The following is a 57,671-nucleotide window of genomic DNA, read 5'->3' as shown; positions in this document are numbered from 1 at the left end:
GCTGTAAATGATTTTCTCGTTCGGATCCGTTAAGACATGATACACCGGCGCATTCGGATTCTCTGCAACGGAACCGCCGCTTGGCGCGAACATGTCTTCTAGTCCCGTGATATTCGTCTCGATGTAGGCATACAGATATTGGCCTTGACCGTACTGCAGCTTGCGCAGCAAGGAGAATACCGGATATTTGCGTTCCCCGGAATCAAGCGACGGATAGGGCCCGAAGAAGGTAAAGAGCTTTTGTTTGTAGAAGACCGGCAAGGCTTGCGGGCGAAACGTTAATTTCGCGTTTGTATTGGGGAACAGCAGCGGCTCTTCGAGATCCGGCGCATAGAAAAACATCACGCCGACATTCGGATTCGAAAAGTTGACGTTCGCCATCGACTGGGAGATGTTCCGGTACAGCACGGACCGCTCGAAGGAATCTTTGCTCGATATGAATTGCACGACCTCCCGGCCAATGCCGCCTTCGACATCAAGCAGCTGGGACACCCTTCCGAGCTCCTCCAGCTTTCGATCCAATTCGTCCCGATCCCGCGACACTTTAGCCACCCAATCACGTTCGATCTTCTGCGTCTGCACGACATAGATCCAGCGATAGGAAATATACCCCGTAAGCAGACTCGGAATGACCGCAGCGATAATCAGAATCACGATCAGCCGTCCTTTCAAGGAAGGAAGAAACACGTAGCGTTGAATGAAATTCATAAGCAGCCTCCGCTGAGCAGCCAGCTCGACAGATTTGTTGCCGCTATTATACCAGTATTGCTTCTAGTTGTGGCATTATTTTCTAGCATCCTGTGCTTGTCACAATATGAGCTGCAATCTCGTTTTATTTCTGGGTCATAGTATCGTAAATCCTACAATAAAGAGAGGCATCGCGATGACACAACGTGTAAATTTCGCTCAGCAATCCCCCCAGCTCTTCAAGAAGTTTTTGGCGTTCACCAACGAATTGATTGGAAGCACAATTGAAGCTAGCCTAATCGATCTCGTTTCCATTCGGATTTCGCAATTAAATGGGTGCGATTTTTGCCTGGACATGCACGTCAAGCAGGCCGCTATCCATGGCGAGAGCGAGCTTCGCCTTAATGAGATCTCGGCTTGGCAGGATTCAAATCTGTTTACAACGCGGGAACGAGCCGCACTGACATGGAGCGAAATCTTAACCAAGCTTCCCGATCAAGGCGTGTCCGACGACGTCTACGACCGCGTTCGCGAGCAATTATCGGAAAAGGAGCTGTCGGACCTGAGCTTCCTAATCGCTTCTGTCAATGGGTGGGACCGTATTAACGTCGGCTTCAAGACGGCGAGTGGGCGTCTGACGCGGCAATCGACTTAGCGCTTATTGCATATCCCACTCTACCGAACGACAAATAAACCGATCACCGTCATGCCGGTAATCGGTTTATTTGATTGAAGCTCGTGCCAAGGAGAATGTCACAGCGTTGTTACCCCTAGGAGCAACCACGTTGTCTCAGTCATTCATATTCAATAATAGGAAGTGCATCATCCAGGAACACGCCGCGCGCCATAGCCGTCAAACCTGTACGGGTAAGTTCCAAGATGCCGTAAGGTCTCAGCAGCTCAATCATGGAATGAATTTTATCTGAATCTCCAACAATTTGAACGATCAGACTATCCACTGCAATATCGACGATCGAAGCACGAAAGGGTTCAACCATACTTAAGATTACCGGCTTTACATTGGACACCGCACTTACTTTGATAAGTGCAAGCTCGCGGTCAACCAACGGATAAGCGCTTAATTCAACAATTTGAATTACATCGATGAGTTTATTCAGCTGCTTTTGCACTTGTTCGAGCATCTTATCATCCCCGGTTGTCACAATGACCATACGAGACAATCCAGGTTCTTCTGACTGGCCTACCGTTATACTATCGATATTGAAGCCGCGGCGTCCGAACAAGCCAGCAACGCGCTGTAATACACCCGCATGGTTGTTTACAAGAACAGAGATCGTGTGACGTTTCATCTTTCATCCCCCATAATCATATCATCGATCGTGGAACCCGGAGTAACCATTGGATAAACATTCTCTTCCTGACTGATAACAAAATCAATCAGCACGGGTCCAGGTGTTTCCATCGCTTCTTTCCACACCTCACGAGCTTCTTCTTTATTTGTTGCGCGGAGTCCTTTAACGCCATAGGCTTCTGCCAGCTTTACGAAATCCGGACTGCCGGAGAGGTCCATATGACTAAAACGATTATCGTAAATAAGCTCCTGCCATTGCCGTATCATGCCGAGGACCTGATTATTCATAATGACGATTTTCACGGGAATGTTAAGAATGGAACAAATCGCAAGCTCTTGTGCATTCATTTGAACCCCGCCGTCGCCATTAAAGGACACCACAAGCCGGTCTGGGTTACCTACCTGTGCCCCGATCGCCGAAGGTAAACCAAAGCCCATTGTTCCAAGTCCACCTGAGGTAATTAGTGAACGGGGATGCTTGAATTGATAAAATTGTGCAGCCCACATTTGATGCTGGCCAACGTCCGTCGTGACGATCGCTTCGCCGCCCGTCGTTTCGCTGATCATTTCAACGACGAATTGCGGTTTTAACGTGACTTCCGAATCCGTATACCGAAGCGGATACATTTTTTTGTTTTCTTGAATCTCTGTCAGCCATGCTTCCGCATGTACCGGCTGCGCATGAAGGTTAGCCTGTTGAAGCACGGATTTCACATCGCCGAGACAAGGGATGGCCGTTTCAACGATTTTCCCAATTTCGGCTGGATCGATATCAATATGCGCGATGGTCTTCACTTTAGGAGCAAATCCGCTTGTTTTCATCGTTACTCTGTCGTCAAAGCGCGCTCCAATACTGATGAGAAGATCGCAATTTTGCAAGGCTTTATTGGCTGTGTAGGTTCCATGCATGCCCGGAAAGCCCATCCATAATTCATGCGCACTTGGGAATCCACCTAAACCAAGCAATGTCGTCGTAACAGGTATCCCGGTTTTCTCTACAAATTCGAGTAATTCCTTGGAAGCGTCCGAATAGATAACGCCTCCGCCAGCCAGAATGACAGGACGTTCGGCTTTCGCGATAGCCGCGTGTAATTTTTCGATTTGGGTTACATTCGGGTCGATATCCGGGCGATATCCCCGAATCTCAGGCTTGTTCACGGGATATTGGAAGATCATCTTCTGGCTCGTTACGTCCTTTGGAATATCGATCAGCACCGGGCCCTTGCGTCCAGTAGAAGCAATATGAAAGGCTTCATGGATAATCTTCGGCAGCTCGTTGACGTCGCGAACTAAATAATTGTGCTTCGAGATCGGCATGGTGATGCCGGTAATATCCGCTTCCTGAAATGCATCTGTGCCGATTAGAGCCGTCGAGACATTACCTGTAATGACAACTAAAGGGACAGAATCCATATTAGCCGTCGCGATCCCCGTAACGAGATTCGTTGCCCCAGGTCCCGAAGTTGCAAAGCAAACCCCCACTCTTCCCGTAGCGCGCGCATAGCCGTCTGCAGCATGAATGGCTCCCTGTTCATGACGAGCTAAAATATGTTGGAACCCTGGAAAATCATGAATCGCATCGTAAATGTTTAAGGTGCTTCCTCCAGGAATCCCAAAAACCGTTTCGACACCCTCAATGAGCAGGCTTCTGACGAGTGCCTCCGATCCTGTTACCGTATCGTTCTTCATTACCCGACTAAGCCATTCATGCTTCGAACGTTGTTCCTCCATCTTTTCCATCGTTTTTCCTCCCATTTTGCATATCATAAAAACTCCTTTCATCCCAACTGCGATGTTAATCAGCAATTAGGGACGAAAGGAGCTTTCGTGGTACCACCCAGATTCACCGGAAATCTCATGATTTCCAGCCTCATGAAGTCAAACTATGACCTCTAGCATGATAACGTATGCCAAACGTTTGAGCTTATGACCGAGTTAAGGCGCCTCAACCCAGGCTTTCACTCAAATGCTCGGAGATGACCGTACAAGGGTTTAAGGCAAAGCTTTCACCAAATCCTTTGCTCGCTGAACGTAAGAGCCCTTGTACTCTATTCTCTTCATCACATGGGAATATTTAGAGAGCTTCTATCTCTAATGAAAGTTTATTGACTGCTTATACGTTATGTTATCATGGAGTAAGCTATTTGGGTTATGAAGAGATTCAATACCCGTTATTCCGAAACTCGATACCTAGTGGAGGTCAGAATGATGATTGATTTGTTAGAGGGGAGATTTTTCAAAACGTTCCTTGCGGTGATGGAGGAAAAAAGCTTTAATCGTGCATCAGAGAAATTAGGCTATGTTCAATCTACGGTTACAAACCATATTCAGCAGCTGGAACGAGCATGTGGACAAAAGCTGTTCCATCGTTTATCAAGAGGCGTAAAACCGACAGAAGCTGGTTTAAAGCTCGCTAAATTCGCCCATCAATTTGTACATTTAGGGCTGACATTAGAAGAAGCTATGCATGAATCGGAGCAGCCAGTAGGAACGATTGGCCTAAGTATGCATGAATCTTTTTTTGTGACGAGAATGTCTCCGCTTATCCAACAGTTTAAGCTTGAATATCCGAAGGTTAATTTCAAAGTGAAAACAGGATATCATCAGGATGTTATTGACGATGTTTCGCAGCATGCTGTTGATTTTGGCATTGTTCCTCGAAATCCCCAGAGGGATGACCTTCATTTTTACCCTATGCTGCAGGAAGAATTGATTTTTATTGCCTCAGATGAAATGACGAGAAAAGTGGAGACGGACGGCTTGAAGGTGCTAAACAGTGAAACTGTGATCAGCTTCGGAAACAGTTGTTTAATTCATACGCATGCCATCAAGGTTCTAGATGAGGCTGGCGTAGAAGCAAGCAGTGCTATTCAATATCCAAGTATTGAAATGATTAAACAAGCCGTAGAGTGCGGTATAGGCTTTGCGCTCATTCCAAGAGTAGCAGCGGAAAAAGAAATCGCTGAAGGTAACTTTCAATTGCTGCCTATAAACCCGGGGATTTTCTCCACCCATGGCATTATTGTAAATAAAGATCGGGATTTAAACTTACCCGCCGAAATGTTTAAATCATTCGTATTGGATCATTACGCTTACGAGACCGATCCTGAATAACTAATCGTCTCTTTGGGCAAATCGCTGCCATAGACACATCATTTAAAGTTTTGACAAGTCAAACAAAAAAATGCTAGTATGTGAAAGTCCTAATTATAGAATAAATAATTTTAGGTAAAAAGGAGAGTGAACGATGACAACGCCTCAAGATACGAAACGCCATGGCATTCATCATAGCCATGAAGAAATGGAATGGTTCGATGTACTCCCGGGAGAACAAGTTGCTTATCGTGTTCACGGTAAAGACGTGAATAACGAATACTCTGTGTTCGATCTTCGCATGGCCCCCAAGCAAGGGAACGGACCGGTCGCCATTCACCATAAGGCAGACGAAATCTTCCGGATACTAGAGGGCGAAGCTCGTTTCCATGTCGACGGGAAAGAATTTAATGCAGCAGCAGGTGATGTCCTTGTCGTTCCAAGAGGTACGCCCCATGCATTCTTAAATATAGGCGACACGCATCTGCACATGTCGATTATGTTTACGCCTCCGGGCGATGAACTTATCTTTAAGGAAGTTCAAGGAAAGTCAATGGAGGAAATTATTGAGCTAGCGAAAAAATATGAAGTAAGCGTCGTGGGACCCCCTATTGTCTATAGCAAATAAATCTCTACAGATCGCCAAGAAACCCAACGTCTTTGTCAAGACGTTGGGTTTCCCTATTAAGAACTGGAGCTCAAGCCGCTGGACGTTACGAGCTCCGAAATCCAGCCCGTTTCCTCTGCGATCTCCAGTTCGCCCGAGCATGCGGGCGGTGAGCAACTTAGCCGGGTCCCCGGCATGATTACGTGTCCATTCTTGTGCGTATCATGCCTTTAATTGCGCGAATGGCGCCTATGGCGCCGGCTTCGTTGCCCAGTTCGGCTCGCACGATGCGGATCGGATTCGGAGTCAGCTTTGCCGCTCTTTCGCGTACCTGATGGATATAATAATCGCCAGAATCAACCACGCCTCCTCCCAGTACGACCACCTCGGGATTAAGAAGGGATACCATGTTGGCGATGACCACTGCCATGCAGCTTAACGGCCGCTCCATGATGCTGAGTGCCGATTCGTCCCCTTCGGCTGCCGCCTGGAGTACGTGCCTGGCGTCGATTCCATCCGCTTGTCCGCCCGCCAGATCCAGTACCTTCGAGCTTCTATCGGTTACACGAAAATACTTGCGGGCGGCTTCCCCGATGCCGGTGCCCGACGCCGCCTTCTCGAAGGGACCGAAAGCTTCCCCGTCGTTCTCCATGCCATCAGTCTCGGCGTCCGCATCCACGATCCAATTGCCGATTTCACCGGACGCCCCATCAGCTCCGGCGTACAGCTCCCCGTTCAGAATCAACGCGCTTCCAATTCCGGTCCCCACCGTCACAAGCGCCACATGTTTCATGCCGCGGGCCGAGCCTTGCCAAAGCTCGCCCAGCGCAGCTAAATTGACGTCGTTATCCAGATACACGGGACCCTTGTAGTAATGCGCGATGACCGGCCGGATATCCACGGCGGGCCAACCAAAGGCCGGCGCGCCGCTCAGGACTCCCGCATCCTTGCTTATGACGCCCGGAAATCCGATTCCGATTCCCGTCAATCGTTCGATATCACTTCCATCTTCCGACAACAAATCGTTCAATTCATCAAACAACCAGTTGAAGAAACGATCGGGGTCCGCTTCCCTTTGCGTCGCCACTTTTTTCTTCAATCGGATTTGACCGCTTGCGCCGGCGATGCAAATCAACGTTTTCGTCCCTCCGACGTCTATTCCAGCGGTCAAGCCTGCCTCTTCTCCCTTATGCACGTTGGCCACCCCTTTACATGATGATCGATTAGACGTTTTGTAAATGCTTCTCCAGCAGGTCCATTTCGACACCTGCGAGCATCATAATGCCGATTCCGTGATTATCGTTGACAACCGTCAACAGATCGTATTTGTAGTAGTCCGCCGTAAAAGCGTACCTCGACCCGCTGCATACGCCGTGCACATTCCCCTGGCGGTCGATCGCTTCTTGGGTCAGCCCCTGCCAAGCGCGCTGCGCCGCCAAGGTGAACTTGCCGCTATCCTCCAGCCAGCCAAAACGGACCCCTCTTGCAAAGGCATACGCAAACATGGCTGTACAGGACGCTTCCTCATAAGCGTCCGGGTGCGTCAGCACCTGGTGCCACAGCCCCGATTCGCTTTGCAGACCGGCAACGCCGGTGCACATTTCACGGAAAAATGCCAGCAGCGCGGGCCGGTCGGCATGATCCTCCGGCAGCGATTCCAACAGCTCAGAGAGCGAGAACAGACACCATCCGTTGCCGCGCCCCCAAGGAATGCGTGTCGCTTCCCCGTATTTGAAGTCGAACACATGCGACATCACGCTGTGCTCCGGTATGAATAGATAGTCTTTGAACAGCAGAAACTGCTTCGCCGCATCGTCTGCATAACGGCGGTCGCCTGTCAGTTTAAAGTACCGCATCAGGAAAGGCGTGCTCATGTACAGATCGTCAGCCCAAAGCGTATCCGCCGAATATTCACCCTCACACAAGCGGTAATATGCGCCGTCTTCCCTGCGTTCAAGGCGGTTCAAGATAAAATCCGCTATCATCTCGGCGATTCGGGCACTGTTCGCATCCGCATTGCCCCCGGTTAAGTACCCTTCCAGCATCGCGGAGCCGAACGAGCCGCAGTTGTCGAGCATCTTCATCAGCACAAGCTGATGATTAACGGACGGAAAGCCGTATTGTTTCCGATCCCAAAGCGAATAGGCGTACATATCGGTACAGGCTGAAATATGCCTGTTCGCGTATTGCTCGATATCGAGGCGTCCGAGCGCCTTGGCGGTACGCAGCAATCCGTACATGGTAACGCCCAGCGGATAATCCCATCTGCCGTAGTTCGTTGCCGAGCCGGTCGTCCATTTATTGCTAAGCATGGCATTCTCGTAATAAGGACGTACGCGCTGCCTTGGGCCGTCGAGATACCAATAGGTCTGACCGATTGGCCGGCCATCCTCGTCTACTCGGTCGAACAACCGCTTCATGGACTGCACTTCGGAAGGCTCCAATTCGACGTCTTGCGAGAGCGGTCCTGCATACAGCCATGGGCCGGAGGCGCCATGAACGATTACCGGCAGTTGAAATGCCACTTTACCGGACGATAATGTCACATCAAGCTCGAAGCCCCAGCCGCCTGAACGACTAACCGTCCGCACCAGAACGCTGCCCTCTCCCGCCGTTATGGACTTCTCCACGCGGAATGCTCCGCCCTCGTCGGTCTCTATGATCGGTACTCCGTCCAACCAGACCGTCGTCGGGCCGAACGCCTTGACTTCCCATACGGCCCGCTCGACCGGTGAGGTCGTTTCGAGCTTAGACCAGGCATATGCCGCCGCAGGCTGACGGGGCAGGCCAAATAGGCGTTCGCAATTCGGCTTTACCAGGTCCTCTTGGCTATGCTTCGAAGCGGGAAGCCAGCCTAGACCGCTTTCTTCTTCAAGGCTGTCGAAATCCGGGAAGAGACCATTCTCTCCAAATCGTCTTTCCTTGGTCGGCTCCGAATAAATCCATCCCGCGGCTCCAGAACGCCCCTCGAAAGGCGACAGTACATGTAGAATGCGCACTTTTGCTTCTTCCGCTCCGAAACGGCAGCCGAAGCCCGATCTTGTTTTGCGTGCCTCAATGACGATCGTATTCCAGCCTTTGCGAAGCAGCAGCGGAATGACGACTCTTGCGTCCGGCTTCATCTCGTCAACCACGACGGACCGGTATAGCAGCGTTTCGTTCACATACAGGCGGATCGGTCCAAGAGGCATCATAGCGGAATCGATCGACCTTTCGTCATCGCTCCAAACGCGTCCTAACGCATAGACGTAATCGTCCTGCTTCGCATCCGTCAGCCGCCATGACAGGTCAAGATCGAACAGCCCATCCTCCATCTGCAGAATGCCTGATTCCGAGAACGCCCGGTACGCGAAGGGCACCTCCGGGTTCGCGCCGACGTAGCGGTTCGCGAGCGTTGTCAGCATGCCGCGGTCATCGTCACCCATCCAGTAGCGAATGCTTTCGCGCCGTTCCAAATATGCCGCCATCTCTATTGTTCCCCCTATTGTAAAATTCCACCGGCCTCATTCGTGCCCGTGGAACTTTGACTGGTTTATGATTCATCCAAATCAAGAAAGTCGTATCGTTATCGTATGGTCGTACGGAGTCATCACGTTAATAAGCAATGTCTTGCAGCCGGTTGGATACGCCGCATTCCGGATCGATTGCGACCAGTGCTCATGAGCCGCTCCCGTCACTTCGATCCAGTCGTCCCCATTTTCATAACGGACAGTGCCGTCAAGCCAGAAGCTCGCATGCGCATCGACGGCTTTAAGCGTCCCGGAAGCGAATCGCCCTTCATCGCCGAAGACGAGTGCGATTTGTGTCACCACATCGGCCGGTTCTTCCGCGATGATCCGCAGCTTCCAGCCGTCTGCCAATTCAGTCGCTTCGACGCGGACAGGCATCGCCTTCGTATGCGTTGCTGGGCGGTGCTGGTGCGGAAGCAGATACCATGGGCTGACCGTTTCGCTTGCTGAAACGGGCAGCAGCGGCTTCGGCACCGGTCCGTTATACCCTTTCTCCTGAACGGCCGACAGCTCCCAGCCATCCGGGGCGGCAGTCAGCTCGCTCATTGGTATCACGCCCGGCTCGAAGCTCGATCCGATCTGAACGCCAAGCAAACGGGCTTTGCCGTGACGGAGCGCGAAGAATGACGGCGTCTCTGTCATGATGGTCGCACTGGTCGCGCCGCTTCGAATTCTAGCGACCGGTGCGCCGAAATCTGGATGCAGCCGGCTGTGCTTAATCTGGCCGCCATGTCCGGCCGCATCCATTGCCGCCAAATACGTCTTGCGCGGAAATTCATTTCCCAGCACTTTCCTGTAGTGGGTTGGCAGCTCGGCAGGCTTCACCGATGCTTCCCGGAATGCCGGTTCAAGCAAAAGAGTAAGCAAAGCATTGTTCGGCAGCTCGTTGTGATGCACAAGCGATTCACCGGCCAGCTCAGCCATTGCCTCGAATACCGGATCCTTGTCGAGAACGGCCATCATCCGATAAGCGATGAAATAACCCGCCAGTGTGTGCATATGGCCGAAATCCTGGCGTCCGGAGTAGTCGGTGACGACCTCGCCGGTCGGATGAACCAGATACACCATCATCCGAAGGTTGCGGCGTACCTGATCAAGCAGCTCTGGCTTGCCAAGCAGTCTAGCGGCATGAATGAGCATAATGTCACTGACGGCATTGTAAATGCCGTTGCTGCGTTCGGTCCATTCGCCGTCCGGCGTGCAGTCGAGACCTTCCGCAAGCCATTCCTCCGCCCGCTGCCCGGCCTCCTGCAGACCGAAAATTTCTTTCAGGAATCCAAGGGACGCACATAATACCCATCGATGATTCGGGGTATGGATACCGCCGGTGAGCATGGCGGGAATCGTACGTTCCAGGAAGAGCCGCATCGCGGCGATAACGTCTTCAAGCGGCTGCCAATTGCTGTCTTCCAGCAGCAGGAGGGCTTGGGCATAGCAAACGATGACGAAACCCGTATCCGGCGGCGAATGATAATTCGTCCACCCCGGCGAGATCGTCCCGTCCTCATGCTGCATCCGCAGCATATAATCGGCAGCAATTGCCAAGCTATGCAGCACGTCCGCATCGCGATAATAGCGCGATGCGGGGTTAACGATCGCGGCCGCCCAATAGCCCATGACTGCCGGAGTTCCGTTCGTGTGGTTCGGCCATGCGATGCCGCTTCCGGGATCAACGACGCCCCCGAAATAACGGCTGTTCGCGTCTCGCACCTGATTGTCGATGCCGAGCGCAGCCAATGAATCGTTCAACCCAATTAACGTATTAAATACGGACATCATTTCTCTCCTCCAATCAGCCCTTTGCGCGCTTCAATTTTGCCGACAATCTGCTCATGGCATTGTTCGATTTCTTCCGGCCTGCACGCTGCCTTCAGCTCATAAACCTTGATTGGCGCCTGGTCGATAATAGCGAGAAACCGGTCAAAATAGGAATCGTCCTTGCTGTGAACGTAAGGGCAGTAATGGTCGGATAGACCGATCGTCTCATGAATATGAACGCCGATGATATCATCCTTCATTGCGTTTGCCTCGTTTGCGTTGTCATACAGCCCCATCCGCTCCATCATCATGCCGTGGCCGATGTCGTACCACAAATATAACGGCGCGCCCTTCATGCTGTCGATAATGGTCTTCGCTTCTGCGAGCGTCGGCATCTGATAACAACGCGAACGGGTTTCGATGCCAAGCGCAACATCCCATCCTTTGGCGGCAATCCGTTCGCATGCCTCCTCGAGACTATGCTGAATACGGCGCAAATAATGACCGCTGAGCGACTCCCGCCGGTCCAGCATTTGATCCCACAGTTTCCGGTAAGCTTGCGAATCGGGCCCCTGCTCCTTGTAAATGCCCTTCAACGTTTCGTCAATGTTATAATCAAAGGGAACTTCTCCTGGATGGACGACGACGGCTTTGGCCCCGTAACGGTTCGCATACTCCGCCGATTGAACCAGCAGATCCACTGCCCGCCTCCGCTTCTCCTCGTCATCGAAGCCCAGCAAGACCGAGTCGGTTCCGTAGTCGGGATCTTCGATATGCGGGAACGTGTTGTGTACGCTCGAAACGCCGATCTCTCCACGCTCGATCATCGGTTCGATCGTCCGCAAGTGTTCCCTCGTCACGTTATAGTTCAGCTCCACTCGGTGGAACCCGAGCGCCCGTATTTCATCCGCCATTTCCCTTCCGACGGCATGCCTTTTAATGTTCCAGCAGGTCGAAAAGGAATACGCTCCTTTTGATGCGCCCATGTGTTCCCCCTATTGCCTTATCATTCGAAGCAAAGCTTAACCTTTCACAGCTCCCAGCATAACGCCGCTTACAAAATAGCGCTGCAGCCAAGGATATACGATCAGGATCGGAACTGTCGCGAAGATAACGCTGGCCGATTTCAAGCTCTCCGGCTGTGTCATCACCCGCTGTGTTCCTTCCATCTGCATCAGATCGCTGATCATGTTATTTTGGATAAGCTGATACAGCTTCAGCTGAAGCGGATACATGTTCGGGCTCGTGATATACATGAGCGTATCCGTGAAGCCGTTCCAGCGCCCTACCGCATAGAACAGGCTCAGCGTAGCGATAACCGGAAGTGACAAGGGCAAAATGATCTTGAACAGCGTGTTAAAGTGACTGCTGCCGTCAATCTCAGCCGATTCCTCCAAGCTTGTCGGAATGCCGTTCAGAAACGAAATCAAGATGATTAAGTAGAACGGATTAATCATGCCAGGCAGTACCAGCGCCCAAATCGTATCGAGCAGATGCAGGTTACGCACCAGGATATACTCAGGAATGACGCCGCCGCTGAAGAACATCGTAATCATGATGATCACCATAATCGATTTACGGCCCTTCAGATTCGTCTTGGACAACGGATAACCCGCCGCAATCGTCATCGACATACAGAGCACCGTAAACAAAGCGGTCAGCAGAACGGTAAAACCGAGCGAGCGAATCATCGACGTATCGGAAAACACGCGGGCATACGCTTCGAAATTGATTTCAATCGGAAATAAGCTGACTTCACCCGATACAATCGACCGGCTGGAGCTTAGCGAGATCGCAATAATATGAACAAACGGAGCCAGACAAACAAGTACGCATACCGTTAAAAAGATGAAGTTGAATGTATCGAAAAGCCGATTGGCGGCTCTTTCTCCCATGTCATTCGTTCCTTTCCGCAAAAAAATCGAAGTTATAGAATGCTTTCATCGGTAAGCTTCTTGGATGCATAATTCGCCCCAAGCACGAAAACCAGTCCGACGATCGCTTGGAAGAAACCAACGACCGTTGCCAGCGTGTACTGTCCGGATTCAAGGCCTATCCGGTACACGAACGTGCTGAGCACTTCGGAAAAATCGCGTACTGCCGCATTGCCGATAACATAAGGCCGGTCGAAGCCAATGGAAATCATATTACCGAGATTGATGATGAGCAGCGTGACGATCGTTGGTTTGATTCCAGGAATCGTAATATGCCAAATCCGTTTCATTCTACCCGCGCCGTCAACTTCCGCCGCCTCGAAGAGTTCTTTGTTAATGCCGGTCAAAGCCGCCAGATAGATAATTGTGCCCCACCCTGCGCTCTGCCACACGCCGACGAGCAAATAGGTGACCAGCCAATCGTATTTATCGGTCAAAAAGGGAATTGCATCGAAGCCAAGCGATGTGATGATGTTATTGATCATGCCGGATTGCGTTCCGAATACTTGATAGACAATGCCGCCGATAATGATCCAGGAAATAAAGTGCGGAATATACAGAATCGTTTGCGAAAACTTCTTGAACCAAACCGTTCTTAATTCGAAAAGCATAATTGCAAGGATGAGCGGGGCCGGAAACGAGACGACAAGATCGAGCAAGTTCAGCATAAGCGTATTTCGCAGCGTTTTGAAGAAATCATGCATATGGAACACTTCTTTGAAAGCGTCGAACCCGATCCACTTGCTGCCGCCAATGCCCTGAAAGAAGTTGAAATCTTTAAAAGCGATCTGAATGCCGTACATCGGTCCATATTTGAAAACGATAATGTACGCGAGCGGTAACAAAAGGAGCGCGTAAAGCTGCCAGTATCTGCGTAAATATGCTGTCGCGATCATCATGGTGACCTCCTCTGCAGCGGGACGCACGGGCGGAGCTTCCGCCATAAGGCATCGCTCCGCCGCTTGCTCCCGTCAAATTGACGATTTTTCTATTTCTGTGCTTTATAAGCAGCCGTACGTTCGTCCAGTATCGCTTGACCGCCGCTCGACATGTAATCCTTCATGATCGAATCGAAGGTGCTGTCGAATTTGTCCGGCTTCACAACCGCCGTCTTCACGATAAATTCTTTATATTTATCCTCCAAGGCTGTTCCGTACTTCGATTCGGATTGAATCGGCTTGTTGAAATGAATCGGCATGATCATGTCTGTTTCCGCCTGTTTTATCATCGTACGGGCATCATTCTGATACGCCGGTGCAAGACCTAGTACAGTCGCTTCATGATTTTTCACGGGGTCGCCGAGCTGTTTGCCGTTAGAAATGATCGCCATGTCGCCAGAGTTATAGACTTTAGCTTTTGCCGTTTCTGATTGGTTTTCGATGGCCATCGGAACGCCGTCTTTAAGCGTGTAGTGCTCTCCCTCGAAACCATTTTGCATGGTGAAGAGGTTTTTGTCCGAAGCCATCCAGTCCAGATATTTGAGCGCTTCCACTGCGTGCTCGCTCGATTTCGGAATCATCAGGTAGAGGCCGATTGGAGCATAGCCCGGTTTTGGATGATGTCCTGTCTCGTCCGAGTAAACGTCTACCGGAGTTATAACGGAGCCCTTCACGTTTTTCTGCAGCGTCGCGTAGATTGAGTCCGCAGCGTACACGCCCGGAATGTCTTCACTGAAGAAGCCGACTTTGCCGGTAGTAATATCTTGGTTAAGCTGTTTCTTGTCTTGGTCAAGGCTGAAGTCTTTGCTGATCAGCCCTTCGTTGTACAGCTTGTTCATGAATTTCAGCGCGTCCTTGAAGCCCGGAAGCAGCGTCGGGAAATCATTGGAGCCAAGCTTCTGGGTGAGCGTATAGCGCTGCTCTTCCGTCAACGGCTTGATAAACGACCAGATCAGCGGATCGATTTGGGCCGGCGCAATCGTCATGCCGAGCGGAATCGTTTTGCCGCCGGTTTGTCCTGGATCCTTCGTTTTGAATGCTTGAAGCGTTTGGTACAGTTCATCTGTCGTCTTCGGTACAGGCAGGCCTAGCTTATCCAGCCAGTCCTGACGGATGTACGAAGCATATTTGCCAAGATCCACCCGTTTCGCCGAAACTGCGAACTGTTTGCCTTCGATCTGTCCAAAGCTCAGCGTGTCGTCACCCAGAAACTTCTTCAGGTTCGGGGCGTACTGGTCGAGCAGAGGTGCCAGGTCGGTTAAGCCGCCTTGCAGCGCATAGCGGTTGAATGTTGCTTCATCGTACGTAAACACGATATCCGGAACGTCGCCGCCGCTTGCCATCAGTACGTTCAGTTTTTGTATTTCTTCCGAACGCGGCACCGGAACGTATTGTACGTCAATATTGTTCGGCTTACCGAAATTGTCTTGTACCCAATTGGTCATGAAGTTGTTGGTTACACTGCTGCCTGAAGGAGAATTACCACGGTCGAATACTTCAACCTTGAGTATTGCCGGATCGCCTTTGGCCGTATTGTCGCCTTTGGCCGTATTTTCGGTGCCTGCCTTGGTATCCCCTGCCGAATTCGACTTGTCTGAATTCGAGGAACATGCGGACAACATACCTGAACAGATTACCGTGAGCGAAAGCATGAGCACCGCAAATCTTCTTCTTTTGTTTTGGTTTGCCATTGTTACAACCCCTCTTCGCTTTAATGAATTCCGAATTACGGATCGCGTCGCTGCAGGTTTGCTGCCCCTGCCGCCCTTGTCTGGTTCGGATGTTCGTAGTATCGCATGCTGTTTAAATCTACGGCAATAAACCAGTTTCCAAACAGCAAACTGTTTATCTGAATGACCACTCAGGTCCTGCATGCAACCGTTTTCCCGATATAAACTATTTGTCGTTTTCCAAAGCACAGCCTTGCTTAGTCAGTAAAAAAAGCCCGGAATACCGGGCTTTTGGGCTTTTATTCAACGGATAAGGAATGGGCTGCGGAAGGGCGCATTTTCAGCTTGCGGAAATCACCTGGGGTGACACCCGTTACCCGTTTGAACACTCTTCCGAATGTAATGGAGTTCGCGTAACCGACTTGAAGCGCAATGTACTGAACGGATTCCTCCGTCTCGAAGAGCAGTTCCTCGGCGCGCTGCATACGGAGCTGAACAAGAAAATCAACGAATTTCATATCGAATTCGATCTTAAATAAATGGCTGGCGTATTTGCCCGAAATTTGAAAACGGTCGCTTAAATGTTTCAATGATAAATCCGGGTTTGCAAAATGCTCGACGATATAGCTTCTCATTTCTCCAATCATCGCTCGGTGGCTTTTCGTTTCGCATACGGCGACATAGGTGCGGTAGATATCGGTCAAATAATCAAGCAGCACGGACTGCATCTCGCCAAGCGTTGACGCATTTCTAAGCAGATGCTGCCATTTGACGGCATTGTCTCCGGTAAAATGCTCGCGAAGGCCTTCCGACAAATCCTTAAGCTCGCGTCCGAGCATCTGCAACAGCGCTTGAAGCAAGGTTCGGATGTCTTCGTCCCGCAGCCCATCGGCAATGAGCATGGCGAACATTTGCTCAAGGCGCTGACGCCAGCCGTCACTCGTCATCCTGAAGTCCTGAACGCAATCGGCAATCAACTGCAAATACTTAAACATTTCCGGCGCGGTGTTACTCGGCAATTCGTCGCTCATAATAACGGCGTCTTTCCCTAGCGACAGCTTATGCTCAAGCGCGGAAAGCGCACGTTTGTACGATTGGTTCATGACGCCCGGCTCCGTGACGGTTGAGCCTACTCCAAAGGATAACCAAATTCGAAGATGTTCAGCCACCCATTTGCGGCTGTTGTCCACCGCAGCAAGGATCCTTTCCTTCACTACATGCTCTTCTTCCGAAGCTTTCAAAATGATGCCGGAGCGGTTACCGTTGATCCATTCCACCCAGCCGTGCAAATTTTCGTTTCGTGCCAACTCCTGAAGTACGTTCATCAGCGCGAACTTCAACACGTTCTGATCGCCGGAAGAATAGAAGCTTTGAAATTCGTCATACCGGTTTATTTCCGCAACGACGACGATGTACTGCGCTTCCTCTTGCATGCCGGCCAGCGGTGAGAGCTTCTGCAGCCGTTGATGCATGCTTTCGGACCATTCGCCTCCAATCAGATCGAGAAAAAGCTGACGTCGCTTCACAAGCAAATTTTCGCGGTGTTCCTTTTCGAATGCCGTCGTTTGATCGATCAGGCTGGACAGTGCATGATCAATCAGGGACAGCTCGTCCCGTTTGTTCGAGCTGCCTTCCCCGCGAATTTGCACCGCCTGTATTCTCCTCATCATGAGCTGGATCGGCTTGTAATTCTTCCGGGTCACGTAAATAAAGTAAAATATGGCAAAAGCCACAGTCAAAAGAGCGATCAGCACCCAAACATAGGAAATAACCGATACCCATGCGAATAGCTGCCCTGCTTTGATACCGCTTTCAAATTCCCAATTCAGCGTAGCTGAATGCATCGCCGTCAGCACCTTGCCGCTTGCTCCGTCATCCCCTCTGACATCGCTAGGATAAATCTCATTTCCCCTGTTATCAGCTACCCGTAGGAACGACACCTGATGATTAACCGTTTGATCGATGAATTTGCCGATTTCGTGCTCGCTTACATTAATGACAAGCAGTCCTTCGGTGCCGAAGGGCAACGGCGTCTGCTTGTACATGGAGATTACCTTTACCCGCTTGTCTTCACTATTTCCCGGAAGTTCCCGAACGGCAGACCATCCTCTGTACTTCGCGTTCCCTAACGCTTGCCTAACAAAGCTCCGGTCTCTAAACGAATCGAGATCCTTGATCCCGCTGGATGTCAATACAGTACGATCTGAAATACGAAATAGATAAATCGAGTCGATGAATGCATTGTTCTTCTCGATCGTCCGCACGCTGTTCACAACGTTGTAGGCGACAAAAGAATCACTGTTTAACGCATTCATATCCAAAAACTGCACGTAGTTTCTGTTCGTTGCCGCTTCGTTCAATACAGTCATTTCCGCTTCTTGAAAGATGCGATTCACGCTGTCCACTGTATAGCCGGTAGATATCTTATCCGCCTTCTCCGTTTCCGAACGGGAAATATCGTTGACCACGATGAATGAAACAAAGATCAGAATCGAGATCGTGAACAAAAAAACCGGGAAATACGAAATCAACAAACGAAAATACCAATTTTGCGGCACTTGCAACCCCTCCTATATCGAACAGCGTTTTGCATGCCGGTAAGGAACCTTGCCCCAATTGTTCATTGAACTCATTAAGCACTTCCTTTTTCCGCTTTACGCTTCAGGCCGCATCTCTCATATTAGCATTGTTTGTTGGCAAAGCGCACCTTTCAAATTTTAGATTTCGACTACGAAGGTCGCGGAATGCATAAATTGCGAATCATTTGATTTTTGCTTACAATTATGGCTGTTAAGGCAGATCGACAACGAGAATCGGGGGGGAGTGGGGATTAACATGGGTCGTATTATCGGGTATCAGGCCGTTAACTAGCCTCTGACGGTCGACCCGGCGATCTAGCGCATTCTCGACCTACTCGCTGAACAGCAAATAGAGCCGCAGCATCGGCAGCCTTAAGGTCGTCGTCATCACCGCGCCCATTACGCCCCAATCGGTCGTGAACTGGCCTTGGCAGAACAGCAGGCCGAGCGGGGGCGTCTTGAGCATTTCTTGGAAATGAGCATCTTGGCGATCGGAACTCGTCCCACGCCGCCTGGAAGATGAAGATGGACATCCTGCTCCTACTTCATCTCTTTATCGTTCGATAGACCCTGAACCGGCCAAAAGTTGATCCACTTCTTTCCAGAAGGGCAAGGCCTCCCAGTCTCCTTCTTGCTGAACGGTAAGCGCGCCGGCAAGTCCGCCAAGACGTACGGCATCCTCGAGCGACAATCCTTTCGTGATTCCTGCTAGGAAACCGCCGGTAAACGCATCGCCCGCGCCCACGGTATCCACGACCCGTTCAACGGATTCGAAGGGAATGCGGATTTCTTCATCCCGCGACAGCAGCAGATTATGATTCGCGATGCTCTTAATCACGGTTGTTCCCGGAAGCGCTCTGACATGCTCCAATAATTCATCCTCTTGATCGCTGCCGTACATCAGCTTCAGTTCATCGTAACCAGGCAAGAAATAATCGGCCTGCTCGGCCAACGCGAGAAAAACCGGCCTCGCTTGCTCGGATGTCCACAGCTTGAACCTCATATTGGGATCAAAGCTTACTTTCACGCCCGCCGCCTTCGCAATTCTTACGGCTTCGAACACCGCCTCTGCGCAGGTTGGACTTAGAGCTGGCGTGATGCCTGTAATATGAAGGATATTTCCGCTTGCGATATAAGCAGGGTCCAAATCGGCGGCCGTCAGCAGGCTTGCCGCCGAACCCCGGCGATAATAATAAACGGATAATTGGCCTCGCGTCTGTTCGCGCAGCATCAGTCCCGTCGGAGCTTCCTCGACGAAACGCACTTGACTGACATCTACGCCTTCGCCCCGAATCGTACGATGGATCGCGTGTCCGAGAGGATCCTCGCCCAGCAGCCCGAACCAGCCCGGCTTGCAGCCAAGCCGGGCAAGGGCGATCGCAACGTTGCTTTCAGCCCCGCCGAACGATTGCATTATGGTTCTCCCTTGATTCAGTCCTCCCCCGCCTTCAGGAAAGAAAAGTCCCATGCTTTCCCCGAACGTTACCACATCCAAATGTCGCGTTGGCGTCATCGAGCCATCCATCCGCCGTCCACGCACATGACGTGGCCATTCACATAATCGGAAGCCGATGAAGCGAGAAAGACCGCCGGCCCTTTCAAATCCTCCGGACTGCCCCAACGGGCTGCAGGGATGCGCTCGAGAATGGCTTGGCTTCTCTTCTCGTCCGCTAGAAGCGGCGCCGTATTGCGAGTATCGATATAACCTGGTGCGATGGCGTTGACTTGAATACCCTTGCTCGCCCATTCATTCGACAGCGCTTTTGTGATACCGGTGACCGCATGTTTGCTGGCCGTATAACCGGGAACGTTAATCCCGCCTTGAAAGCTGAGCAGCGAAGCGATATTAATGATTTTGCCGCTGCCTCTTTCGATCATGTGATTGCCTGCAAGCTGGCAAAAGAAGAACACCGAATGCAGATTGATATCGATGACATCGTACCAATCTTCACGCGCGTGCTGAGCGGCCGGCGCCCGGCGAATGGTTCCCGCATTATTTACGAGAATATCGATACTGCCGAAGAACGCCAACGCCTCTTGGAACACAGCCTCCAGGCCGTCCGCATGGCTTAAATCGGCCGAGATTTGCTCGATCTTGCCTCCGAATTCACGCACGATGCCGACCGTTTCATTACTGTTCGATGCGGAAACTGCCACTATGGATGCGCCCGCTTCGGCTAGTCCTACAGCGATCGCTTGGCCGATCCCGCCGGACGTGCCGGTAACCAGCGCCGTTTTACCCGTTAAATCAAAGCTCATGATTTCCACTCCCTTGTATAAGGACCCGCGTTCCCTCTTGCCGAAACAACTCTGCCGTCTCGGATGAGATGCCCGAATCCGTAATGATCGCTTTCACTTCACCGAGTTTGGCGAAGGTGAACAATGCCGCCTGCCCAAACTTATGATGATCAGCCACCGCATATGAGGCTTTTGCCGTTTCCAGCAAGGCGCGTTTGAGCGAGACGGACTCGCCGGCGTAGATCGTGAAGCCGTATTCCAGGTGAACGCCAGTCGCGGATAGGAACGCCTTGGAAATATTCAGCCTGCGAATGTAAGCTTCCGCTTCGGTGTCGATCAGCATGTTCCGGTACTGATAGCCGCCAGGCACAACAAGGCGAATCTGCTCTTTGCGGGCAAGCTCCGCGATGATGAGCAAATCGTTCGTCACCACCGTCAGCGGCCGATCGGGCAGTCTTCTCGCGATTTCCAGTGTCGTCCGGCCGCCGTCCAAGGCGATCACGTCTTGCGGCTCGATCAGTGCGACGGCCGCAGCGGCCGTTTCCAGACGCTCCGCTTCATTCGGCACGACCGTCTGCTTCGGCGATAGAATGCCGAGCTGATTCTCCTGCGCAAGGACCGCGCCGCCGTGGATGCGCGTCAGCAGTCCCTTCTCCTCCAGCTTCGCGAGGTCTTCCCGGATCGTCTTCCCCGTCACCTGCAACAGCTCGGTGAGCCGCGCGACCGTCACTTCCCGTTCGGCCAGCAGCAGCTCCATGATTTTCTCGTATCTTCGTATGACGTTCATTCGGATTCATTACTTTCGCGTGTCATTTGGCTTTATTTCAAATCCTTCATGTTGACGGCATCCATGTCCTCAAAAATTTGGTTCTCGCCGGCCATGCCCCAAATAAACGTATAGCTGCTCGTGCCGACGCCGCTGTGAATGGACCAGCTTGGCGAGATAACCGCCTGTTCGTTGCGGACGACCATGTGGCGCGTCTCGTCCGGCTCGCCCATCAGGTGGAAGACGACGCCGTCTTCGGGCATGTCGAAGTAGAGGTATACTTCGGAACGGCGATTGTGCGTATGGCACGGCATCGTATTCCACATGTTGCCGGGCTTGAGCAAGGTCATGCCCATAACAAGCTGGCAGCTCTGAATGCCTCCGGTATGAATGTAGCGGTAAATCGTACGTTCATTGGAGTTGGTTTGGCTGCCCAAGTGGTTCGGGGACGCTTCGCTGATCGCGGCCTTCACCGTCGGGTACGTCTGGTGAGCAGGAGCGGAGTTGAAATAATATCGGGCCGGCTTGCTTGCATCTTCGCTGGCAAAGATCACTTCTTTCGCGCCGCGGCCGACATACAGGCAGTCCTTGCTTTCCATAACGTACGTTTCGCCGTCCACCGTAATCGTGCCCGTGTTTCCGATGTTGATAATACCGATCTCGCGGCGCTCCAAGAATGTTGCCGCACCGATCGCAGCCGGATCCGCTTCCAGTTTAATAGGTTCGTTAACCGGAACGACGCCCCCGATAATGAAACGATCGACGTGGGAGTAACGAAGTATAAGTTGATTAGGGGCGAACAGCTGCTCGATTAGAAACTCGTCACGCAGACGGGTGGTATCGAACATTTTTACTTCATTGGGATGGGAGGCATAACGCATATCCATGATTGAATTCTCCTTTTAGGTTCATTTATGTTCTTTTGGTATTCAATATGTTTATATTAATTCGAATAGGTTCATTTGGCAAGGCTTCTTAATATCCATTGACATGAATTAATGAATTAGTGTACCATTACATTAGTACAATATGTGATGTAAGGGGAGATTGCATTGGCTTCGTGGACAGCTTTTTTCAAAAAGGATTTTCGATTAACAAGAACCTTTTTTTTCGTCGGGCTTGTCATTAACCTCTTGATTTTATTAGTAGCGTTGTTAGTAGCGGGTGGTGAAACCTTATATCCATTTATACCCTTGTTGGCTGCAATTGTGCTCCATGTTCTTTATCTTCCCATCCTATTATTGATCAGTTTAAAGACCGAGGCAGGTCAGCTGCACCTCTGGCTGCATAATCCTCGATCGGCCGTCTCCTTACTCATAAGTAAGATTTTGAATGGGATTGTCATGACTGTTGGTTCCTTAGTGGTTCTGTATGCAATGGCAGGAATGTTGATTATCTCAAGGTTTCGTTTAATTGAGGCGCATTGGACGGATACTTGGAGGGCGGGATTGTTGATTTTCATACATGTTATTATGCTCTCCGTCATGATTGGTGTCTGGGTGATCTTTTTATGGTCGCTTTACCACGCGCTTAAATATCGAATTGGGCGTTTGACTTGGTTAGCACTTATTGGAGCTGTTATCCTGCCGGCGTGGATCGGTGCCCTTTTCGATTCCACTAACGTTTATAAGCATTTGATGCAATGGGGAAGTTTAGAGATGAATTTTCCGACATTCGCGATAGATCCTATTCCTGCCTATGCGGGCGAATATCTGTATCACTTTATTATTATCATCGGACTCTTTTATTTGAGTGCATGGATCATCGATAAAAAAGTTGAGGTGTAACGATGGATGGACGAATTTAATACTTCAAAACCAATCTATCTGCAATTGGCAGATCGGATCAATCGACAGATTGTAAGCAGAGAGTTAAAGGCAGGCCAAAAGCTTCAATCTGTCCGTGATATGGCGATATCCTACAACGTCAACGCGAATACGGTTCAGCGCACTTACAGCGAATTGGAGCGTGAAGGAATTTTGGAAACGAGAAGAGGTCAAGGTACCTTCGTCACCGAACAAGAGGATCGCCTCATTCAACTACGAGGGAATTTGAAAATGGAGCAGATCCAATCATTTGTCCAGGTTATGCAGGAAATGGGATACAGCTCCTATGAAATCATTTCGGGACTACAAGACTTCTTAAACAAAATAGATAAAGGAGATGCGTAACATGATAGAACTGTCTCATGTTTCAAAGATGTATAAGAATCGCGCTGTCATTAAGGACATTTCTTTATCATTGCCTTTGGGCAAAATTATTGGCATTGTTGGCGAAAACGGCAGCGGAAAGTCCACGCTATTAAAGCTTATGGCGGGACTATCGCATCCGACGAGTGGATCGGTAACTATTTATGGAGAGATTGCGAGCAGAAGAATGAGTAAGCTCGTTGCTTACTTATCGGACCATGATTCTTTCTACACCCTATTCACGGTCAAAGAAGCGTTGACTTTCCAGGCTTCGCAATTTCCTGACTTTAATAGAGCTAAGGCTGAAGAAATCATGAAGGAATTGCACCTAGAATCGGATAAGAAAATCAGGGATCTCTCCTTAGGACATCGCGGCCGGTTAAAAATCGCGCTCACGCTAGCCAGGGAAGTGCCTTTTATACTAATGGATGAACCGTTATCTGGACTTGATCCGATGGTGCGGCAATCTATCGTTAAGGGAATGCTCTCCTATGTCAACTTGGAATCTCAGACGCTAGTTATGACGAGCCATGAGATAACTGAAATCGAATCGATATTAGATAGCTTTATCGCCATTAAAGACGGGTCATTGATTAGGATGGAAGAGGTCGAGGAGTTACACGAATCAGAGGGACTTGGGATTACAGAGTGGATGAAGAAGACGTATGTCTAATTACGATTAAATAATAATCATTGATTAAAGGAGTGATCTGAATGATAGAGGTCTCGTTGTTTCGTCTTTATTCACTGAGGGCGCTGTACCTTCTTGTCGTCGTAGGGCTGGGTATCACGGTATGGCCTGGAGTCATCCACCACGAACAGCCATGGGAACTGAAGGAAGGCGTGGTCCAATGCATGCTGGCAGCTTTTTCGGCTTTGTCCGTTCTAGGGTTGCGGTATCCGCTGCAGATGCTGCCTTTGCTTCTCTGGGAAATGTTGTGGAAGTCGATCTGGCTGATCGTCATTGCGCTCCCACTGTGGTCCACCGGTCAAATGGACGAATCAACCTGGGCGACGGCATCAGCCTGCTTGATCGTATTGATTTTTCCATTTGGCATTCCTTGGCGCTTTGTGTTCGCACACTATATTAAGAAGCACGGAGATCGGTTTCACTGAGGGAAGCCGGACAGCGCATCCCGTGGCTGCCTCGGATCAGACGAAAGAACGATTTGATTTTGCTGCCGTTTATGAATCGATTATAAAGGAGACAATCCAATGAATTTTACGAGCAGAAAGAGCGCACTCATTGTAGGCGTACTGTTTATCCTTGCCGCCGTTGCGTCGATAATAGGTCTTATTTTATACAATCCAATCCTAAACAGTCCCGATTACCTGATTAACGGTTCCGAACATGCCAACCAGGTGATATTGGGAGCGGTTATGGAGTTAATTCTGGTCGTTTCAGCGATTGGTACTGCAACTGCAATGTTTCCGATTTTAAGAAAGTATAATGAAACGATTGCTCTTTGGCATGTTTGCTTCCGATTTCTTGAAGCGATTATTATTACGATCGGCGTAATCAGCATGCTATCCCTCGTGACCTTAAGCCGGGAATTTGTAGCAGCAGGAGCTGCGGATACCGCATTTTTTCAAGCTTCAGGTATTTCGTTAAAAGCACTACATGACTGGACATTTTTGCTTGGCCCCAACTTCATGCTGGGTATTAATACGATGATGTATAGTTATATATTTTATAAATCCGGGCTCTTGCCCAGGTTTATACCCATCTTGGGTATGACTGGTTCCGTACTTATTTTTCTCTGTGCCCTGTTAGTCATGTTCGGTGTCATTGAACAAGTTTCTGTTTGGGGTGCTATTTTTGCGATACCGGTAGCTGCTAATGAAATGATAGTTGCTGTATGGCTAATCGTCAAAGGATTCAATGAATCTGCACTTGCCTCTATGTCTAAAAAATAGCAAGCATGCTTCTTATCTACGGCCTCTTAAGATACTGGCCCCTTGTAAAACTCATTATTAAACTCCATCACTACTAATGGTAGTAGGTGATGGAGTTTATAAGAAAGCAGCTTATGTTTTCATTTCAGACTGAAGGTGCTGTCGGTCGCCGTCTTTACATTCGCCAAGCTCACAGCTTAATCGCCGTAGAGACGGAAGCCGCCGCAATCTCCTCGCTTGTCACTTCCCGGCCCAGCTTCTCGGATAAGTAAATCCCTTCGCTGATCAGCATGGTACTCAAGGCAATCTGTGCCGTCGGGAGCAGCTGGGCCCTGCCCTGAAGAGCCGCAAGCCAATGACTCTGCGACGAATCATAGGCATCCTGATTCTCCCTTAGCTGATGCCACCTGTAATCCATGGCGTCCAGATCGAATGTCGCGTTCATATCCATATCGCTGAGCGTCGTATGAAAGCTGAACGGCGACAGACGCACGCCGCCTTGGGAGCCGATAATGCTGCTTCCCTCAAACCCGTTCAGCTGGATCGCCCAAGCCTCAATCATATCCATGGTCAGGCCGCCAGCAAAACGAATGAACCCGAGACCGAGCTCCTCTACGCTGTAACCGCTGGCCTCGCGCCGAACGGGATCCATGTCCGTCTCCTGATAAGTCTTGCCGCTTACCCGCTCAACGACTGGCAGGTCGAGCAAATAGAGCAGCTGGGATATGTGGTAGACACCCATATCGAACAGTGCGCCGCCTGCCGATATTTCCTTCTTCACGAACGTCGGGGCACCGTAACCGTCGACGTACGGGCGGCCGCGTCTGCGGAAGCCCATCGAACGGGCATGATACAGCTTGCCAAGCTTGCCGTCGGCGATCAGCGCTTTGGCAGCCTTGGTTTCCTTCGTATAGAGCGTGCCAAGCTGAATGTGCAGCATGTTGCCCGTTTCACGCGCGCAATCGACCATTGCCTTACCGTCCGTGTATGACCCTGCGATCGGCTTCTCGCAGTACACATGCTTTCCGGCTCGCAGGGCGGCGATCGTGACCGGCGCATGAAAGTTGTTGTGCAGGCAGACGTCTACGGCCTGGATATCCTCCCGCGCGAGCAGTTCGCGGAAGTCGGTATACCGATGGCGGATGCCGTACTTGTCAGCCGTGCGCTCGAGCTCCTGCACGTTGACGTCGGCAGCGGCGACGACCTCCACGCCTTGAAGCTTGGCATACGTCTCCAGATGCTGTTTGCCGATTTGCCCGACGCCAATAATCCCTATACGCTGGGGTTCCATGAATCAGCCTCCTTCATCGGCCTAACCGACCGACCGCTTGATCAGTTCAATCGTTTTACGGGCAGCCTCGATCTCGCTCTCTTGTCCCGGCACGCTCTCTACGCCCCAAACGCCATCGTACCCGTTGTCCTTCAGCAACCGGCAAAATGCGGGAACGTTCTGCGTCAGCTCCTGGCCGTCGGCGGTAAAATGGAACGTCTTCACATGCGTTACCTTCGCATACTTGGCGCAGCTCAGCCATCCATCTGCCTGCTTGCCATGGGCCCAGTTCCACGAATCGAGCAGAAGCCCGAGCTCCGGGAGCTCCTCCATCAGTCTGACGACGTTCGCAGGATGAAGCGTCGGCCCCCAATGATTCTCGACGACGACCTCAAGCCCCGCTTCCTTGGCCCGCGCGATCACGTCTCGGTAGCCTTCTACTGTAATTTCGAACTGCTCCTCCGTCCACTGCTCCGGACCGCCGGTATCGATTCGGATCTGAGATGCGCCGAGCTTCGCCGCGACGGCAATCCAGCGGTACGCACGCTCGCGGTTGCGCAAACGCGCCTCTTCCGTCGCCTCGTAGATGTGCGCGCCGTCTACGGCGATACAGCCGAACGGAAGCCCTGCTTCGCCCGCCGCGCGCTTCACTTCCTCCAGGTACGCATCGTCGGTCGGCGACAAATGCTGCGACTCGCCCGGGTTTGCGCCGGCATGAAGCACGTCGGCGCCCTGCTCGATTGTCGATAGATGCGCGTTCCACGGATCCAGTCTTGTGCAGCCGAGCATGCTGCAATCTCGGATATATTGAAAGATATCCTGCTGCCCCGATGCCAGCAAGCGATGAAAGCTAAAAGAGCAAATGCTGATCTCCATGCTGCTTGATCCTCCTCGATTGATAGAGTTGATAGCTCATGACGGCCAGTGACCCTGCGACGAGAATCATCGGCAGGATGAAAATGAGCGGCGACACGCCATGGATAATCGTAGGCAGTATATAGCCGATTAGAGACGCCGCTTGCGTCAGCGCGACATACAAGCTGGAACCAAAGCCGGTGCGGCGAATGAACATGCGCTGCACGACGCCCATCGCTACCCCGTACAAGATAGACACGAAGTACGAATAGAGCGGCTGTACGATAAAGAACATTGCAAGAGGAGAGCCGCACGCGTAGACGATATAAGCAGCGAGCGCCATGATTCCGCCGGTAATCATGACCGGCTTACTGCCGTATTTGACCGCCCAATAGCCGGTAACCGTCATGAGCAGCAGCTCGAACACCGCCTGTGCGCTCCATAAGTACGAAGCAACCTGCGGCTTGCCGAACAGCCCATTGACGACTAGCGGCAAATACAGACCTCTGATCGCATCGGCGCAGAATAGCAGGAGCAGCGCGGCCAGCATCCAAATCGAAAACGGCTCTCCGCGCGCAATAGCCGGTGAGGCTGCCGTCCCAGCCTCCGCCTTCGTCACTTCGCTGTAAAGCAGCAGCATAACGAACAGGCCTGCGTACCCGGCCAAATTCCCGACGAGCACGCCATGGAACCCGAACAGCAGGAATAAATTGGCCCCCATCAGCAGCCCGCCGAAGAACCCTACGCTAAAACCCGCGCGCAGCCAGACAAGCGCCATCTCTTGAATGTCGGCGGCATGAATGGCAAAACGGTTCCGTGCCATAGCGAACAGCTGGCCCATAATCAAACCGGAAGGGGCAAGCGCGACGCTCACCGCGACCAACGTCCCCGCAAAATCCCGAGCCTGCATATACAGAAGCAGCCCAGCCATGCAAAGCACGGAAGCGGCGATCGGCAGCCCCTTCTTACGCTTCATCCGGTCGCTGACAAGGCCGACGGACATCGTTACCACCGTATTGAGCAATAACGACACACTGTACACGACGGTAACTTGCCCTTTGGACAAGCCGATATGGTCGTGCATGTAGATCGCGTTCATCGGCGCCAGGATGCCCGTGCCCATACCGTAAAGCACCATTGCGAGCAGCAGCCGAAGCGCGCCTTGAACGTGAACGAATTGCTTCACATCCTGCGTTAGCCTCATCGCGTATTACCCCTTGGAGCCCGTAATCACAATGCCTTGGATGAAATATTTCTGCGCAAAGAAGAACAGCAGCAGCGGCGGCAAGACAGCCACGATCGAAGCAGCCATGAGCAAGTTCCAAGGCGTTGCGGCATACGCGGCCGTAAAGTTCGAAAGCCCCAGCGAAAGCGGATATTTGCTCCCGTCGCTTAAGTAAATGAGCGGACCGATCAAATCATTCCAGCGATACATAAACTCGAGTATGGCTGCCGTGGCCAATGAAGGAATCGACAACGGCAAAATAATCCGGACATACATCGTAAAGTAGCCGCCTCCATCGATCTTCACGGCATCGTCCAGTTCCTTCGAGAAGCCGAGATAAAATTGCCGCAGCAAAAAAATAATGAAGGCGCTGCCACCGAACGCCGGAACGACGAGCGGCAGGTACGAATCGATCCAATTGAACTTATTAAACAGCAAATACTGCGGAATCATCGTGACTTGCGGCGGGATCATCATCGTGCTCAGCACGAGCAGGAACAGCACGTTCCTGCCCCTCGCCTTCAATCTCGCGAAGCCGAAAGCGACCAGCGAGGAAGACAACGCCACGGCAAACATGGTGACGGCGGTATAGATGACCGTGTTGACAATGTACCGCGCGAGCGGCGCATCGCGAAAGACCTGCGTATAATTGCTCCATTCGACCGGACTCGGGATCCATTTCATCGGCAGCTTATGCACATCCCCGAGCTCCTTGAGCGACGTCGTAATCATCCAAAAGAGTGGAAAGGCGAACAACAGCAGACCTGCAAACAGAAGCGCATAGACGACGATTTTACCGCCCAAGCCAAGCTCGCCATGACTAACTCTTCGTTCTCGGAACATGAATACGATTCCTCCTTAACGTTTATCGTCGTATTCGTAGTAGATGAGTCTCTTGGACACCAAGAGCGCAAGCATCGTCAGTACGAAGATCACGATGAACAGAATCCAGGCCTGAGCGGAAGCGTATCCCATTCGGAACTGGGCAAACGCGGTATTAAACAAATACAGCACGTAGAAATAGGAATTCCAGTCTGGCCCGCCCTTCGTGATGACATAAGCCTGCGTGAACACTTGGAACGAGGAAATGATGCCGATGATCGCATTGAACAGGATGACCGAAGAAATGAGCGGAACCGTTATTTTGAAAAACTTCGTCAGTCGATTCGCACCGTCGATCGAAGCGGCTTCGTATAGGTCGGACGGCAAGCTTTGCAAGCTCGCGAGGAAAATAACCATCGGACCGCCGATCGCCGTCAGCTGCATCAGCACCATGGATGGAATAACGGTATTCGGCTTGGTAAACCAGCCCGGCCCCTTGATGCCGAACCAATCGCTGAGCAGCGAATTGACGACGCCGAAATCGGGGTTCAGCAGCCACATCCACAGGAAGGATACCGCGACCCCGGAAATGATTGAAGGCGTATAATACAGCGTTCGGAATATGGCTTGTCCCTTAATCTTATTGTTCAGCAGCAGCGCCAGAATCATCGAGCAAACAATCGTAAACGGTACCGACAGGACAGCATAATAAAACGTAACGCTGAGCGACTTGTAAAATAGCTTGTCATGAAACAAATCGAAAAAATTCCGGAGTCCGACGAAGGTCGGCGCGTCGACGACATTATAATCCGCAAAGCTGAGAAACAGAGAAGCGATAATCGGACCGCCCGTAAATAGCAGGAAGCCTAGCGTCCACGGCGAAATGAACAGCCAAAAGGCTCGTTCCTCCCGCGCGAGCTCCGAATTTCTTTTCTTCTTGCCCGCGCTTCGGGCTTGCGTTCTTGCAGAAACCGCTGAATTCAATGGACGTCACCCCTATTTGAAAAAGTTTCCGATGGCGGACACCAAAGGAAACTTTTCATCGGATATGCCAAACTTTTATTTCAGATTAAGCGAGCGGAGGTTGGTGTCGATTTCTTTCAGCCCGTCGTCGACGCTCTTCTGACCGTTCCATACGCCGGATATCGTCTGGTTGATCGTATTGCCGATGACCGAGAATTTGTCGATAAGATGGTTATCAGCTTCGCGGCCGTTCTTGACCGCGCCTTCGTTCAGCACCTTGATGTCTTCGGCCTTCATGCCTGTTTTATCGGCGACTTGCTGATACCACTGTTCGGCAAGCGTATTGTCGGCCGGCGTTGCAGACGTCTTCTCCATGAACTTCTTGCCGCCATTCTTCGGATCGATCAGATATTTAATAAATTCCCACGATTCGGCCGGATGCTTGCTCTTCGCGCTGACATTCCACGGGTCGACGAACAGCGGAACTTTGCGGCCGTCGTGATACGGAATCGGAGCTACGCCCCACTTGAATTTGGCCGGCTGATACGACCAGAAGCCCCAGCCTCCGTTGATAACCATGGCCACGCGGCCGGTAAGGAACGGGTCGCCGATCGCGTTCACGGCATCGATCGTCGTTTGGTTCGGCGCGACTTTATCTTTGTTGATCAAATCGACGTTGAATTGAATCGCTTCTTTATTCGCCGCATTCGTCAGCACCGCGGGCTCGCCCATGACGGCGCTCGTGTAGGCGTCCGGATTGAAGAAGTCGCCGCCGAAGCCCCATGCTTGCAGGTTTGGAGCCATGCTGTTAAAGACGCCAAACACTTGCTTATCGGCATTTCCGATATCGCTCGACAGCTTCCTGGCCGTATCCCGCATCGCTTCGTAGTTCCACGACGTATCATCCCAATTGGTCGGAGGGTAAGCTACGCCTGCTTTATCGAAAATTTCTTTGTTGTAGAACAAAAAGCTGCCGATCGCAAGCATCGGAACGCCGTAAATTTTGCCGTCGATCCGGTAAATGTCCAGAATGTTTTTATTAATACCGGCTAATGCGCTTGCATCCTTCTCCACGTACGGGGTCAGGTCAAGCAATGCACCCATCTTGTTATACGTGGCAAAGCCGGAGTTCGCCCAATTCGCGGACCATACATCCGGGACTTTGCCGGAAGAGATCATTGTTGTTAAGCGCTGGTCGATTTCTGCTTGCGGAATTTGCTCCAGCTTGACCGTAATATTCGAATGCTCTTTCTGGAATCCGCTGATCATGTCTTTTTCCCAATCGACCATGTTCGGATCCGTTCTGACAAGCCATGTGATTTCTACCTTGCTCTTGCCCGGATCCGCGGCGTCCCCCGTCTCCGAGTCGGACTTCGAGCACCCGAAAAGTACGGAAGACATTGCCGTAATCGAGGTGAGTGCAATGATTAATGACTTACCCTTTTTGCGCATTGGGAAAATCCCCCTACACCAATAGAAGTCGGTTTAGAATGTAACCGCTTTCTTAATTGTAAATAGCAGGGGGAATTTTCGGTATCCATAGAATTACGATTATATCCGAAAAATTAAACGAGTTCGTCCCAGTTCTTTTCTCGGTATTCCGATGGAATGATGCCGCACTGCTTTTTGAACAAGTTGGCAAAATATTTATATTCCTTGTAGCCCACGGCGAGCGCGATTGCACCGACCTGCTCCGGCGTCGCCAGCAGCAGCTCCTTGGCCTTCTCGATCCGCACTTCGTTGACATACGCGTTGAATGACTTGCCGGTCTCCTGCTTGAAGATCGAGCTAAAGTAGTTCGGGGTAATCCGCACCATGTCCGCAATTTCGGATGCTTTAAGCTCGTGCACGTAATTCTTCCGTATATAGGAGGTGATACGCTCGATAATCCAGCGGTTTTTCCCGCGATTGGCCGTTCGGAGCAAATGCAGCGCGGTTGTCAACGTCTCGACGAAGAACTGCTCAATCGCTTCGAAGGAGTTGTACATGCCGATATCCCCATGGTTCAATTCCGGCAGCCGGGCCGCCATTTGCTTCAGTGCAGCCGTTTCGCGAAATCGGCGTTTCACCATCATGACCATTTCATGGCACACCTGCAGCGACTCCTGCAGACTCGCTCTCTCGCTCTGAAACAGATTGAACAGCTTGCACACCGTTGCTCTCATCTGTTCCTCCTTATGCTGGAACAGGAAGTCCAGCAATTCTTTTTCCGTCTCCCTGGGATAGTCACGGAATGCGGCCGTATCGACTGTACCGAGTTGCCCGCCGTCCAGCTGCACCTTGCCTTGCTTCCCGCAATGCAGCAGCCGAACCAGCTGCGGTAACGCCTCCTTCAAAGCGGCAAAGGACTGAGCCTCTTCGGAGGCGACCCATTCCACCTGGCACCCGCCCTGCACCTCCATTACTGCCATGCCCGCGCCTAGGCAAGATTGTAATCCCTCTACGTTAGCACCTTCGGCGAAAGTGACCGTGAGCAGTACATTGCGCTGTAGAAAAATCGACACGCTCGGCGCACCGGCTTGAAGCATGCGTTGTTCCATCCACGTCTTCCAATCGGCGCGCAGCCGTCGACGGTCCGGCTCCTCCGGCGCTGCTGCCAGGCGGCAATAATCCGACATACGGCTGACAATGAAATAGCAAGGGACATCCGGGTCTGGCAAATGCGCCGCAGCTGCTCCCGTATGCTCGATCATCTCGGCTACAAGGTAATGGTAGTAGGCTTCCAGCTTACGCGCCGCCCGTTCGTCGGCTTCCCGGGCAATTTCTCCGATCAGTCCGGTAAGCAGGACCGTCAGCTCGTCAACATCGATCGGTTTCAGCAAATAGTTTTTCACCCCGTACTGCATGGCAGTGCGGACATAGTCGAATTCTTTATCGTCGCTGAGCATGACGAACTTGGCTGAGGAACCGTCGCGATGAAGCTGCTGTACGAGCTCGAGCCCGTTCATCTGCTGCATGCTCACATCGGTCAGCACAAGATCGGCTGGCGTCGCTTGCATCAGCTTGAGCGCTTGCAGCCCGTTGTACGCCTCCCCGATCACCTCAGCCCCCAACTCCTCCCAGGGAATGGTTAACCTCAATCCCTTGCAAATCAACGGCTCATCGTCGACGATCAGAACTTTTGGCTTCACGCTCCTCATGCCCCTTTCCAAATTGGATACCACATAACCTGCATGCCAGATCTGGATGTAAGGGTTTTCATTTTTGTCCTGCCGAAAGAAGCAGAGCTGAATTCTCGTTCCTTATCGTTGAGATATAAAATATTCCCATTTCTATTGCTTTAAAACCTAATGATTATATCAAGCCGCCTATAATATTCCATATTCACACTTTACTTTCCTGCCAGTTCGTTAAAAAATTAAATCTCTATCCTTTCATCGCGCAATAAAATATAAAAAGGGAATGAACGCATTAACACCGTTCATTCCCTTTTCTGGAATTGCATGCTTTGGTCGATCACTTCTTCGCCTTAGGAATTAATCCTCATGCTTCCCTTTTTTCTTGCCGTGCCCATGCTTCCCCCCATCTCCGTGATGCTGCTTGTGTTCATTCTTCGGCTTCTTGGGGCCATGCGGCTTCTCCTCACGCGGCTTCTCCTCTTCGTCCTTATCGTCCACTGCTTTATTCTTCTTCGTCAGACTAGGAGCCGGCGGAAAATGAAGCACAGGTTCGTTTTTCATCGCATCGCTCATAAGCGCATGGAAAACCGCGGCCGCTGCCTTGGAAGTCGTCGTTAAATAGTGCGTAGAATCCGTATGATCATAACCGAGCCATACCGCACCGACTAGCTGAGGCGTGTACCCGACGAACCAATTGTCCTTGATGCCTTTCCCGCCAGTACCCGGCATTTCAGTCGTGCCCGTCTTGCCGGCAATTGGGCGGCCTTCTATAGCTGCGTCTTCGCCTGTTCCTTCTTGCACGACGCCTTCAAGCATGGATGTCATCGTCCTCGCCACAGCTGGTTCCGTTACCGTTATCGCGGACAGTTGAGGTGCCTCAGCCAGCAGCTCCCCATCCGCCGATTCGATGCGAACGATGGCATGTGCAGGGAAACGCCCGCCATCGTTTGCGAACGTGCTGAACGCATCCGCCATCTCTAACGGCGAGACGCCTTCTTGCAGCCCGCCAAGCGCTAGACCGAGCGTCCGGTCCGCATCCGATAGCTTGATCCCGAACCGCCCTGCCGCCTCCATGCCGGCATCAATGCCCATCTCATTCAGCAGTTCTACTGCCGGAATGTTGTAAGAATGAACGATCGCCTCGTAGATCGACACCTCGCCGTGGTACCCGCCGCCCGCGTTCTTCGGCGCATAACTGCCGAAGCTGACCGGCTCGTCCATGAGCGTATCGCTCGGTGCGTACCCGCGTTCGAAGGCTGGCGTGTACACGGAGATCGGCTTCATCGTCGAGCCCGGCTGGCGCTTCAGCTGAACCGCGCGGTTGAATCCGCGGAAAGGCTGGCTTCCTCTGCCGCCGATCAGCGCCTTGATACCCCCATCGCGCGGATCTAGAAGAACGGCGCCGCTCTGAATGAGCTGATCTGCGCGGCTGTTTGGGAACACGGAAGCATCGGCATAGACGCGTTCCGCTGCCTGCTGCATCTTCGTATCAAGCGTCGTGTAGATCCGCAATCCGCCATGCAGCACATCATTTTCGGATAACCCGTACTGCTCCGAAGCTTCTCGGATGATCTGATCGACAAAGTAAGGATATTTGACCCCCTCACCACGGCTCGGTTTGGCACTGTCAAGCCGAATCGGCAGCTTGCTTGCCGTTTCATAGGCGCTTGGGCTGATTTTACCTTGGTCTCTCATAAGCTGGAGTACAACATTACGGCGTTCTAGAGCCTCTTTCATATGCTTATAGGGTGTCAGCGCCGATGGCGCGCGAATCATTCCTGCGAGCAGAGCCGCTTCCGACAACGTCAGCTTATCGACGCTCTTCCCGAAGTACGTGCTTGCCGCCCGCTTAATGCCCCATGCACCTTCGCCAAAATAAATCTGATTGAGGTACATCTCCATGATTTGCTGCTTCGTATACGTCTCTTCGATCTTCTTGGCGAGCAGCGCTTCATTCCACTTACGCGACCATGTCCGCTTCTGCGACAGGAATACGTTCTTAGCAAGCTGCTGCGTGATGGTGCTCGCCCCTTCGACAGTCTTGCCGTTCGAGATATTCGTAAACAGCGCCCGTCCAATTCCCCATAAATCTGTGCCGTGATGCTCGAAGAATCGTTTATCCTCTACGGCAACCACAGCATCAACGAGTTGTTTTGGCAACGATTCATAGCTCACCGGTTCAATCGTCGTATGAAGTGCAATCCGGCTTGCTTGCTTCCCTTGATCGTCCATGATGACCGTTTCTGCCGGGAGCGATTTGGCTAACAGTGAAATATCTTGCCTATGCACCATCACACGAAGAGCGCCCCATCCTACAATAACGAAGAGTACGCCTGCAACAGCGAGCATGACAATTGCTTTCGTCCATCCATGCCGCCTTTTCTTCGTTTTCTCATCTGTTTTACTCTCCATTACCTATCCCACCTGCTCTTCTAATCCTGCTTCTATACTCAGATAGTAGTTCGCAGAGCAGGGTTATTTTCAGTAGGTTAGGCGCAACATAGCAAAAATCCACGGAAACCGCGGACTTTGGTGCGAGATACACCTCATCATTATTTTTTATCTTATGCTATCGTAACAAAGCTGCGGATCGGGCGCACATAGCTTCATCCAGTTTAGCTATTCAACTTATCATTAACATATTAAACATTCTCTCATTTCTTAGCTTTATAGAACTCATGGTATAGCTTCATCAGTGCCCGCTTCTCGATCCTCGAAACATAGCTACGCGAAATACCCAGCTCTTTCGCTATTTCCCGCTGTGTCCGCTCTTCTCCACCAGTGATGAGTCCAAACCGCCCTACGACGACCTCCTTCTCCCGGTCATCCAAAATGTCTAAGTTCTTGTAAATCTTGCTCTTCTCGATCTTCAATTGAACCCGATCCGCCACATCGTCAGCTTCCGTGCCGAGAATGTCGATGAGCGTGATTTCATTGCCTTCTTTGTCCGTGCCGATCGGATCGTGCAAGGATACGTCCTTGCGGGTTTTCTTCAGCGACCTGAGATGCATAAGTATTTCATTCTCGATGCAGCGAGCTGCAAACGTTGCCAATTTCGTGCCTTTGCCGGTCTGGAAGCTTTCGATCGCCTTGATTAATCCGATGGTCCCGATGGAGATCAGATCCTCGAGATCTTCGCCTGTATTGTCGAATTTTTTGACGATGTGAACACAACTCGATGTAAATTAATATTAACTAAACCGACTACCGCAATAACAGTAATCGGTTTATTCTTGAACATGATTCCTAACTTGCAAAAGAAACAGATTGATGCTTTATCGCTCTAGTAGTTGCTTCATTGCTATTCATTGACTTGCTCAACGCAAGAAAACTCAGGTCTCTATTGATCAATTCCTTTAGCATCTTACACAATCCTATACTTAATGACCAAGAAGTTCAACGCGTAATCCCCTACCATCGGATCGGATTTCGATGCGGGGTTTGTCATCAGCGTCCGTCCGGACCATAAGCGATCAAGGTCAACCCGCCGTCGACCCCAAGCACCTGCCCCGTAATGAAGCCCGCCGCCTCTGCAGCTAGGAAGAGAGCGACATGGGCTACATCTTCCGGCTGCGTCAGCCGTCCGAGCGGCGTGCGGCTGATCACATTTGTTTTAAAGGTATCGAAGGTATCCTTGGCGTAAAACCGCACGGAATCCGTCTCTACCACACCGGGCGAAATAACGTTGGCCGTGATACCCTTCGGACCCAGCTCCGCCGCCAAATACCTCGTCAGCGACTCCAATGCCGACTTGGCAGAACCGATGGTGGAATAATTGGGGAGCGCGAACTGGCTTCCCAGACTGGATACCGTCAATATGCGGCCCGCTCTTCCTTCCATTAGCGGTACCGCACGCTGCACAGCGTGCAAAACGCTCTTGACAACGACTTGATACGTGCGGTCGATATGGTAATCCTTCGTTTCCATTACGGGCTTGAACGCCGTAGCCGCAGCGTTCGCCATAAAGACGTCAAGCGCTCCCCAAGTATTCGTAATCTCGTCGAACATCCCGTCAATCTCAGCCGGCGATTCCAACTCGGCTTTGCAGACGAGTGCCTGTACGCCAAGCGCACGCGCTTCATTCGCCGTCGCTTGGGCGGCTTCCGCATCCCGGCGGTAATGAATCGCCACATCCGCGCCTTCCTTCGCGAATGCAAGCGCCGTTGCTCGTCCGATTCCTCGCGAGCTTCCGGTGATTAGTACTTTTTTTCCAAGAAACAAAGCTGACAATGCCCCCACATCCCTTTCTGAATATCATCGAATTCTACAACCTGATAGCAGCCTCATAAGCTTGCCGAATCGCCCTTGCGGCATTAAGTTCCGCCGAATCAGCCGCTCCGCCGACCGCGTCGAATGCCTCGTGCGCGAAGGATGAATTGCCCGCCGCGATGTTGGAGCGCTGGCCCATGCAGAGTATAACCTGATCGGCTTCCACGAACAGCTTCTCTTCTCCATTATCAACCCAAATGCCCTCCGCCGTGATGGCTGTGCAGCGATAACCTTTCAGCACCCGTACGCCGCGGCGCTTCAATTCTCCTAGCAGCACCCATCGTGAAGTAGGACCCACGCCTTTCGCTGCTTTGTCCGAACGAGACACAAGCGTGATTACAGGTGCGACCGGAGCCTGCGCCTCGAAGCCTCGCTCTGCGAAAAAAGCTGTCTCTTCCGGCCGCAAGCTTGTCCGCTCAGCCAAATAATGGGCGACGTCGCTGCCGATCCCTCCGCCTCCGACAACGGCGATTTTCTTGCCGAACGGCCGTGCTCCCGCGAGCAGCTCAGCATACGTGCACACATGCGGAAGATCGGCGCCTTCGAGCGTTTCAGGCACGAATGGACGGACGCCGGACGCAAGGATGACATGATCGAACGCTTCCAGCATCTGCGGCGTAGGCATGGTTCCCATCCGAATATCTGCGCCGAGCCGCTGCAGCGCAACACGGAAATAACGAATCGTTTCGCGAAATTGATCTTTGCCGGGAATACGGGATGCAAGCAGAAACTGCCCGCCGAGCTGGTCGGTCTCCTCATACAAGGTTACTTGGTGTCCGCGCTCCGCGCTCGTTAATGCCGCTTGCAGCCCCGCGACGCCGCCGCCGACGACCGCGATTCGCTTCAGCTCGGCAGAAGGCGGAACAGCCTCCGCTTCATGACCCGTCCGCGGATTTACAAGGCAGCCGACCGGCTTGGGAGGATGCCCGAGGGTGTGATCCAAGCAGACCTGATTGCAGGAAACGCATAAGTTCATGCCTGCAAGATCTCCTTCGGCGATCTTGCGCGCGAAAGAGGGATCCGCCAGCCACGGGCGCGCCGGGGCGACGAAATCCAGGTCGCCGCGGAGAAGCAGCCGCTCCGCGACCTCAGGCGTATGGATCCGGTTCGCTCCGATGACAGGAATCGTGACAACGCCGCGAATGTTCGCGGCGACCGATGCGAAAGCACCCGGCGGCACGTTCGCGCCAACCGTCGGAATCGCGGATTCATGCCAACCGATCCCGACATTTAGCGCATCGACGCCGCAACGCTCCAAACGCCGCGCCAGCTCCAGCGTCTCCTCGCGCGTTGTGCTTCCTTCCATGTAATCGTCCCCGGAGATGCGGTAGATGACCGGGAACTCGTCCCCGATCCGCCTTCGGATGTCTGCGATAATGTCAAGGCACAGCTTCATGCGCCCTTCGCTGTCTTGACCGTATTCATCGCTTCGTCGATTGGTCAGCGGCGAGACGAATTCATTCAGTAAATAGCCTTCGGAACCCATGATCTCGATCGCGGCGAAACCTGCGCCGGCGGCAAACGCCGCACCATCCCTGAACGCGTCTCTGAGGCGCATAATATCCGATCTTGTCATCTCCGCCGGCACTTCCTTCGTCAGGCGAGAAGCGATCGGGCTTGGCGCCCATGGAAAAAGGCCAGTCTCCTTGCTGCTGGCGTAACGCCCTCGATGGGCAAGCTGGAGCGCCAAGCGGCCGCCGGTTTGCCGAACCGCCGCCGCAAGTTCTTCCAGCTGCTTCCGATGGTCCGGCTCCGTCAAGCAAAACATGCCGGTTCCCCCGCCTTCGGGAAGAACGGCGACATTGCCGGTAATCATGAGCTCGGCCCCGCCGCTGGCCCGTTCCCGATAGAAGGAGATGAGCTGCGGCAGCGTTTCCCGCCGGCCTTCGATACCCAGATGCATGGCGCCCATCAGGATACGGTGCTTCAGATGAAGCGAACCGATGTGTCCCGACTCCAGCAGTAATGATCGTTTCATGATCCCATTCACCTTTCTGCCAGCACATGCTTGGCTATGACCGCTTTCTGAATTTCCGCCGTGCCTTCCTCAAACTTCTGGGCGCGCGCGTCGCGGTAAATCCGTTCGATCTCATAGCCTTTGAAGTAACCGATGCCCCCCCAAATCTGCTGCGCCTTATCCGTAACGCGCTGCAGCATTTCGAGCGCGTAGAGCTTCGACATCGACGCCGGCGGAGGCGTCAGCGTTCCCTCGTCCTTCAGCCTTCCCGCGTACATGACCAACTGACGAGCCGCTTCAATGTCCGTCGCCATCTCGGCGATCCACGTCTGAACCACTTGGCGCTGGCTAAGCGCTTTACCGAACGTGACGCGCTCTCGGCTTCGTTCGACAGCGATATCGAACGCGCGCTGCGCTAGACCGACGCAGGTCATACCGACGCAGATCCGGCTTGGATCCAGAAACCCGTTCAGCGCGCCGGCCAGTCCTTCTCCGACATTGCCGAGCAGATGATCCGCGGGAACGCGCGCATCATGCAAGACGATATGGGCATGTCCCGTTCCCGTCAGCCCTAAGGTCGAAGACATCTCGCGAATTTCCACGCCCTCGGCCGTTCGAGGAACAAGCAATGCCAACGTTCCTTCATAACCCTCCGTACCTTCCATACGGGCATAAATCAGCAAATAATCGGCCGTATCCCCGAACGTAATGAGCCACTTTTCCCCATTCAGCACATAGGTATCGCCTTCCTTATGGGCAGACGTTTCGATGTCGGCTCCCGAGCCCGCATTCGGCTCCGTCAGCGCGAAGGCAGCGGTGATTTCCCCACGCACGAGCGGCTTCACGAATCGTTCCCGCTGCGCCTCGCTTGCAAGGAAATCGACGGGCCGCCAAATGCCGTTGATGACGTGAACGATCATTCGGATCGAACCGTGCGACTCCGAGAACATTTCGAGCAGCTGTAGATACTGCGTAAAGCTGAGGCCATAGCCCCCATAGGCTTCCGGCGCTGCCAATCGGAGATAGCCTCGCTCGCGAAGCTCCTGCCAGACGTCCGGACCGCATTGCCCGGTTTCTTCGATGCGCTGTGTCAGCTCCCTTAGTCGTCCGTCCACATAAGATCGGATCTCCGCTTTTAACTGTTGAAATTGGCTATCATTCATCTCGTATCGTCTCCCTCTAAGATAGGACCGTTATTCAGCCTGCAGCTTGTCCGAAATCAATTGCCTAAGCACGTACTTTTGAATTTTGCCCGTGGATGTACGCGGCATTTCCGGCAAAATTTCCAATCTTTCCGGCCAATAGGACTTGGTGACGCCTTGGGCCTGCATATAAGCGGTCACGTCGGCCAGCGTCAATTCGCTTTCTGGATTAGACAGCGACACATAGGCGCAGATCCGTTCATTCAAGCGAGCATCGGGCATGCCGACGACCGCCGCGTCACCGATTCCCTCCATCCGGTACAGAAGATTCTCGATCTCGGAGACCGGAATCTTCAATCCGCCCCGGTTGATGATGTCCTTCACGCGACCGGTCAAATTCAAGTGGCCCTGTTCATCGATAATGGCCAAGTCGCCAGTGTTGAAGAAGCCTTCCTCGTCAACAGCTGCTTCGTACCATTCCGGATGATCCAAGTACGAGGTAAACATCGCTGTCGTCCTGACTTTGAATAATCCTTCTCTCCCCGGCGGGAGCATCCGGCCTTCCTCATCGACGACCTTCATCTGTCTGCCCGGGATGACCTTCCCGTCCTTACGCCAGGAGTTGTCATCGTATGGCTTGACCGAGCCGATGCTGATCATGCACGTTTCGGTAGAACCCCAGCCCCCGACAACTTTGCAGTCCAGCCGTTGCCGCGCTTCCTCCGCTAGTTTGCGGGGGACGGGAGCGCCTGTCGCGACGAAGATTTTCAATCCCTGCGGCGGCCGATCCTCATGGGTGATATCCGCCAGGAACGGCATTGCGGCCTGCACGAAAGTCGCACCGTGCTGCTCGATCGCCGAACGGGCGGTTTCGACATCCCACACGGACTGGCACACCTGCTTGGCGCCTAAGTACATCGCAAGCATCATGCCATACAATAGTCCGGTCTGATGCCCCATCGGCGACGGAACCCAGATCGTATCCTTCCCGGTCAGCCCGAGTACCTCAGTATGGGCAGCCAACGCATCGCTAAGCGTTTGATGCGTATGGATAACGCCTTTCGGCTCGCCCGTCGTTCCCGACGTGAACAGCAATTGAGCAGGCGCGTTCGGGGCTGGACGACGACGCTCGATCCATTCCCTGTCAGGCTCCCGGCTCGCCAGCCCGCCCAGGCAGCTCATTAATTCCTTGGGATCGTTCGCTTCAATGGTGATGACATGGCGCAAATCCGGCATTTCGGAACGAATCTTTTGAATAAGCCGACCGTATCGGAAATTCCGGTATTCATCCGGAATGACGAGCACCTTGCTCTTCGCGCGTCCGACGACAAACGGAATTTCCCGTTCTCTCATCGCCGGCAGCATCGGACATGCAACCGCTCCAATTTTCAATACCGCTGCCGTAAAGACGACAAACTCCCAGCGGTTCGGCAATAGATAGGTGACATTCTCGCCTTCCTGCACGCCGAGATCCAGCAGCCCTTGGGCGGCACGATCCGATAGCGTATTCAACTCTCCGTAAGTGATGTGAATCGGAGATGCGCCATCGGATAAGTCCACGACCGCGCTGCTCTCCGGGTTCGCTAAGGCAAGCCGGTTAAGGAATAGAAGATCTTGTCTTGATGTCTGGGTCGTTATCATTTGTTCGACGCCTCCTCCGCGATCCGTATCTCATCCGAGTCATTCTGCAATCCGGTATCGATTCCAAGAAGCGCTAAATGATCGAAGAATTCGGGATACGATATTCGATAGGCATTCGGAAACGTCAGTTCGCTCGGATTGCCTGTTGCCCGCAGCGAAGCGAGCGTAAACGCCATCTGCACGCGATGGTCGTTGTACGTCGAGATCGAAGCGCCGCCCGTCAGCTGGCCGACTCCCTCGATGATGAGGTCGTCTCCGACTTCCTTGATGCGCGCCCCCATTTTGTTCAACTGCAGCATCGCTTTCACGCGATTGGATTCCTTCATCCGGCCCGGCCCGATATTTTGCAGGACGGTGGTCGTACCGCTCGCGAGCGCGGCGACTACGGACAAGACCGGAATGAGATCGGGGATATGCCGCATGTCGATCGTTACTTGTTGCGGGGCTTTGCCGTCTGTACGGCGCGCACGCAAGCCGCCCGCTTGCTCGTCGATTGCGAGGTTGACGCCGTATTGTCGGATAATATCGATGATTTGTCCTTCCGGATGCGTGCCTGCATGCGCAAGGCCTTGCAGCACGATGTCAGAAGGAAATAACGCAGCTAATGCGAGCAGGAACGCTGCCGACGACAGGTCGGGCTCGATTTCGATCATGCTGGGAATGTATCGCTGCTTGGCCGGTACCCTCCACATCGTGCCGCCTGCCAATTCCTCCACTTGGATGCCGAATTCGCGGAGCATCCCGATCGTCAGGTGAACATAAGTCATTTCATTATGCGGAGGAAGTGCCTCGACGACGGTATCTTGTTCTGCGAATGGCGCAAGAATAAGCAGCCCCGATATCCACTGGCTGAGCGTGCCTGGTATGCGGATGTGACCGCCAAGTACCGTACTAGGCCGGATGGTCACAGGCATCTTGTGATGTTCAGCTTGCCACTGAACGCCCATCGTGCCAAGCGCCTCGAGCAGCGGCTTGATCGGCCTTTCCCGCAGTGCTTTATGACCGTTATAGATTGGAGCCCGACCACTGGATAAACTGCCTAGGCCGAGCATGAATTGAAGCGTCGAGCCTGAGCTCCCGACCCGGATGCGCCCGTCCACCGGACGATACGCGCCGCCTTTGAGCCGGTAGCCTTTCTCCGTCTCCTGAATGGCAATTCCAAAATCCTTAAGCGAATGAAGCGTGTCCAGAATGTGAAGAGCACCCGATTTTCCAACAATCGACGTATAGCCTTCGGCAAGAGAGCCGAAGATCAAAGCCCGATGCAGATGGTACTTGGACGGCGGAACAATAATGCTTCCTTTGACCTCGCTGCCATGCGGATAAATCTTCAATCTCTTCATCGTGCCGGCACCTTCTTCGTAATGAATTCGCGATCTTCCATCTTTAGCTCTCCTTCTACCAGAGCTTGTCTTATTTTCTTGCCTAGTAGGATACCGATTCCAGTTCCTAACCGCTCCCACGTCTTAGCGCTCTGGTTTGTTTTTTCAGTAACAACTATATTCCCCTCGTCTTCTATACGTCTAATTACAAAATCTCATAGGGGCCATAGACCACGTCTATTAAACGCATTTGAGATTTTCTAGAGACGGAGGACAAATGAAACGATAAGAACACGAACAAAACGCCGCTTCCCCTTAGAATATCCGGTGGTTCGGCTCATGCAGCAGACTGGCTTCCAGGCAGCTATTATGCACAAACGGACAGTCAGTATCAGATTCCGCAATTTTCCATTTTGATGTCCCTCCATTATGAAATAATTGTGAACAACGCTTTTACTATGCATCTTATGGTAATATGATGTCAACTATAGATATACCAAGTTTCTTAATAGTGAACAATTTGGAGGAATGTGAACATGAACTTACAAAAACATTGGAAAAATGCGATCTTAACCGTTCTGGCCATTGGGCCGGGTTTCATGTTGAATAGCGCTTTAATTCCCAGCCAAAGCCTTATCCAGCATTCATTTCATCTTGGCAAAAACGCGATATTCAGCCCGACTCTAATCGGCATCATCGCCCTTATGTTGTTCATTCCGCTAGGGCCCTTGCTTCGTCATCAATTAGGCGTGCGGGTCACTTACTCTGTTTCTATGATTCTCTTTATGATTGGTTCGCTCTCGGCTGCATGCTCCGTCAATGAGCAATGGATGTCTTTAGGCAGATTTCTGCAAGGGATGGGCACGGGCATGATGCTCATGATTATGGTCCCCATGCTGCTGCTTTCCTTCCCAATCGAGAAGCGAAATCTTGCCTTATCCGTACTTGTAGGCGGTTTTTTCGGAGCGGCGATTACAGGTTTGTTGATCGGAAACATAGCTGTCGTTTATCAAGACTGGAGATGGATTTTTTATTTGGGATTTGCTTTAGCATTGGCTGCATTCATCTTGAACTCTATTTTCCTGCGAAACGAGCACCATTCGAAGAACAAGCATTTGCATTGGGATAACGCAGGAATAACGCTGATCGTGATTTGTTCGGTAGCTGCCTTGGCAGCCTTCAACCATCTCGAGCAATGGTTTGGTTCTCCGGGCAATCTCTGGGCCGTAATCGGAGGCGCCTTTGTTACACTGATTCTTTTTATAATCGCGCAGCGCAAGGTTAGTCACCCTGTTATTGCCTTGAAGTTGATTATGCACCCCAAACCGCTGCTTGGCATACTAAAGGCCGTATTCAGCAACGTCGTCATGGCGCTCAGTCTGCCGGCGGTCCAAGGAATCATACATATCCATTCAAACAACCAGCTCTTGTCCTTGCTGCTATTTATGTTTATTGGCGTAGCCATATCAGCGATCATCTGCACATTGCTCTACGACAAATTCGGCCCCGGTCTCCTCGGCCTAATCGGATCGGCAGCGATTGCTATTGTTCTCATTCAATGGTTATATTTGAACGACTCTTCTTCGTTTGTAATGATGGCTGTCAATTTGACGCTCTTATCGAGCGGTCTTGGAATCACGGTCGGCTCGGGTCTTACGGCCGCCGCACTAGGAGGTCCATTGCCCGACTTGGTCAGTCGAATGACTGCTGTTCAATTCATTCGCTTTTTAGCAAACGTTATAGTAATATTATTGGCTGGATGGTATTTGAACTTCGATTATTCACACAACCTTAACGATAGGGTGCAGTCAGGCACGGCAGGTGATAACCTGAAAGAACAATCTCTATCTCTCTTAATGACTTATCATGACCTTTTCTTCATCGCTTTCATGGCTGCGGCAGTCCTTGCATGCTTGTCTATTGGCCTCCATTTCACTGGAAAAGGTCATAAGCTGGCTCATAAGCCTCATCATGATCATGAATTGGCGCACTAGTACGTGGAAAGGTGGATTATATGGCAACGGAACCAAAGGGCCATGGTATCCAGTCTGTTGAATTGGGATTGGGTATCCTAAAGAAGATTTCTGAGGAAAGAAAGTCACTGACTGCAACGGAAATATCCTTTTTGTGCGGCATATCCAAGAGCAAGCTTCATAAATATTTGACGAGCTTTACAAAAATAGGATTTCTTCAAAAAAGCCAAGATCTCAAATATTCATTGGGCACGGAGTTGATTCATCTCGGGCTGAAAGCATCTGAACAACTTGATATCCAAGACATTTGCATACCTTACATAACAAAGCTCAGGGAAGCGCTAAATGAGACCGTGGCGCTCGCGATTTGGGGGGAAAGCGGTCCCTTCTTTCTCAGATGGGAACAAAGCAACCGGGCCATCAATTTAGGAATCAAAGTTGGTTCTAGGGTTAGCGTGACAGAAAGTGCTCCCGGAAGATTATTCAGCGCTTATTTGCCAAAAAATAAAACGCAATCCCTCATTTCAAGCGAGCTCAAAACAGATCTGCTGCAGGAACCGTTGCTTAAGGAGCTAGAGTCGGTTAAACGCAAGGGCTTTGCCGTAACGTCGGGAACACTAGTGCCAGGAATCACGGCAGTTAGCTGTCCGGTATTTGATCTAAACGGGTCGATCCTAGCCGCGTTGACGGTGGTGTCGATGAATGATGTTCTCGATACTTCCGAACATTCCGATTTTATTTTGAAATTAAAGCAGACTGCTTTAGAACTGTCACAAGAATTAGGTTATAAACCGTAACTCCCCGTTCATAAGAAAGAGGCTGAGGATTTCGTATTCGAACGATCCCAGCCTCTTTTTGCTCCTCGTACCTTCAGGTTACGCTTCACTTCTTCGCCTTATAAAACTCATGGTATAGCTTCATTAGTGCCCGTTTCTCGATGCGCGACACATAGCTCCGTGATATCCCGAGTTCCTTCGCAATCTCCCAGAATGTCTAAGTTCTTATAGATCTTGCTTTTCTCGATCTTCAATTGAACCCGATCCGCCACATCGTCGGCTTCCGTGCCGAGAATGTCGAAAAGCGTAATTTCGTTGCCTTCCTTATCCGTACCGATTGGATCGTGCAAGGACACGTCCTTGCGGGTTTTCTTGAGCGATCGGAGATGCATAAGTATTTCGTTCTTGATACAACGGGCCGCAAACGTTGCCAACCCGATGCAAGAAAATGGATACGTTTTTGTTGGCAAGCCAATCGGCGAGGTCGATGGTCTTTCTGCCGTGACGGGAAACCTTCTTGACATCAATCAGTTAATTTGTGTGTGTGTAACTTAACCCATAAGTTTGCAACACATGCAAGCTTATGCTTCCAAATTTTCGTCTTTGAAAACAAGAAAAGCGCCTCGCCTAGAGCCAATGACCGGTTCTTCCGGCGCCATGTTCAAGAAATATTTGAACGACAAATCGTATCGCGAACGCTCCACGATGTCGATGTCGGACAGATCGGAAATCGCTTTGAGCAGCAAATATTTAAACATCCGAATGGGACCGATGGCGTTCCCGGCCATTATTCAAGCAATATTTACTTTTCAACTCCTTTCATTAACTTGCCGTTACTTGTGGTAAGGTTCACCGCGCTGTCTTTAACGGCAAGTTTTCGGGCAACAAAGCGTGCATATTCCTTTTCTAAGCTACTCTAACATCGTTTTCTTTGTTGCTGTAAGTCCTTATCAGACAGACTGTTTTACCTATAATAAAAAACCTCTGGTCGTATAATCTTATACGACCCAAGGTTTCATGTCCTCAAAAAACTACAAGGATGATGTGATTTAATTAGCTCCTTTTGGTGCCGTTGGATTATTCTCAATTGAATCGATTTCCCCGGTTTTGGCGTTTACAAATGCAACGTAAATATCGTTCTGCTTGATGCCGATATCTTTACCTGCCTTTAAATCCTGCTTCGCTTTGATGAGTTCGGCGTCGGAATAATTGTATGTTTGATCTACAAAGGTTACAAAATAGAACGTTCCTTCCCTGTCTACTCGGGTGCCCAAATCATAGGAAATTTTAAAGCCACTTAATGAAACCTTAAATTTTTCTTGAATCGCTTTCTCCGCACTTACAACCGCTTCCTTTTCGTTCACCGGCAAATCTTTGATTTGAAACCCCTGCAATGAGCCAGGGCCAGCAATATCGGGCTGCTGATATTTGCCAATGACCTGCACCTTTTGTGCATCAGCATTTGAAGAAGCATATGTCGTCATAACGCCGTTTCCTGCAACCAGAACGGTTGCTACTCCTAGAGTCATTGCTGCAGTGATAAACTTTTTTCTCATTCTTCATTACCTCCAATATTTTTGGTGATTCGTAGCTACAAACCAACTATAATAGAGCCACGTTATGAACTAATCTTCAAGTTGTAATGGAGTTGTAAAATAAACAGAGACCCTTGTATATTCATTTTCTTCTGAATCGATTTGTATGTTCGCATGATGGAGCTGGGCGATCTCATTGCAAATGGATAAGCCAAGCCCAAGCCCACCCAGTTCTTTTGAACGGGATCGGTCCACTACATAGAACGCTTCTGTAATTTTCGCAATATCCTTCTCAGGTATGCCTCTTCCATAATCCAAGACTTCAATCACAACGCTTTCGCCGTAATGGTAACTTCTCAATTGGATCTCCCCCCCGAACGAGGAAGCTTTTATGCTGTTTTCTACTAAGTTAATGAACAAGGATTGCAATAGTTCTTGATCACCATAGACTTCGTCGGCCGAGCACTCACGTATAATCGTCATCTGCTTTGCTTCTAGATGATGCCGCTCCATGTTTATCACATATGAAAACAGATCTTCTATATCAACGGGTTCTAAGGCAACCTCTTCACTCTTCAAATATAACAACTGCATCATTTTTCCTGAGAGGACGTCCAGCCGCGCAATATGCTCATGAATGTACTGGACCGCCATTTTCCTTTCTTCCTCATTATAATTGGCATGATTTAAAAACACGCTATATCCCTTGATAGCCGTAATGGGGGTTTTAAGTTCATGAGTGAGGTTGTTGATGAATATTTCTTTGTCTTCACTCGCCTTTTTGATCGTTTCAATATGATTGGAAACAGCATCAGCCATCCTGTTAAAATCTTGTGCTAATTCCCCAAATTCGTCGTTTACTCCCACTTTCACTCGTTGATCATACGCTCCTGCGGCAATTGCCTTTACACCTTTGTTTAACCTGCGAATAGGTGCGGTTAATTGAAATAATAGAAAAATAAGCGCTACCGATAAAATCAATGAAATCACAACACTCAATGTAATGAAGTACTGCCGTAAAGTAACATGATATTCCTGTAAATACTCAGATTTTCTTGAAATAACGAGTCTTAAATCCTGGAATTCCATTTTCCCGCCGATAAACAGCCATAGCTCATCATTCATCTTTCTGTAAACGGATTGGTATGGATCCCCATGCAGCTCTGCCCGATCCCCTGCAAATTGATAGGCATTGGAATAGATCAATTGATCCGCTTGGTAAACCTCTAAAAGGATATCCTCTTTATAATAATTTGCTGCAAAACTAGCAATTACCGTTTCATAGTTGGTAATGCCAGTACGTTCAGTATATACACTAAGGATATAGCTTAATGAATTTTCAATGCTCCCGTATACGCTCACGCCTCTTGAGATGTCCAATTGTTCGTTTAGTTGGTAACTCTTTTTTAAAAGTCCATAGGCTCCGAGGTCGAAGGCGATCAGAAATACAAATAACACGCTCAGATACGTTTTCTGCCAGAATTTCACCTCTACACCTCTAGCCTGTAACCGTATTTATAAATCGTTTTGATCCGGGTCTCCCAATTTAGTTTCTTTCTCAGCTTCTGAATATGCACGTCAACGGTTCTTGTATCTCCATAAAAATCGAAACCCCAGGTTTGCTCAATAATTTTCTCACGGGATAGCGCGATATTTTTATATTGCACAAGAAGATCTAATAATTGGAATTCCTTGTTGGTTATTTCGACTTCTTGCCCATGAACAGTCACAATATGCTTTTCCAAATCAACTATGGTGTCATCCAGCCTAAATTCGTTTGCGGCCTTTTGGTTTCTTCTTAAAATGACATGGATTCGAGCGATGAGTTCCACTGCTTCAAAAGGCTTGACTATATAATCTTCCGCTCCGGTCTCCAAGCCATATACTTTATCAGAAACCGTATTTCTTGCAGTTAAGAAGATAACCGGCACGCCCCGTTTCACAATATCCTGCACGATTTCAAAGCCGTCTCTGCCAGGCAGCATCACGTCGAGGATGACTAAATCGATACGCATCTCATTTAATGTTTTTAGAACTTGATCTCCACTATACAATTGGACATACTCATGCCCGACCATCTTTAAATTTACGGCAATCAAATCGTTAATTGCCTTCTCATCATCAACAATCAGTATTTTCGTCATAAGAATACACCCCTACGCCATGATAGCAATTCTGAAATTAAAAGTTATCATAGAGTTGTAAATTTTTTATCCCACAGTCCCCACAAAAGTTTATCCATTCAAGGAAATAAAATACTTATCATCACAATTTTTACCTTCACCAGCCACTTGATTTCAATGCAGTTGCTCATCAAGTTGCTTCTTCAATACCAGGAGTATCTAGCAACCCATGTTAAATCGGTAGATGCCAGTTACTTGAATATGATTTTATACAATTGATAACAATTTTGGATGAGTCGAGGAAATCGATCGGTTTGTTCACGCAAAGAATAGAAATAAGAAATTAAGAGCTTATTATGATAAAAAACGTGCTGAAGAAAAGCTGTTCAAAGTAGCGATAATTGCTTGCTTGAATAAACTAATCCACTGGATTCGGATAATGTTCTTGTCGTTGCCAAATGACAAGAACATTATCCGATAACTATAAAAGCCCGCAGTTTTCGCGGACCTCATTCAGATTATGTTCTTGTCTTCCGACAAATTCGCAAACAATAGTTAGATAGCATCGTTATTGAATATTCGGTGCAATAGAGCCATTGAGTTAATGAGTGAGAGCCACCATATCCCCTACCTCGATTTCCTTGGCGGATAACTCGAAACATTAACCCGTAAATCAGGTTATCGTTCTTGATGACGAAAAAAGCAGTGCATGGCTTAGACTTGCCATGCACTGCTTTTTTTGTTATTCGAAAAACTCATTAAACAGTTTAATGGTTTCCTGCGGTTTCTGCTCTGCGATCCAGTGTCCTGCTCCATCTAGTTTCACCGATTTTACATCAGTCGCATATTGACGCAAATGTGCATCAAGATTACGGAAAGTGGAATCAAAACCTGCAATACCGAGAACTGGCATTGATAATTTTGGATAAGTTTTGAAATCTTCAATATCTTGCCTGAATGCTTTATACCACCCGTTGCTTGCGCGAATGGCTTCAGCACTTGAATATGCCGCATAGTAGGCTTCTTTGACCTCTTTGGTCATAGGAGGCTTGTTGCCATAGGCCAAATAGTCAAAGAGCCAATCTTGATAAATACGCATTCCATTCCCTTGCAGCAATTTCTCAGGCAATTCTGGAACAGAATTCAGTCCAAACCACCAAGGGTAAATCGGATGGTCTTTAACGCTTGTATCGTACACCCCCGGCGGCGGCAAGAGAGGGAGTCCCAGATAGCGTTCAGATGGATGAACAACATCCAACACAGCTAGCTTTGTCGTAGCTTGAGGGTAATTGGCTGCGTAAGCATAAGCAACAAATGCCCCAATGTCATGTCCTGCCATATTAACTTTCGTATAGCCAAGCTCTTTGACCAAGGCATAGACATCTGACGCCATTGTCTTCTTGTCATAGCCTGATGCAGGCTTGTCAGAGCTGCCCATTCCACGATATTCAACGACATAAACATGATATTTCTTTGCTAGTTCCGGCATAATGTTGTGATACGCATACCATGTTTGCGGCCAGCCTGGAAGAAGGAATAGCGGTTCACCCTTACCCCCTTCAACATAGTGAAGCTTGATTCCATTTACCTTTTTGTATCCATTTTTGAATCCTGGAAGTGTTTTGACGAGTTCCTTATCCGAATAAGCTTTGTTTACGGATGCATCATTATTCGGGTTGTTGTTTGTTGTGAAAGCTGTAATAAGAGCTGACACAAGCGCTGCCAACAGAATAAATGCACTTAATTTGGCAAACTTTCTCGTAGTTCCTTTTGACATCATAATACCTCCATTACAAATATTTTGGTTGTTACAACATGAAACCAGATATCCCCATTTACATCTGAACTCATGCTTTTCTTAACTTCGTCTTGAACCATCCTAGCTTGGCTATCCGATCATGATTTTTCACTGAACTGCCGCTTCGTCAGCTTCTTTAATGCTTTTTCCCAAAAATATTTCTTCCCGTTTGCAATTATTTTTGAAGAGGCGGCCCTACTAGAAGTACGTGAAATGTATTACATACTTCTTCCATTTCATCTAGTGGCATACCGTTTATTTTCTGCCAAAAAGCCTCCTCGCCCCCAGGAGTAAACATGATCTGCATATATAAGAGGGAGTCGCTAAAATTTGCGAAAGCATGAGGGGTCCCTTTTGGAACAAATACGATATCGCCCACTCCTGCATCGAACTCTTTCCCATTCACTTGGAAACGAGCCTTTCCTTCTAAGATACGGAATAATTCGTCTGTCCTCTGATGAATATGGAGCATCGGTCCATACGGCGGCTCATCCTTAGGATCCATAATTACTTCAATAATGGAATATGCGCCATTCGTATCTTCACCTTTTAATCGAATTCTGTACCGTTCACCAGGGGTGTGGATCAAGTCGATCCACTCAGCTTCTTCATTTTGCTGGAAAATGGCCTGGCGTACATTTAAAGGTTGCTCATGTTGTGTCAAAATGTTATACCTCCGAGGTGGTATCATATAATCAATAATTTCTCAACAGACTTTATTTGCATTTCATTTATTTTTCAAGGGGCGATCCCGTGAAGATTACTTGATATTTTGTTCTTGACATTTCAATGATTTCATCTATCGACTTTCCGACACATTCTTGGAATGCAAGCTCATCTCCCGCAGGAGTAAACGTAATCTGCATATATAAAGGAGTGTCGCTGTCAAAATTTGCGAAAGTATGCGTCGTACCTTTTGGAACTACAACGATATCACCTGCTTCTGCATCGAACTCCTTCCCGTCCAAGTGGAACCGAGCTTTTCCTTCAATGATACGGAAAATTTCGTCTGTTCTTTGATGAATGTGAATTGGAGGTCCATACGGTGGTCCATATGAAGAGTCTTTAACTAGATCCAAAATGGCGTATGCCCCATCAGTATCTTCACCTTTTACACGAATACAGATTCGTTCTCCTGGAACGTGTTCCACTTGGTGCCACTCAATTTCTTCGTTCCGGTGGGAAATGGCTTGACGTTCATTTACTTCTTCTTGATGATTTGTCATGATGGCTAACCTCCAGAAATCATGTAGATATTACTTACCGACCATTTCATCTTCTCAATTGCTGTTGCTGTGCTAGGAAGGATGGATTAAATAATAACGTGAATAGGAACGTTACGGAACTTCCTATATGTTATATTTGTATTCCTTTTCGTTATAGGAAGGCTGCAAGATGCAGGTGGAATGGTTCCGGAGTTTTACGGAAGGGGCGAATTGGAGGAGCTTGTCCAAAGCTGCCGACAAACTTAGCTTGACCCCGCCGGCTATTAGCAAACATATTCGGCAAGTGGAAGCTGCTTACAGCTCCGTCGTCTGCCTACTAGCATAGTTCCCCGTCATATTATGAGGTCACCAGAGCTACCTGGTCGACCTCATTTTTTGTTGGGGTATAAAATTACGGGGAGCTGGGCAGGACGTTCGTTCCCCTGGGACACGGATCCCGTAAGCTATACTGTCCGCCCCCCACTTGTATTGATCATGTTTAGGCTGGTTGAGACCTAGATCCCGAATCAATAATTTAGTCTCATATGCTCTCATTTGCAATGGAAAAGTTTATCTACTTATTTGATAATAAACGGCGATAAAGCTTCGAGCCGATGTCGGCCGTTCGCGCGGCAAGCACAATCGTTCGGTACAATTCAGGTTCCGCCAGAGGTACGGCGTGCAAACCCATCAGCTCCGCCTCCGCCCGCAGCAATCCGGGAAGCACCGTGATGCCGGCGCCGACGGCGACATTGAGCAGAAACTCTTTATTTCCTTCGAATTCCAGCTGTACATCGGGGAGATTTCTACTGCTAGACACTAGCGACCTGACCCGGTCGTGGATCTCGCATTTCGACGTCGCGAAGACGAATCGCTCGTCTTTCAATTCTTCCAGGCGCAGAGACGTCCGTTCCCTGAGCGGATGATCACCCTGAAGAACGGCGATATAACCTTCGGTAAACAGCGTCTTGCTCCACATCGGGGCGCCCACGAAATCCGCATCCATCAATGCGGCGTCGAAAGAACTTTCCTGAAGCCCATCCAGTAGCTCGATCGACGTTTGACGAACTTTTACCATGACCCGGTTGTTGGAGGCTCGGTAAACACGTAGCCGATCAAGCAGAAACTGTGCTGCGAGGCTCGGAAGACAGCCGAGTTTATACCCAGGTTCGCTCTTGTATTGGCGCATGTACACTTCAATGTTCTCGAGCGACGTCACGACGGGGATGATCTGCGCCATGAATTGTCTCCCGGCTTTCGTCAATTCGACGCCTGAGGCGCTGCGCTGGAATAGCTCGACGCCGTAGACTGCTTCCAGCTGCCGAATCTGTTTACTAATCGCTGGCTGGGTTAAGTTAAGTCTGTCAGCTGCCTTTGAAAAGCTCTTCCATTTTGCCGCTTCTGTAAAACTCCGAAACCATTCCACTTGCATACTTTAGCCCCCCTATAATAAACAGTTATTTCCCTCTAACAGGGAGGAAGTTCTGTAACGGTTAAGTTCGCGTTATCATTAATTTGTATCCATCCTAACCCAGCCGCATCCGATTGGAGGAGCTATAAGAGTTGGGGAAAATGTAAAAATTCGCTCTACAAAAGGAGAAAGATTAATGTTTGAAGTATTAGATGTACTCGGTCCGCACCTGCAGCATTTAACGGAACTATCGGATAATCAAGATTATTGTCTGATGAAAGGCGAGCTCAGCCCCGGTGTATTCGTGCCCGTTCATAGCCATGAAGACCGCGAAACGTTTGTCGTGATTTCCGGGGAAATTGAAGCTTGGATTGACGGTGTCTGGTCTGTCTATCGGGCTGGCGATGCGCTGGATATCGTTTCGAATCGTAAGCACGCTTGGCGGAATGTTTCGAACGAGCCGGTGACATTGCTAATCGCCTCGACGGTCAAGATGGGGCAATTTTTCAAGGAAATCGGTCGCCCGGTCGCTTCTGTGCCGCCGGGTCAGCCCGAGCAGGAGGCATTGATGCATTTTGTACAAACGGCGATTTCACGGGGCTTTTGGCTCGGCACGCCTGAGGAAAACGCCGCGATTGGTCTTTCGTTAGGCTAAAACAGATTCTTAACTCCTCACACTGGTTAATGCGCAGGGGCAGTCAATAATAAACAATACAACTTCTTGTCTATTGAAAGGGACAAGAAGTTGTTTTTTTAAAATAAAACACCGCTAAAACGCTGTATATCATGCAAGTATATCCCTCCTGCATGAATTGATTAAGCACTGCGTTCGGGAGAATTTCATACAGCTTGAGGGATTTTGGGTAAATATGATTTTTATGGCTCGCTTGTACTAAGGATGACGTAGACGTGATGAAGAAGCTTGTATGCGCATGCGATCACGACCACCTTGTATGGCTGCCCATCTTCCACTCAGAACCATTCCCTCCTATTCACAAACGCAAACACTTATGTAACAATCTAATTCAATATTAGTTAGTTACATAAGGGATTCTAGCATATGCCCATTTTTCACGTCAAGCACTTCTTGATTCCAGCTAAATGCGTATTTTGAATGTTACAATAAATGCATCTTGTCCACGCTACACAAGTAAAAGAGATTAAACGCCATGTTATGGATTTCATTTCTAAACGGCAACCTAACTAAGGTGCGCAGATTCCGGGCACGTCAAAAAGCCGCTGATTCCAATGACCCTTCGGGGCACAACGATTCGGAAATTTGATTCGCCGGCGCGAATGGGCAAGATCCCGCGGCAATGCATTGTAGTCATAGGTGGCGGGTCTGCAGGGTTTTGGGGTGCAGCAGGGGCAAAGCGAAGGGCAATTGAGTTAGGAAGCAGCAAGCATTTCCTTCACTTTCGTAACCCCCATAAGTTAATTTACTTTAGACTCACGGCCTCCTGTGTCTAGATTGTCCTTCAAAGGATATACTCTAGTAATTACCAATTATTGTAACTCCATCACAACTTAAGTAATGTCGTGATGGAGTTGATAATGATGTTAATATTACCTCAGTACATCACGCGATGAACTGTTCAGTTTAGCCATATGCAAGGGTATTCAAAAGAAATATTCATCTAAACAGACCGATGTTATATTAAATCAAATGCATCATTTCTTTACTTTATAAAACTCATGGTACAGCTTCATCAGCGCCCGCTTCTCGATCCTCGAAACATAGCTCCGCGAAATACCCAGCTCCTTCGCAATCTCCCGCTGCGTCCGCTCTTCCCCGCCGGTGATGAGACCGAACCTGCCGACGACGACTTCCTTCTCCCGGTCGTCCAGAATATCTAAATTCTTATATATCTTGCTCTTCTCGATCTTCAATTGAACCCGATCCGCCACATCGTCGGCTTCCGTGCCGAGAATGTCGATGAGCGTGATTTCATTGCCTTCTTTGTCCGTGCCGATCGGATCGTGCAAGGATACGTCCTTGCGGGTTTTCTTCAACGACCTGAGATGCATAAGTATTTCGATTCTAATGTCATTAGTGATCATATGGTTAAAGAAAAATCTAAAACGTGTAAATCTCTACAGAGTCTTCGTAGACCCTGATTTCCCTCACGACCTGCCGGATTAAATCACGTTTCTCATCAAAGGTAAGCTCCTCTTGACCTTTCGATAAGTAATATTGGACAGCCTCCATCATCACATTCATGTTGTATTCTGTACTATGGGTACTGTTTAATAAGTTCGTCAACCCAAGTAACTGATTGTTCAAAGATTCTTCCCTCTGCGTTAACTCCTTCAATTCTTGTCTTATATCCTCTTCTGCAATACCATCTTCACTGGCAGCGAAAAGTTTGATCAGTTTTTTTCGAGCGTTTTTTGTCTTCTCAATTTCCTTCTCAATCCTGGCAATCTCTCCTGTTTCAAAAGGCTCTTTAGTTTTTTCCTGTTGCAATGCCGCTGCTATCTCATTGGGATTATTTAACCAGGATGCGACCTGTTCCCAAACTTGCTCCTCGATTATTTGAGCCCTAACTCTACGCCCGCAACCTTTTGCTTTTGCACCGGCTGTATTTTTTATATCTGTATATTCAGGGACTTTTTTGCCCCAATTATTTGAGAGCCGTCCAGTCATCGTATTCCCACAGTCTCCACATCTTAGCAGACCACTAAGCAAGTAAGGATGTTTGCTTTTCTGTGCCCATCTGCGACGTGATTCAGACAGCAACCTCTGAGCGTGTTCAAATTGAGTTTCGTCGATAATCGCAGGGCAAGGAATTAGAATCCATTCATTCTTAGGCCTCTCCTTCATTGGAACCTTCTCGTCGTCTTTGCGGTGCTTGTTTCCAAGCATTCCTTCCGTATTCCAACGATTCTGATAAAACTCACCAATGTAGGCTCTGTTCATCATGATCTGTCTAACAACCTGACGATGCCATACGGATGCTCCTCGTTTGGTTGGCACACTCTTGCTCGTTAAATATAAAGCGATTCCGTTTAACCCTTGTACCATCGTATTGGGCTGGGTAAATAAATCAAAAATTAAACTGACAATTGCAGCTTCGTCTTCATCAACA

The 57,671-nt window shown here is 50.2% G+C and carries 50 protein-coding genes and 3 pseudogenes (2 of these 53 running past the window's edge); 12 read left to right on the top strand and 41 right to left on the bottom strand.

Features of this window, described 5'->3' with window-relative positions; translation table 11 throughout:
• A protein-coding gene (locus KXU80_RS27335; protein ID WP_219836215.1) for a sensor histidine kinase crosses the window boundary here: on the bottom strand, window positions 1-708 show its start. Its footprint begins 1,056 nt before the window's first position; the window shows 708 of its 1,764 coding nt (coding positions 1-708); its start codon is at window positions 706-708; its stop codon lies beyond the left edge, outside the window.
• A gap of 175 nt (window positions 709-883) precedes the next feature.
• Here KXU80_RS27335 and KXU80_RS27330 point away from each other — a divergent pair, with 175 nt between their 5' ends.
• Window positions 884-1,342, top strand: coding sequence for a carboxymuconolactone decarboxylase family protein (locus tag KXU80_RS27330; protein WP_219836214.1), 459 nt, complete (start codon window positions 884-886; stop codon window positions 1,340-1,342).
• A gap of 139 nt (window positions 1,343-1,481) precedes the next feature.
• Here KXU80_RS27330 and ilvN read toward each other — a convergent pair whose 3' ends face one another.
• Together ilvN and ilvB are read right to left on the bottom strand one after the other, a co-directional pair.
• Window positions 1,482-1,997 (bottom strand): acetolactate synthase small subunit, encoded by a 516-nt coding sequence (gene ilvN, locus KXU80_RS27325; RefSeq protein ID WP_219836213.1) that lies wholly within the window; start codon window positions 1,995-1,997, stop codon window positions 1,482-1,484.
• Complete coding sequence (gene ilvB, locus KXU80_RS27320) at window positions 1,994-3,730, bottom strand: biosynthetic-type acetolactate synthase large subunit (RefSeq protein ID WP_374987809.1); 1,737 nt, start codon at window positions 3,728-3,730, stop codon at window positions 1,994-1,996. The genes ilvN and ilvB overlap by 4 nt, the downstream gene beginning before the upstream one ends.
• Window positions 3,731-4,204: 474 nt before the next feature.
• Between ilvB and KXU80_RS27315 the strand changes: the two genes are divergently transcribed.
• Both KXU80_RS27315 and KXU80_RS27310 read left to right on the top strand, forming a co-directional pair.
• Window positions 4,205-5,113: a LysR family transcriptional regulator gene (locus KXU80_RS27315; RefSeq protein WP_308858136.1), complete on the top strand. Its 909-nt coding sequence runs from the start codon at window positions 4,205-4,207 to the stop codon at window positions 5,111-5,113.
• Between the two features lie 133 nt (window positions 5,114-5,246).
• Complete coding sequence (locus tag KXU80_RS27310) at window positions 5,247-5,720, top strand: cupin domain-containing protein (RefSeq protein ID WP_219836212.1); 474 nt, start codon at window positions 5,247-5,249, stop codon at window positions 5,718-5,720.
• A 178-nt stretch (window positions 5,721-5,898) separates the two neighbouring features.
• Here the strand turns inward: KXU80_RS27310 and KXU80_RS27305 are convergent, their stop codons facing one another.
• From KXU80_RS27305 to kduI, 13 genes are all read right to left on the bottom strand, one after another.
• A complete protein-coding gene (locus KXU80_RS27305; RefSeq protein WP_258171177.1) occupies window positions 5,899-6,894 on the bottom strand; it encodes an ROK family protein in 996 nt (331 codons plus the stop codon).
• Between the two features lie 28 nt (window positions 6,895-6,922).
• Window positions 6,923-9,166, bottom strand: coding sequence for a glycoside hydrolase family 88/105 protein (locus tag KXU80_RS27300; RefSeq protein ID WP_219836210.1), 2,244 nt, complete (start codon window positions 9,164-9,166; stop codon window positions 6,923-6,925).
• Between the two features lie 81 nt (window positions 9,167-9,247).
• Entirely contained in the window at window positions 9,248-10,987 is a 1,740-nt protein-coding gene (locus KXU80_RS27295) for a hypothetical protein (protein ID WP_219836209.1), read from the bottom strand.
• Window positions 10,984-11,952 carry a sugar phosphate isomerase/epimerase family protein gene (locus KXU80_RS27290; protein WP_219836208.1) on the bottom strand — a complete coding sequence of 323 codons (969 nt, stop codon included), beginning with the start codon at window positions 11,950-11,952 and terminating at the stop codon, window positions 10,984-10,986. The genes KXU80_RS27295 and KXU80_RS27290 overlap by 4 nt, the downstream gene beginning before the upstream one ends.
• Before the next feature lie 36 nt (window positions 11,953-11,988).
• Window positions 11,989-12,861 (bottom strand): carbohydrate ABC transporter permease, encoded by an 873-nt coding sequence (locus KXU80_RS27285; RefSeq protein WP_219836207.1) that lies wholly within the window; start codon window positions 12,859-12,861, stop codon window positions 11,989-11,991.
• Window positions 12,862-12,893: 32 nt separating this feature from the next.
• Window positions 12,894-13,796 (bottom strand): ABC transporter permease, encoded by a 903-nt coding sequence (locus tag KXU80_RS27280; RefSeq protein ID WP_219839273.1) that lies wholly within the window; start codon window positions 13,794-13,796, stop codon window positions 12,894-12,896.
• 92 nt (window positions 13,797-13,888) lie between these two features.
• Entirely contained in the window at window positions 13,889-15,529 is a 1,641-nt protein-coding gene (locus tag KXU80_RS27275) for an extracellular solute-binding protein (RefSeq protein WP_219836206.1), read from the bottom strand.
• A 278-nt stretch (window positions 15,530-15,807) separates the two neighbouring features.
• Window positions 15,808-18,066 (bottom strand): helix-turn-helix domain-containing protein, encoded by a 2,259-nt coding sequence (locus KXU80_RS27270; RefSeq protein ID WP_219836205.1) that lies wholly within the window; start codon window positions 18,064-18,066, stop codon window positions 15,808-15,810.
• Window positions 18,067-18,418: 352 nt separating this feature from the next.
• Complete coding sequence (locus KXU80_RS28245) at window positions 18,419-18,553, bottom strand: hypothetical protein (RefSeq protein WP_258171176.1); 135 nt, start codon at window positions 18,551-18,553, stop codon at window positions 18,419-18,421.
• An 87-nt stretch (window positions 18,554-18,640) separates the two neighbouring features.
• Window positions 18,641-19,600 carry a sugar kinase gene (locus KXU80_RS27265; protein WP_258171175.1) on the bottom strand — a complete coding sequence of 320 codons (960 nt, stop codon included), beginning with the start codon at window positions 19,598-19,600 and terminating at the stop codon, window positions 18,641-18,643.
• Window positions 19,597-20,349, bottom strand: coding sequence for a 2-dehydro-3-deoxy-D-gluconate 5-dehydrogenase KduD (gene kduD, locus KXU80_RS27260; RefSeq protein WP_308858332.1), 753 nt, complete (start codon window positions 20,347-20,349; stop codon window positions 19,597-19,599). Before kduD ends, KXU80_RS27265 begins: the two co-directional genes overlap by 4 nt.
• Window positions 20,336-21,112: a DeoR/GlpR family DNA-binding transcription regulator gene (locus KXU80_RS27255; protein WP_219836202.1), complete on the bottom strand. Its 777-nt coding sequence runs from the start codon at window positions 21,110-21,112 to the stop codon at window positions 20,336-20,338. Before KXU80_RS27255 ends, kduD begins: the two co-directional genes overlap by 14 nt.
• Window positions 21,113-21,144: 32 nt before the next feature.
• A complete protein-coding gene (gene kduI / locus KXU80_RS27250; RefSeq protein WP_219836201.1) occupies window positions 21,145-21,978 on the bottom strand; it encodes a 5-dehydro-4-deoxy-D-glucuronate isomerase in 834 nt (277 codons plus the stop codon).
• A 165-nt stretch (window positions 21,979-22,143) separates the two neighbouring features.
• Here kduI and KXU80_RS27245 point away from each other — a divergent pair, with 165 nt between their 5' ends.
• From KXU80_RS27245 to KXU80_RS27225, 5 genes are all read left to right on the top strand, one after another.
• Window positions 22,144-22,878 carry a hypothetical protein gene (locus tag KXU80_RS27245; protein ID WP_219836200.1) on the top strand — a complete coding sequence of 245 codons (735 nt, stop codon included), beginning with the start codon at window positions 22,144-22,146 and terminating at the stop codon, window positions 22,876-22,878.
• Window positions 22,879-22,884: 6 nt separating this feature from the next.
• Entirely contained in the window at window positions 22,885-23,262 is a 378-nt protein-coding gene (locus KXU80_RS27240; protein WP_219836199.1) for a GntR family transcriptional regulator, read from the top strand.
• A gap of 1 nt (window position 23,263) precedes the next feature.
• The gene (locus tag KXU80_RS27235) at window positions 23,264-23,953 is read left to right on the top strand and encodes an ATP-binding cassette domain-containing protein (protein ID WP_219836198.1); all 690 of its coding nucleotides are present in this window, start codon (window positions 23,264-23,266) and stop codon (window positions 23,951-23,953) included.
• A gap of 41 nt (window positions 23,954-23,994) precedes the next feature.
• A complete protein-coding gene (locus KXU80_RS27230; RefSeq protein ID WP_219836197.1) occupies window positions 23,995-24,396 on the top strand; it encodes a hypothetical protein in 402 nt (133 codons plus the stop codon).
• 99 nt (window positions 24,397-24,495) lie between these two features.
• Complete coding sequence (locus tag KXU80_RS27225) at window positions 24,496-25,197, top strand: DUF4386 domain-containing protein (protein ID WP_219836196.1); 702 nt, start codon at window positions 24,496-24,498, stop codon at window positions 25,195-25,197.
• 169 nt (window positions 25,198-25,366) lie between these two features.
• Here KXU80_RS27225 and KXU80_RS27220 read toward each other — a convergent pair whose 3' ends face one another.
• The 14 genes from KXU80_RS27220 to aroA form a co-directional block, all read right to left on the bottom strand.
• The gene (locus KXU80_RS27220) at window positions 25,367-26,467 is read right to left on the bottom strand and encodes a Gfo/Idh/MocA family protein (protein ID WP_219836195.1); all 1,101 of its coding nucleotides are present in this window, start codon (window positions 26,465-26,467) and stop codon (window positions 25,367-25,369) included.
• A 21-nt stretch (window positions 26,468-26,488) separates the two neighbouring features.
• Complete coding sequence (locus KXU80_RS27215; RefSeq protein ID WP_219836194.1) at window positions 26,489-27,322, bottom strand: sugar phosphate isomerase/epimerase family protein; 834 nt, start codon at window positions 27,320-27,322, stop codon at window positions 26,489-26,491.
• Complete coding sequence (locus tag KXU80_RS27210; RefSeq protein ID WP_219836193.1) at window positions 27,297-28,505, bottom strand: MFS transporter; 1,209 nt, start codon at window positions 28,503-28,505, stop codon at window positions 27,297-27,299. Before KXU80_RS27210 ends, KXU80_RS27215 begins: the two co-directional genes overlap by 26 nt.
• A 6-nt stretch (window positions 28,506-28,511) precedes the next feature.
• Window positions 28,512-29,369, bottom strand: a complete 858-nt coding sequence (locus tag KXU80_RS27205) for a carbohydrate ABC transporter permease (protein WP_258171174.1) — start codon at window positions 29,367-29,369, stop codon at window positions 28,512-28,514.
• 15 nt (window positions 29,370-29,384) lie between these two features.
• The gene (locus KXU80_RS27200) at window positions 29,385-30,332 is read right to left on the bottom strand and encodes a carbohydrate ABC transporter permease (protein WP_219836192.1); all 948 of its coding nucleotides are present in this window, start codon (window positions 30,330-30,332) and stop codon (window positions 29,385-29,387) included.
• A gap of 75 nt (window positions 30,333-30,407) precedes the next feature.
• Complete coding sequence (locus KXU80_RS27195; RefSeq protein ID WP_219836191.1) at window positions 30,408-31,763, bottom strand: ABC transporter substrate-binding protein; 1,356 nt, start codon at window positions 31,761-31,763, stop codon at window positions 30,408-30,410.
• A gap of 113 nt (window positions 31,764-31,876) precedes the next feature.
• Window positions 31,877-33,442: a response regulator transcription factor gene (locus tag KXU80_RS27190; RefSeq protein WP_219836190.1), complete on the bottom strand. Its 1,566-nt coding sequence runs from the start codon at window positions 33,440-33,442 to the stop codon at window positions 31,877-31,879.
• 345 nt (window positions 33,443-33,787) lie between these two features.
• Entirely contained in the window at window positions 33,788-35,842 is a 2,055-nt protein-coding gene (locus tag KXU80_RS27185) for a transglycosylase domain-containing protein (RefSeq protein WP_219836189.1), read from the bottom strand.
• 242 nt (window positions 35,843-36,084) lie between these two features.
• Window positions 36,085-36,594 carry an RNA polymerase sporulation sigma factor SigK gene (gene sigK, locus KXU80_RS27180; RefSeq protein WP_219839271.1) on the bottom strand — a complete coding sequence of 170 codons (510 nt, stop codon included), beginning with the start codon at window positions 36,592-36,594 and terminating at the stop codon, window positions 36,085-36,087.
• Window positions 36,595-36,877: 283 nt separating this feature from the next.
• Entirely contained in the window at window positions 36,878-37,660 is a 783-nt protein-coding gene (locus KXU80_RS27175; RefSeq protein ID WP_258171173.1) for an SDR family oxidoreductase, read from the bottom strand.
• A 34-nt stretch (window positions 37,661-37,694) separates the two neighbouring features.
• Window positions 37,695-39,677, bottom strand: coding sequence for an oxidoreductase (locus KXU80_RS27170; RefSeq protein ID WP_219836188.1), 1,983 nt, complete (start codon window positions 39,675-39,677; stop codon window positions 37,695-37,697).
• Between the two features lie 8 nt (window positions 39,678-39,685).
• Window positions 39,686-40,819, bottom strand: coding sequence for an acyl-CoA dehydrogenase family protein (locus KXU80_RS27165; RefSeq protein WP_219836187.1), 1,134 nt, complete (start codon window positions 40,817-40,819; stop codon window positions 39,686-39,688).
• A gap of 30 nt (window positions 40,820-40,849) precedes the next feature.
• Window positions 40,850-42,439 (bottom strand): AMP-binding protein, encoded by a 1,590-nt coding sequence (locus KXU80_RS27160; RefSeq protein ID WP_219836186.1) that lies wholly within the window; start codon window positions 42,437-42,439, stop codon window positions 40,850-40,852.
• Window positions 42,436-43,782, bottom strand: a complete 1,347-nt coding sequence (gene aroA, locus KXU80_RS27155; RefSeq protein WP_219836185.1) for a 3-phosphoshikimate 1-carboxyvinyltransferase — start codon at window positions 43,780-43,782, stop codon at window positions 42,436-42,438. Before aroA ends, KXU80_RS27160 begins: the two co-directional genes overlap by 4 nt.
• 515 nt (window positions 43,783-44,297) lie before the next feature.
• Between aroA and KXU80_RS27150 the strand changes: the two genes are divergently transcribed.
• Together KXU80_RS27150 and KXU80_RS27145 are read left to right on the top strand one after the other, a co-directional pair.
• Window positions 44,298-45,755 carry an MFS transporter gene (locus tag KXU80_RS27150; protein WP_219836184.1) on the top strand — a complete coding sequence of 486 codons (1,458 nt, stop codon included), beginning with the start codon at window positions 44,298-44,300 and terminating at the stop codon, window positions 45,753-45,755.
• Window positions 45,756-45,775: 20 nt separating this feature from the next.
• Entirely contained in the window at window positions 45,776-46,531 is a 756-nt protein-coding gene (locus KXU80_RS27145) for an IclR family transcriptional regulator (RefSeq protein WP_219836183.1), read from the top strand.
• Between the two features lie 85 nt (window positions 46,532-46,616).
• On the opposite strand, the pseudogene KXU80_RS27140 reads toward KXU80_RS27145, so the two are convergent.
• From KXU80_RS27140 to KXU80_RS27105, 8 genes and pseudogenes are all read right to left on the bottom strand, one after another.
• Window positions 46,617-46,944 (bottom strand): annotated as a pseudogene (locus tag KXU80_RS27140) (sigma factor-like helix-turn-helix DNA-binding protein); the annotation flags it as partial.
• Window positions 46,945-47,145: 201 nt separating this feature from the next.
• Window positions 47,146-47,329, bottom strand: a pseudogene (locus KXU80_RS27135) (transposase); the annotation flags it as partial.
• Between the two features lie 230 nt (window positions 47,330-47,559).
• On the bottom strand, window positions 47,560-48,066 hold the full coding sequence (locus tag KXU80_RS27130) for a hypothetical protein (RefSeq protein WP_219836182.1): 507 nt from the start codon (window positions 48,064-48,066) through the stop codon (window positions 47,560-47,562).
• A 69-nt stretch (window positions 48,067-48,135) separates the two neighbouring features.
• A complete protein-coding gene (locus tag KXU80_RS27125) occupies window positions 48,136-49,533 on the bottom strand; it encodes a sensor histidine kinase (RefSeq protein ID WP_219836181.1) in 1,398 nt (465 codons plus the stop codon).
• A 2-nt stretch (window positions 49,534-49,535) separates the two neighbouring features.
• On the bottom strand, window positions 49,536-50,189 hold the full coding sequence (locus KXU80_RS27120; protein WP_219836180.1) for a response regulator transcription factor: 654 nt from the start codon (window positions 50,187-50,189) through the stop codon (window positions 49,536-49,538).
• A 721-nt stretch (window positions 50,190-50,910) separates the two neighbouring features.
• A complete protein-coding gene (locus KXU80_RS27115) occupies window positions 50,911-51,948 on the bottom strand; it encodes an alpha/beta fold hydrolase (protein WP_219836179.1) in 1,038 nt (345 codons plus the stop codon).
• A 193-nt stretch (window positions 51,949-52,141) separates the two neighbouring features.
• Window positions 52,142-52,630, bottom strand: coding sequence for a cupin domain-containing protein (locus KXU80_RS27110; protein WP_219836178.1), 489 nt, complete (start codon window positions 52,628-52,630; stop codon window positions 52,142-52,144).
• Between the two features lie 67 nt (window positions 52,631-52,697).
• Complete coding sequence (locus KXU80_RS27105) at window positions 52,698-53,192, bottom strand: cupin domain-containing protein (RefSeq protein WP_219836177.1); 495 nt, start codon at window positions 53,190-53,192, stop codon at window positions 52,698-52,700.
• A 169-nt stretch (window positions 53,193-53,361) separates the two neighbouring features.
• Here KXU80_RS27105 and KXU80_RS28580 point away from each other — a divergent pair, with 169 nt between their 5' ends.
• Complete coding sequence (locus KXU80_RS28580) at window positions 53,362-53,517, top strand: LysR family transcriptional regulator (RefSeq protein ID WP_219836176.1); 156 nt, start codon at window positions 53,362-53,364, stop codon at window positions 53,515-53,517.
• Between the two features lie 228 nt (window positions 53,518-53,745).
• Here KXU80_RS28580 and KXU80_RS27095 read toward each other — a convergent pair whose 3' ends face one another.
• Entirely contained in the window at window positions 53,746-54,603 is an 858-nt protein-coding gene (locus KXU80_RS27095) for a LysR family transcriptional regulator (protein WP_219836175.1), read from the bottom strand.
• A 175-nt stretch (window positions 54,604-54,778) separates the two neighbouring features.
• Between KXU80_RS27095 and KXU80_RS27090 the strand changes: the two genes are divergently transcribed.
• Window positions 54,779-55,237, top strand: coding sequence for a cupin domain-containing protein (locus tag KXU80_RS27090; RefSeq protein WP_219836174.1), 459 nt, complete (start codon window positions 54,779-54,781; stop codon window positions 55,235-55,237).
• Window positions 55,238-56,253: 1,016 nt separating this feature from the next.
• On the opposite strand, the pseudogene KXU80_RS27085 reads toward KXU80_RS27090, so the two are convergent.
• Window positions 56,254-56,628: pseudogene (locus KXU80_RS27085) on the bottom strand (sigma-70 family RNA polymerase sigma factor); the annotation flags it as partial.
• 31 nt (window positions 56,629-56,659) lie between these two features.
• Window positions 56,660-57,671 carry the 3' portion of a recombinase family protein gene (locus tag KXU80_RS27080; protein WP_219836172.1) on the bottom strand. It continues 494 nt past the right edge of the window, so the window shows 1,012 of its 1,506 coding nt (coding positions 495-1,506); its start codon lies beyond the right edge, outside the window — the gene reads right to left on this strand; it ends in the stop codon at window positions 56,660-56,662.

It is taken from the genome of Paenibacillus sp. R14(2021), assembly GCF_019431355.1.
Lineage (GTDB): Bacteria > Bacillota > Bacilli > Paenibacillales > Paenibacillaceae > Paenibacillus_Z.
The sequence above is the reverse complement of the archived record's forward strand: the minus strand, read 5'-3'. Positions and strand labels throughout refer to the sequence as shown.

What these genes read in the sequence shown, in the direction of transcription:
- KXU80_RS27285 (WP_219836207.1), bottom strand. Translation starts at nt 12,861, where the DNA reads ATGGGAGAAAGAGCCGCCAATCGGCTTTTCGATACATTCAACTTCATC.
- KXU80_RS27280 (WP_219839273.1), bottom strand. Translation starts at nt 13,796, where the DNA reads ATGATCGCGACAGCATATTTACGCAGATACTGGCAGCTTTACGCGCTC.
- KXU80_RS27165 (WP_219836187.1), bottom strand. Translation starts at nt 40,819, where the DNA reads ATGAATGATAGCCAATTTCAACAGTTAAAAGCGGAGATCCGATCTTAT.
- ilvN (WP_219836213.1), bottom strand. Translation starts at nt 1,997, where the DNA reads ATGAAACGTCACACGATCTCTGTTCTTGTAAACAACCATGCGGGTGTA.
- KXU80_RS27170 (WP_219836188.1), bottom strand. Translation starts at nt 39,677, where the DNA reads ATGAAACGATCATTACTGCTGGAGTCGGGACACATCGGTTCGCTTCAT.
- KXU80_RS27095 (WP_219836175.1), bottom strand. Translation starts at nt 54,603, where the DNA reads ATGCAAGTGGAATGGTTTCGGAGTTTTACAGAAGCGGCAAAATGGAAG.
- KXU80_RS27235 (WP_219836198.1), top strand. Translation starts at nt 23,264, where the DNA reads ATGATAGAACTGTCTCATGTTTCAAAGATGTATAAGAATCGCGCTGTC.
- KXU80_RS27310 (WP_219836212.1), top strand. Translation starts at nt 5,247, where the DNA reads ATGACAACGCCTCAAGATACGAAACGCCATGGCATTCATCATAGCCAT.
- KXU80_RS27330 (WP_219836214.1), top strand. Translation starts at nt 884, where the DNA reads ATGACACAACGTGTAAATTTCGCTCAGCAATCCCCCCAGCTCTTCAAG.
- KXU80_RS27215 (WP_219836194.1), bottom strand. Translation starts at nt 27,322, where the DNA reads ATGGAGATCAGCATTTGCTCTTTTAGCTTTCATCGCTTGCTGGCATCG.
- KXU80_RS27265 (WP_258171175.1), bottom strand. Translation starts at nt 19,600, where the DNA reads ATGACGCCAACGCGACATTTGGATGTGGTAACGTTCGGGGAAAGCATG.
- KXU80_RS27300 (WP_219836210.1), bottom strand. Translation starts at nt 9,166, where the DNA reads ATGGCGGCATATTTGGAACGGCGCGAAAGCATTCGCTACTGGATGGGT.
- KXU80_RS27105 (WP_219836177.1), bottom strand. Translation starts at nt 53,192, where the DNA reads ATGACAAATCATCAAGAAGAAGTAAATGAACGTCAAGCCATTTCCCAC.
- KXU80_RS27240 (WP_219836199.1), top strand. Translation starts at nt 22,885, where the DNA reads ATGGACGAATTTAATACTTCAAAACCAATCTATCTGCAATTGGCAGAT.
- KXU80_RS27255 (WP_219836202.1), bottom strand. Translation starts at nt 21,112, where the DNA reads ATGAACGTCATACGAAGATACGAGAAAATCATGGAGCTGCTGCTGGCC.
- KXU80_RS27160 (WP_219836186.1), bottom strand. Translation starts at nt 42,439, where the DNA reads ATGATAACGACCCAGACATCAAGACAAGATCTTCTATTCCTTAACCGG.
- KXU80_RS27315 (WP_308858136.1), top strand. Translation starts at nt 4,205, where the DNA reads ATGATGATTGATTTGTTAGAGGGGAGATTTTTCAAAACGTTCCTTGCG.
- KXU80_RS27195 (WP_219836191.1), bottom strand. Translation starts at nt 31,763, where the DNA reads ATGCGCAAAAAGGGTAAGTCATTAATCATTGCACTCACCTCGATTACG.
- KXU80_RS28245 (WP_258171176.1), bottom strand. Translation starts at nt 18,553, where the DNA reads ATGCTCAAGACGCCCCCGCTCGGCCTGCTGTTCTGCCAAGGCCAGTTC.
- KXU80_RS27185 (WP_219836189.1), bottom strand. Translation starts at nt 35,842, where the DNA reads ATGGAGAGTAAAACAGATGAGAAAACGAAGAAAAGGCGGCATGGATGG.
- KXU80_RS27130 (WP_219836182.1), bottom strand. Translation starts at nt 48,066, where the DNA reads ATGAGAAAAAAGTTTATCACTGCAGCAATGACTCTAGGAGTAGCAACC.
- KXU80_RS27290 (WP_219836208.1), bottom strand. Translation starts at nt 11,952, where the DNA reads ATGGGCGCATCAAAAGGAGCGTATTCCTTTTCGACCTGCTGGAACATT.
- KXU80_RS27230 (WP_219836197.1), top strand. Translation starts at nt 23,995, where the DNA reads ATGATAGAGGTCTCGTTGTTTCGTCTTTATTCACTGAGGGCGCTGTAC.
- KXU80_RS27220 (WP_219836195.1), bottom strand. Translation starts at nt 26,467, where the DNA reads ATGGAACCCCAGCGTATAGGGATTATTGGCGTCGGGCAAATCGGCAAA.
- KXU80_RS27295 (WP_219836209.1), bottom strand. Translation starts at nt 10,987, where the DNA reads ATGATGTCCGTATTTAATACGTTAATTGGGTTGAACGATTCATTGGCT.
- KXU80_RS27205 (WP_258171174.1), bottom strand. Translation starts at nt 29,369, where the DNA reads ATGTTCCGAGAACGAAGAGTTAGTCATGGCGAGCTTGGCTTGGGCGGT.
- KXU80_RS27145 (WP_219836183.1), top strand. Translation starts at nt 45,776, where the DNA reads ATGGCAACGGAACCAAAGGGCCATGGTATCCAGTCTGTTGAATTGGGA.
- KXU80_RS27275 (WP_219836206.1), bottom strand. Translation starts at nt 15,529, where the DNA reads ATGGCAAACCAAAACAAAAGAAGAAGATTTGCGGTGCTCATGCTTTCG.
- ilvB (WP_374987809.1), bottom strand. Translation starts at nt 3,730, where the DNA reads ATGGAGGAACAACGTTCGAAGCATGAATGGCTTAGTCGGGTAATGAAG.
- KXU80_RS27115 (WP_219836179.1), bottom strand. Translation starts at nt 51,948, where the DNA reads ATGATGTCAAAAGGAACTACGAGAAAGTTTGCCAAATTAAGTGCATTT.
- KXU80_RS28580 (WP_219836176.1), top strand. Translation starts at nt 53,362, where the DNA reads ATGCAGGTGGAATGGTTCCGGAGTTTTACGGAAGGGGCGAATTGGAGG.
- aroA (WP_219836185.1), bottom strand. Translation starts at nt 43,782, where the DNA reads ATGAAGAGATTGAAGATTTATCCGCATGGCAGCGAGGTCAAAGGAAGC.
- KXU80_RS27210 (WP_219836193.1), bottom strand. Translation starts at nt 28,505, where the DNA reads ATGAGGCTAACGCAGGATGTGAAGCAATTCGTTCACGTTCAAGGCGCG.
- kduI (WP_219836201.1), bottom strand. Translation starts at nt 21,978, where the DNA reads ATGGATATGCGTTATGCCTCCCATCCCAATGAAGTAAAAATGTTCGAT.
- KXU80_RS27090 (WP_219836174.1), top strand. Translation starts at nt 54,779, where the DNA reads ATGTTTGAAGTATTAGATGTACTCGGTCCGCACCTGCAGCATTTAACG.
- KXU80_RS27150 (WP_219836184.1), top strand. Translation starts at nt 44,298, where the DNA reads ATGAACTTACAAAAACATTGGAAAAATGCGATCTTAACCGTTCTGGCC.
- KXU80_RS27225 (WP_219836196.1), top strand. Translation starts at nt 24,496, where the DNA reads ATGAATTTTACGAGCAGAAAGAGCGCACTCATTGTAGGCGTACTGTTT.
- KXU80_RS27120 (WP_219836180.1), bottom strand. Translation starts at nt 50,189, where the DNA reads ATGACGAAAATACTGATTGTTGATGATGAGAAGGCAATTAACGATTTG.